Genomic DNA, 53,483 nt, shown 5'->3' on the forward strand with positions numbered 1-53,483 from the left:
CCGAGACACCGGAAGACCAAACTCCCGCAAAACCGCCTTCGCCTGATATTCGTGTATGTTCATGGCGACATCCTCATCAGTTTGGCGGGGTGCCAGGACGGGAGCGGCCGCGAAGTCGGCGCCGCTCCCGCAGGTCCGACGCGCGTCAGTTCGCGAGGGCGCCGTTGACGCCCTTGCAGGCCTCGATCAGGCCCTTCACCGAGTTCACGGACTTGTCGAACATCGCCTTCTCGTCGGCGTTGAACTCGACCTCGAGCACGCGCTCGACGCCGCCGGCGCCGATCACGATCGGCACGCCGATGAAGAGGCCGTCGATGCCGTACTGGCCCGAGAGATGGGCGGCGCAGGGAAGGACCCGCTTCTTGTCGCGCAGGTAGCTCTCCGCCATGGCGATGGCGGAGGCGGCCGGGGCGTAGAAGGCCGAGCCGGTCTTGAGCAGATTGACGATCTCGCCGCCGCCCTTGCGGGTGCGCTCGACCATGGCGTCGAGCTTCTCCTGGGTGGTCCAGCCAAGCTTGACCAGATCGGGCAGCGGCACGCCGGCCACCGTCGAGTAGCGCACCAGCGGCACCATGTCGTCGCCGTGGCCGCCGAGCACGAAGGCGGTGACATCCTCGACCGAGACCTGGAATTCCTCGGCCAGGAAGTGGCGGAAGCGGGCGGAATCGAGCACGCCCGCCATGCCGACGATCTTGTGCGCCGGCAGGCCGGAGAACTTCTGCAGGGCCCAGACCATCGCGTCGAGCGGGTTGGTGATGCAGATCACGAAGGCGTCCGGGGCATGCGTCTTGATGCCGGTGCCCACAGCCTCCATGACCTTGAGATTGATGCCGATGAGGTCGTCGCGGCTCATGCCGGGCTTGCGGGGCACGCCCGCCGTGACGATCACGACGTCGGCGCCCGCGATCGCCGCGTAGTCGCTCGCACCCGAGTACTTGGCGTCGAAGCCGTCGACGGGAGCGGACTCGGCGATGTCGAGGCCTTTGCCCTGCGGCACGCCGTCCGCAATGTCGAACAGGACGACGTCGCCGAGTTCCTTCAGGCCTGCCAGATGCGCGAGGGTTCCGCCGATCTGTCCGGCGCCGATGAGCGCGATCTTGCTGCGTGCCATGGGGAAAGAACCTCTGCTGCCAGAATGAAAACTGGTCACCACCTCGACCGAGCGGGGGTGAGAACTGCGTCGAAGCGTGTGCCCGTCACGGTCATCTTTCGTGCGGGGCTCTAGTGGCCGAAAAGGCCCCTTGCTTCAACCCGACAGGACGAGGCGAAAGCACGCTTCGGGCCAGACGGCCGTAGAGATTTGGAGAGAGGCACTTCGCGAAAACGCAGCGGAGCGAAGGATTTAGATGCGGCGCACAACATCCGGCTTTGCAGCGGAGCCGTTGTGACAGAAATTAAATCCTGTCACTTTGCCCACAGGATGCCCGGCCCACAGGATGCCCGGCCTACAGGATGCCCGCGCGCAGGACCCGCTGGATGGCGTGGATCACGGCGCCGAGTCGGGCATCCACGAGGTCGCGCGGCACGTCCGCATCCTGCTGGATCGCCAGCGGATGGGTGAAGCGGTAGCTCGCGTCGAAGATGTAGGCGATGGCCCGCTCGCGGTCCCGGGCCGAGAAGGCGCCGGCCGCCATGCCTTCCTCAACCACGCGCTCGACGAGGCTGCGGAGCCGCACGCGATGGCGCCGCGCGATCGGCCGCGATTCCACGGTCGCGTCGAGATGGACGGCGAAGAGGTTCGGCTCGTTGGTGAGCGCGTCGCGCTGGAGGGCGGCGAGCGCGGTGAGCAGACGCTCGATCTTGTCGTCGGCAGGATCGGGCGCGTCCGCGATGTTGCCGAGATGGGTCTCGACATCGCGCAGCCAGCGTCCGGCGACGGCGTCGAGGAGCGCGTCCTTCGAGGGGAAGTAGCGATAGACGTTGGCGTGGGTCATCCCGGCCTCGGCCGCGACCGCCACCACCGTCACCCGTTTCGGTCCGAGACGGGCCAGGTGCTCCGTCGCGATGGCAAGGAGGCGCACATCCGCCGAGACCGGCGTGGAGCGTGCCCGCGCGGCGGGACCGCTGAGGCGTGCCCCTGAGCGGCCGGCGGGACGGACCGGCGGCACGGTCTCATCCGGAGCCTCCGCCTCGCGGCGATGGTCGGCCCGGCCGTTGTCGTTCCGTTCAGATGTGTCTGAGCGCTCGGATTGCACGAAGGGAAGCGGAAGACGCGAGGGGGAAAGGTGGTAAGGCGAGACGGACCCCCATCTGACCGACCGAAGCGTGCGGATGCGCGCTTCCGTGAAAACCGAGTCTCCCTCCGGGAGCCTTCTCCGACGAGACCGCGCACGGACCTCTCAACAGGTCGTATGTTCATTTTTGTTTGAGATGGCAACAAATTTTTCTTGAAGATCCCGGGCTAGAAACGGTTCTTCCAGGCCCGCAGGGCCACGAACACGGCCGTGGGATCGCCGCCCGGCGTGAGATCGACCGACCGCGCCAGGGCCGGTTCGGTGCTCCGCAGGAAGGGATTCGTCGCCTTCTCGGTCCCGAGCGCAGAGGGAATCAAGAAGCGTCCTTCGCGCTGGGCTCGCTCGGCGTCCACCATCCGGGCCTTCACATTCGCGTTGGCGGGGTCTGCCGCCAGGGCGAAGCGCGCATTCGCCAGTACGTAATCGTGCCCACTGAACACCTGCGTCTCGTCGGGGAGCGCTAGGAAGCGAGTCAGGGAATGCCACAGGGTCTCGGGCGGGCTCTCCATCACGCGGCCGCACCCGAGGGTGAACAGGGTGTCGCCGGCAAAGACGATGCCCGCCTCGCGGAACCAGTAGGTCACGTGGTCGGCGCAATGGCCCGGCGTTTCCCAAACCTGCGCGACGAGGTCGCCGACCCGCACGGTATCGCCCTCCGAGACGGTGACGTCGACATCCGGCACCGCGCCGGCCGCCTTGGCGGGCGCCGTGACGCGGGCGCCGGTCGCGCGCTTCACCTCCGGGATCCCCTCGATATGATCGGCATGGCGGTGCGTGACGAGGATGTCGGTGAGGCGCCAGCCTGTCTCCGCGAGGGTCCGGAGGACGGGCGCGGCTTCCGGAACGTCGATCGCCGCGCAGGCGCCCGTGGCGGGATCGCGGATCAGAACGCCGATATTGTCGCTGCGGCAGAGAAAGGTGCGGATCTCAGGCTGCGTGCCGGCCATGGTCTCGATATCCTCTCGTCCTGAGCGATCCCGCGGAGAACCGAAGCCATTGCTCGCGAGTTCCGGCTGGTACAGCTTGCCGCGGACCGCCACGATCCCCATTGAACATACGGAGCCACCCGGCGGGGCGCCAGCCGCGCCGGGGCCTCTGCCGCGTCGCCCACCCGTACCCATCCATGCGCCTCGACATCACCGACCTCCGCGCCTTCTACGCGACGCCCCTCGGGGGTGTGACGCACCGGATCGTCGGCCGCACGATCCACAGCCTTCTCGGCTCGGTCTCGGGTCTGCGCGTGCTCGGGCTCGGCTACGCCACGCCCTATCTCGGCCCGGTCCACTGCATCGCCGAGCGGACCCTCGCCTTCATGCCGGCCACGCAGGGCGTCGTGAACTGGCCGGGCTCCGGCCGGTCCTGCTCGGCGCTCGCCGACCCGACCATGATGCCGCTGCCCGAGGCGGCGATCGACCGGGTCATCCTGGTCCACGCGCTCGAAGCCGTCGAGAGCCCGACCGAGCTGCTCCAGGAGGTCTGGCGCACCCTCACGCCGGGGGGGCGCATGATCCTCGTGGTGCCCAACCGCCGCGGGGTCTGGGCGCGGCGCGACGCGACGCCCTTCGGCCACGGCCAGCCCTACAGCCGCTCGCAGCTCGGCCGGCTGATGCGCGACACCCTGTTCTCGCCGGAGGGCTGGGCCGAGACCCTCTACATGCCCCCGGTGCGCAGCCGCCTGATGCTGCGGACCTCCGGCGCCTGGGAGCGCGTCGGCACCGGCCTCTCGCTGCCCTTCGCGGGTCTGCACGTGGTCGACGCGACGAAGCAGCTCTTCCGCCCGATCGCCGTGCGCCAGGTGCGCCGCGCCCGCCGCCTCGCCCCGGCCCGGGTCCTCGTGCCGGCCCCCTCGCCCGGCTGAGTTTTCGCCTCCGCAAGGCCATCCGCGCCGCGGGCGGGATGCTATAGGCGGGCCGCCAAGCGCCTCAGTCCGGGTGGAAGCATGAGCATCGAAGCGGCCCTCCAGCATTTCCTGCTCGCGCTCTCGAGCCTGTTCTCGATCGTCAACCCGATCGGCGCGGCCCTGATCTTCGCGCAGGTGACGAGCGCCTACAGCCACGCCGAGCGCGTCGAACTGTCGAGCCGCATCGGCGTCTACGCCGCCATGGTGATGCTGGCGGCGCTCTGGGCGGGCGCGCCGGTCCTCAACTTCTTCGGCGTCTCCCTGGCGGCCCTGCGCATCGCGGGCGGGCTCGTGGTGGCGGCCTCGGCCTGGGTGCTCCTCAACGCCCCCGAGGCCCGGGAGGCCCGCAAGCAGGCCGAAGCCTCGCAGGATCGATCCCCCAACCTCGCCGAGGTCGCCTTCTTTCCCCTCACCCTCCCGTTCACGACGGGCCCCGGCACCATCGCGGTGGCGATCGCGCTCGGCTCCAACCGTCCCGCCGCGATGCCGGAGCGTCTCGGGTTCTATGTCGGCGTGTCGGTCGCCGCCCTGGCGGTGGCCGCGATGGTGCGGATCGCCTACGGCTCGGCCGACCGGGTCGTGACCTTGATCGGCCCCGTCCGCGCCCGGGTGCTCGGGCGCCTGTCAGCCTTTCTGCTCCTCTGCGTCGGCACCCAGATCACCCTGAACGGGATCAGCGACGTGCTCGGGCCCCTGCTCGCCGGCCCGAAACGGTAGGACGCGCCGGTCGCGCCGGGGGCCGGGCGTCGCCTCGGCCCGGAGCGCGATGGCTAGCGGCCGGCCTCGTCCCGGACCTTCTCGCCGATCCGCGCGAGCCAGCGGGCGAGGCGCGCGCGGTTGCTGCCGAAATCCGCCAGGGCGACCTGGCTGCGGGAATACAGGGCGAGGGTGGAGCGTCCTTCGCCGGCACCCAGAATCGCGATGTTGATCGTGTCGGGCCGACGCAGGAGCGCGGAGCGGGCGAGATAGCGGTCCTCCTCCGACCAGCGCGCGCTGAAAACCAGCGCGGTCCGGGGCGACTCGGCCGCAACCTCGGCCACGATCGCTCGCAGGCGCGCGCCCGGGACTGGCAGCACCGGAACCGCGAGATCCGCGGCTGCGCGGCCGCAATGGCCGGGCGGGCAGGCCAGCGCATCGACCGGAAGGCGCGTGCGCGCGAGGGTCTGGAAGTCGACCGGGCCGAGGTCGGGCGCGCCGAAGAGGTGCATCCAGACCTCCTCGATGCCGCCGGGCTCGTCGCCCCGGACGACGAGGACGGTAAGGCCGGCGCATCCGGCGAGCCCGAGGCCGAGTGCAAGACCGAGTGCGAGGCCACGCTTGCCTTTGCCCTTGCCTTTGCCCAACCCCGTCTCCTCGCAAGGCTGGGCGAACGCGTCGAGGCGGGCATCTCGGCCCGCCTCCCGCACGCGCGGCAAACCCGTTCTCGGATCACCGGCTCAGATCACCGGGATACCCGGGAGCCCGCCATAGAGGGCTGCGTGCCCGACATAGTAGAGAACGAGGAAGCTCGCGAGGGCCGCCGCGTAATAGGCCGGGGCCAGCATCGCGGTCCGAGCCCGCACCGGCACCCGCGCATCGTCGGCCGCGATGGCGAGCAACACCACGATGATGCCGGAATGACCGATCGCATCGACCTTGCCGAACTCGAACACCGCCGAGACGAAGATCGCCGCCAGGATGATCGCGCTCATCCGGCGCACCAGCGGGGTCCAGATCAGCGCGAAGGCGAGGGTGAACTCGATGACGCCGGCGGCCTTCATGAACAGCTCCGGGCTCGCCCCGAAGGTCATCTCGGGCTTGGCGGCGAGGAGCGGCGCGGTCCAGTCCGGATAGGCCCATTTCTCGACCGAGGCCCACATCAACGTGATGGCGGCGCTGACCCGCACCACGTCCATGGGCCGGATGCCGAACAGGCTGCGGTCGAGGCCGGTCAGGGCCAGATAGGCGGCGATGCCGAGGAACACCGGATAATCGGCGAGGTGGAAGGCGCCGTAGGTCCAGGTGGCGAAGCCGAACAGGAACACGATGCCGAGGGCGGCCACGGGCAGCGTCCGCTTCCAGATCAGCATCGTGGCGATGCCGAGCTGCAGCCACGGGATCCACTCGGCGCTCGTCTTCAACTCGGGCGTCAGGATGATTCCGCCGAGGTTCCAGAGCGACACGAAGAAGAAGCCGAGCGTTGCCCGGACGAGAAGGCTGGTGTCGGTGCGCAGCCGGGAGGTGACCCGGTCGAGGGCATTGAGGAGAGCTGTGCCGAGCGGCGTGCCCTCCGCGAGACAGCCAGCCATCAGGCAGACGAGGGACACCGCGACGAGCCACTCGAAATCGGCGCAGAGCACCTGCTCGAGGCCGCGCGGCTGACCCGCGACATCGAAGGCGCAGAACCATTTGACGTGGGCCTGCGCCTCGGCGGTCGCGGCGAGCCCCGCCGGCAGCGCGATGGCCGTGGCGAGACAGGTAGGACGCAAGTTCTTTTTGAACTGACCCATCGGGGCCTCGGGCATGCGAAGTAAGCAAATGCTTACCGAGGCATTTAGGTACAGATGCGGACAGGAAACCAACGCTTTGTTAACGGATCTTACCGGAGGGTTAACGCTGTGGGTTGTGGGCAAAATGCTCATGCGCGCGGGCCGTGCTCGATCCGCGCCGGAGAGCGGCGCCCCCCCCCCGGAACCGCGGCGGGGCGCGAGGCTTGTCCTGCCAATGAGCGGGTCGGGACGCACCGTCGCTTAAGGATCGCCCGCTAGCCTCACGTGGGAGGCGCGGGCCGCGGTTCAGCGGTCTCGGGCCGACACAGACCGCAAGGCTCGCCAAGGAACGCTGCGCATGACCGTCTTCATCAGCTTGGCCTGCCTTGCCCTCGGCGCGCTGCTCGCCGGGCTCGCGCCCCGCAGCCCCGATCGCGTGGCGGCCTTCGAGACCGGCGGCGGCCTGCTGCTGGTGGCGGGCCTCGCGGTGCTGGGATCTGGCCTGCCCCTCTTCCACTGAGCGGCCGGCAGCCGACCCGGAGGAGCCGGCACGGCCCGTCAGCGCGGCGCCGCTCCCTTCAGCGGGCGCTGGGAGGCAGCGGTGCGACGGGCGAGAAATCGGCCATGGCCGGCACCGCGCCGGGCGCGGCCGAGAGGGTGCGCAGGAAGGCGATCAGGTCGGCCTTCTCCGATCCGGTCAGGCCGAGGGGGCGGATGTCCGGGGAGCGGCTCGGGCGCTCGATCCCGCCGCGGTCGTAGAGGTCGATCACCGCCTCAAGCGTCGGGAGCGAGCCGTCATGCATGTAGGGCGCGCGCTCCGCGACCGAGCGCAGGCCCGGTGTCTTGAAGGCGTAGCGCAGGGCGGGCGACTTGGGGAAGAAGCGGCCGCGACCGATATCCGTGCCCGTCGCGGTGCCGATATCGTGGAAGGAGCCGTCCGTGAAGGACCAGCCGCTATGGCAGGATGCGCAGCGCGCCTTGCCGTTGAAGAGATCGAAGCCGCGCTGGGCCGCCGCATCGAGGGCGGATTCGTCCCCCGCGATCCAGCGGTCGAAGGGGGCGGGCCCGGAGACGATGAGCCGCTCGAAGGTCGCGAGCGCGTCCTCGACCCGATCCTGGGTGATCTCCGGATCGGCGAAAGCCTTGGCGAAGGCCTCCGCGTAGGTCGCGTCCGCCGAGAGGCGCCGCAGGGCCTCGGCGGTGGAGAGATTCATGTTGCCGGTCGCGGTAATCGGCAGAAAGGCCACCGTCTCGAGGTCGCGGAACTTGCCGTCCCAACCCAGGCGCTCCTGCCAGGCGAGGTTGAGGAGGGTCGGCGTGCGCAGGTCCATCACGCCGTCGTGCCGGGAGAGGGCCCGCGAACGCCCGTCGGACCAGCCGAGATCGGGGACGTGGCAGCTGACGCAGGCCCGGCTGTAATCACCCGACAGGATCGGGTCGAAGAAGAGCTTGCGGCCGAGTTCGGCCTTGGCCTGCGTGTAGGGATTGTCGTCGGGAAACGGGATCTCGACCGGCGCACGATACGCGCGGCGCCACGTGGGACGATCGGGATCCGGCCCGAGCGCGGCCGTGCCCGTCATCCCGAACACCACCAGGAGCAGCGCCATCGCGCCGCCGACCTTCCACGCCATCACCGACCTCTCGCATTCCGTCTACGACGGCAGACCTTGCGGATCGGTGAATTCTCCGTTGCGGAATCGTCGGAACCGCCGGGGCTCGAGGCCGGCTCAAGCCTGGTACAGGGCCGCGCGCGTCAGCGCATCGGCGCCGATGTCGTCGCAGCCGTTCATGTCCAGCGCCGCGATCAGGCGCATGCGGGCCCGGCTGACGCGGCTCTTGATGGTGCCGACCGCCACCCCGCAGATCTCCGCCGCCTCCTCGTAGGTGAAGTTCTGAGCCCCGACGAGCACCAGCGCCTCGCGCTGGCTGAAGGGCAGCTGGTTGAGCGCGTGCTGGAATTCCTGCATCTCGACGCGGATTTCCTGCTCGGGCAGCGAGGTGAGCCGGCCCGCCAGCGCCCCGTCGGCATCCTCGACCTCGCGCTTGCGCTTGCGCTGCTCGGAGTAGAACAGGTTGCGCAGGATCGTGAACAGCCAAGCATAGAGGTTGGTGCCGCGGCGGAAGCTCTCGGCCTTGGTCCAGGCCCGCACGAGGGTGTCCTGCACGAGGTCGTCGCTGCGGTCGAGATCGTAGGTCAGCGAGAACGCGAAGGCCCGAAGGGCCGGAATGGCGCCGAGGAGCAGGTCGCGCATCTCGGCATCGGCGCCGTTGGGCGTGCCCAGGGGTGCGGGTGTCTGCATCATCGCGAGGATTCCTCGGTCTTCTGCTGGGCAGCGAGGTCGGCGAGCAGGGCCTCGAAGCGGGCCGGGAGGGGCTGCGCCAGCACGTCCGCATAGAGAACGCGCAGATTCTGCCCGATGCGCCGTCGCGCCGCGGGTTCGAGCCGGGTCCGTGTCCTCGGAACCGCTGCACCGTGCTCGTCCGGAAGGATGGCGTGCCTGTCGTCGGATGCGCGTGTCATCACCGCTCGGCAAAAGAGAGCTCGGCGAATCCACCGCGGCCCTGCCTTCCTCAGGCACGGCCCCGATCTCCGCCTGACACGGTGCTAATGAGGACGAATTTAACGAGTTCTGAAATGCGCATTCATCAGATTTTAATCTGATCGATGCAGCCCGATCGCCGCACTCGGCGCGTTGAATAAAGCTTCAGACGCGACGAGTAGCTTGGCGGTTCGTCTCGTTAGGCCGGAAGACTTGAACGCGACCTGAATGGCGCAGCGCGCGAGCCCTACACCCTGACGGCTTGCGCCTCCGGCTGACCGGCGAAGTCCGGCGGCTTCTCGCGAAGGGAGGCCACGGGACCGGAGACCCGGATCCTGTCGCTGGTCCGGCATCCCCTCCGCCCTGGCGGTACCGGGATCTTGAAGGCGAAGGCTCGGCTCAGCGCCTTCCGGCGCCGTCCACCTCCGGGGCGCGGCGGGACCCCATCTGGCGAGGTCCGGCCGCTCAGGCGGTGCGGCGGGCGGGCGCGAGGTCGGCGACCCGCAGAAGGGCGGTCGGGGCAGGGGGGGCCGTGAGGGCGTTCAGCAGGTAGGGCCGGCGCAGGCCGAGGGCGTGGTGCAGCGCGAGGTCGATGTCGCGGGCATAGAACGGCATCTTCAGCACGAAGGAGACGCCGAAATAGCGCGCCGCGTGGGCGATCGGCTCCGGGTCGCCGGTGGTCAACAGGGTGAGGTGCGTGTCGAGCTTCAGGGGCTCGACCTGGCAGGCGAGTTCGAGCCCGTCGAGGCCCGCGAGGTTGGCGTCGATGAAGGCGAGGCTGTAGGCGCCCATGCGCAGCAGCTTGAGGGCGTGGCGCCCGCTATCGGTCTCGTCCACCACGAGGTTGAAGCCGCTGCGGGCGAGCACCCGGCCGATCATGCTGCGCCCGGCCTCCGAGGACGACGCGAGCAGCACCGAGGTCGGCTGCTGGCGGCGCGCATTCGCCTGGAGCAGGCTCTCGATATGCTCGGGATCGAGGGGGGTCTTCAGCACCTCGTAGGCCTGCAGGCTCTGGGCGAGTTCCTGCCATTGCGGAAAGACCCGCGCCGCCACGAACACGAGGCAGGCGAGGCTGCCCCCGCGCTTGCGGGCGAGCGCCACCGCCTCCGGACCGCTCAGGCCGTCGAGTTGCAGGCCGACGAAGCCGAGGGACGGGCGCTTCGTCAGGATGACCTCGATGAGTTCCTCGCCCGAGGCCGCCTCCGTGATCTGCGCCGCGGGATCGAAGCGGCGGACGATGCCCGCGAGGGCCGTGCGCCGACGGGCATCGGCGTCGGCGATGAGCACGGTCGCTGAAGCGGTGCCCCGTGTCGCTGCGCGGATGTCGGTGATGGGGTCCGGCATGGCCTTCCAGTGGGATCGAGATCACGTTGCCCCACTCTAGCGCGGTAAATGTAAGCGCTACCTTAACTTGAAAAACTTCGAATCAATGCAATCTCAATAGATTGGATTGATCAGATAAATGTCTGATATGATGCAATTCTCGCGGTGTTGCGGGATAGATGGCCGAAATCCATTCAAGTCGATGCGCGTCGCGCGGCCCGTGGATGTGCAGCATCGAAGGCGCTCATCAATCGTGCCGCGTCGATCTGTGTGTAGAGCTGCGTGGTCGACAGGGAGGCGTGGCCGAGAAGTTCCTGGATTGCGCGCAATTCTCCCTGGCGGGCAAGAAGATGCGTCGCGAAGGAGTGTCTCAGGGCGTGCGGCGTCGCGCTCGCGGGCAGGCCGAGGGCGCCGCGCAGCGAGGCCACCGCGTATTGGATGATGCGGGGCGAGAGCGGACCGCCCCGGGTCCCGACGAAGAGCGGCCCCTCGGGGGAGAGGTCGTGCGGGCAGGCCGCGAGGTAATCGGCCACCGCCTGGGCCACCACCGGCAGGATCGGGACCATGCGCTCCTTGTCGCCCTTGCCCCGCACCGTCACGGCGTCGATGCCGGGCACCGGCGCGTCCCGGCGGGTGAGGCCGAGGGCTTCCGAGATGCGCAGGCCCGCGCCGTAGAGGAGGGCCAACACCGCCGCGTCGCGGGCGAGGATCCAGGGCGCCCGGTCCTCGCCGGCCCGCAGGTCGACCGTCGTGATGGCCCTGGCCGCCGGCACGGGCAGCGGGCGGGGCAGGCGCCGCTCGACCTTGGGCGAGCGCACCGCGCCGAGGGCCGCCACGCTGGCATGCCCCTCGCGCTCCAGGTGCCGGGCGAAGGAGCGCACGCCCGCGAGGGCCCGCATCAGGGACCGGCCCCCGACGCCGTCGGCCCGCCGGGCCGCCATGAAGCCGCGCACGTCGCGCGGCTTCAGGGCGACGAGCGCCGGGATGGTCGGCATTCCGTGCCGCGCATCGAGATGGACGAGGAATTGACGCAGGTCGCGCCCATAGGCCTCGACGGTGTTGGCCGCCATGCGGCGCTCGCGGGCAAGCCCGTCCTGCCAGGCGTGGACGGCGGCGCGCAGGGCGGCATCGCCCGGCAGGGTCAGGTCAGGGGCAGGCTCAAGCGGCATGGCGCGTCTCGCGGCGGATCGGCCCATCAGAGCCCGGCACGGTTGACGCCCGGTTGAGATCGCGAAATGTCCCGGTCTCCGGCGCCCGATTCCGGCGGTGCCGCCTGCAGACGAGAGCGCGAGAGCCCGCCCATGCCATGATCCGCGTCCTCGACGAGGCGCGCTCCCGCGACTACTACGCGCGCGCCTTCGGCCTCGCCGTGGCCGAGCGCTTCGACTTTCCCGATTTCACCTTGATCTACCTGCGGGACCCGGCCTCGCCCTTCGAGCTCGAACTGACCGTCAACAAGGACCGCACCACGCCCTACGATCTCGGCGACGGCTACGGCCACATCGCCGTGACGGTGGACGACGTCGAGGCCGAGCAGGCCCGCTTCACCCGCGAGGGCCTGCCGGCGACCCCGGTCAAGACCCTGAAGCATGGGGACCGTGCCCTCGCGACCTTCTTCTTCGCCACCGATCCGGACGGCTACAAGATCGAGGTGATCCAGCGCGGCGGGCGCTTCGCCTGAGGCGCCGGCTCAAGACCGCCCGACCAGCCGCGTGATCGGGACGTAGTCCGAGAGGGCCGCGAGGGCGGCGGCGTCCACCAGCGTCACCTTCATGCCGCTCATCCGGATCAGGCCGTCGCGGCGGAGCTGCTGCAGCGTCCGGTTGGTGTGGACCACGCTGAGGCCGAGGGCATCGGCCAGCATTTCCTGGATGATCGGCAGCGTGAAGCTGTCGCCCGGCTCGATGCCGGCGAGGCTCAGGCGCTCGCGCAATTCGAGGAGGAGGTGGCTCATGCGCTCGTAGGCGGTCTGCCGCCCGAGCCGCGTGACCTGGTGGGCGAGCAGGGCGTCCTCGGCGGCCGCGACGGTGCGCATCGTGCTGGCGAGCGGCGTCGCGTAATCCTGCGCGATGCAGGCCTCGAGGAGCATGTCGGCCTCCGCCACGACCGCCGGGGTCAGGGCCACGGTGCTGGCGTAGCGCAGGGGCTCGCGATGCAGGCTGAAGGAGACGAAATCGCCCGGCAGGACGAAGCTGATGATCTGCCGCCGCCCGTCCGCGAGCACCCGCTGCCGGGCGGCCCAGCCGGAGACGAGGAGGAGGGCCTGCCGGCCCTTGCCGGCCGCGGTCGAGACCTCGAACCGCGAGGCGACGGAGACGGGACGCTGGATCGCGTCGCGCAGGAGGTCGATCTCGGCCGGCCCGAGGCTGCCGAAGGCGCTGAGCCGGCGGACCAGCGGGTCGGCCGGCACGATGGTCCGTTCCCAGGCTGCGATCATGGAGCGGTGGACCTCGCGCCTGAGAGGAGATCGGACAGGGTCCGGATCAGGTCCGCGAGCTGGATCGGCTTCTCCAGCCGCGGAACCTGCACGAAGGCTGTGGGCAGCACCGTGCTGTCGACGCCGGTGGTGAACACGATGGGCACCGCCCGGCGCATCAGCTCCTCGGCCAGGCGATAGACGTCCTCACCCCGCAGGTTGATGTCGAGGACGGCGGCGTCGAGATCCCGGCCCCGGCTGAGGGCGAGGCCGCGATCGAGATCGGGAACCGGCCCGATCACCTCCGCGCCCACGGCCGACAGCGCCCGGGCGATGTCGCCCGCCAGGAAGTACTGGTCCTCGACCACGAGGACGGACCGACCGTCGAGGACATGGCGGTTGGGATTGGAGTCCATCATCCACCTTGGCCGTCGTCGCCGCGACCGGGCTCGATCTCGATCAGGGGCGGCGCGGCGTTGCGCGCCCCGAGTGGGATCTCGATGACGCAGCGAACCCCGCCGGGGAGGAATTCCAGGGCGGTCGTCGCGCCGAGCTCGTAGGTCAGGCCCTGCTCGATCAGCTCGCGGCCGAAGCCGCGGCGGGCCGGATCGGTGTTCATCAAGCGCACCCCGCTCTCGCGCCATTCGAGGATCAGGCGCTCGCCGCCGCCATCGGGCCCGAAGGACCGCCACGTGATCGCCACGTGCCCCTCCGGCCCCGTCAACGCCCCATATTTGATCGCGTTCGTCGCCAATTCGTGCAGGGCGAGCCCCAGGGTCTCGGCGGCCTTCTGGCGCAGGCGGACGCCGGGGCCGGTCAGGGTCACCTGCTCCCCGTCGCGGCCCGAATAGCTGATCACCTCGTCGCCGATCAGCTCGGCGAGGTCGATGCTGGAATCCGCCGTGCGCGTCAGGATGTTCTGGGTGCGGGCGAGCGCCCCGAGGCGCCCGTCGAAATGGGCCAGGAACTCCGCCAGGGAGGTGGCGCTGTCGGAGGTGCGGTTGGCCACCGAGCGCACCACCGCGAGGATGTTCTTCACCCGGTGCTGCAACTCGGCGAGGAGCAGGCGCTGCCGGTCCTCGGCCCGGCGCCGCTCATGGGTGTCCGTGCAGGAGCCGAACCATTTCACGATCGACCCGTCCGTCCCCCGCATCGCCTCGGCGCGGGTCGTGAACCAGCGGTAGCGCCCCTTCCGGTCGCGGATGCGGCCCTCGTACACGAGGGGCTGCCCGCCATCGCGGGCGCTCTCCCAGGCGGCCTGGAGCGCCTCGCTCTCGTCGGGATGGATCGTCGCGGTCCAGCCCTTGCCGAGGGCGCCCCCCGCCTCCAGGCCCGTATACTCGTAGAAGCGCGGGTTGAGGTAGTCGCAGTCGAAGTTCGGCAGGAGCGTGAACAGGAAGGCGGGCACCGCCCGCTCCATGTGGTGGAAGCGCTCCTCGGTCTCGCGCAGGGCCCGCTCCGCCCGGGCCGTGGCGGTGATGTCCAGGAAGGTCAGCACCACGCCGGCGATGAAGTTGTCGATGTTGCGATAGGGCAGGACGCGCACGAGGTAGCGCCCGCCCGTGCTCGTGTTCTCGACCTCCCGCTCGATCGTCCCGAGGGTGCGCAGGACCCGCCCGAGATCCTCCTGCAATTCCTTGTAGACGATCAGCGGCGCGATGTGGGTGATCGGCCGGCCGAGGTCGCTCTCGATCAGGTGGAAGATCTCGACGACGGAGGGCGTGAAGCTCTTCACGCAGAAATTGTTGTCGAGGAACACCGTGGCGATCTGGGTGCTCTCGAGCAGGTTCTTCAGGTCGCTGTTGGCCCGGTCGAGCTCGTTGACGCGGTAGCCGAGCTCGCTGTTGACCGTCTGCAATTCCTCGTTCGTCGATTGCAGCTCCTCCTTCGAGGTCTCCAGCTCCTCGTTGGCCGATTGCAACTCCTCGTTGACCGACTGGTACTCCTCGTTGGAGGATTTGAGCTCCTCGTTGGTGCTCTCCAATTCCTCGATCGTCGCCTGCAGGCGCTCGCGGGTGAGGCGTAGCTCCGCCTCGAGGCGCTGCACGTGCTCGTCGCGGGCGAAGCTCGGCGAGATGTCGGACGCCTCCTCGCCCTCCAGGATCTCGCCGTCCTGGAAGATCACGACGTAGTTCGCCGCGTGCTCCTGGCTGGCGCGCGCGGGCTCGACGATCAGCGTCACGATCCGGCGATGCCCGTTGAGGCCCATCTGGATCCGGTCGGCCTTGACCGGCTTGCCCTCGGTCTCCGCCTTGTGCAGCGCCGCGCGCAGGTCGAGGCGCAGGTCGCGGTGGGCGAGGTTGAGGAGGTTCAGGCTCGCCGCGCCCGGCGAGGGCGAGAGGTAATGGCCCGTGCGGCCGGAGAAATGCAGCACCTCGTAGGCCGCATCGATGATGACGTAGGCCGGGGCGTAGCGCTCGGCGATCCGCTCGGCCCGGCGGGTCAGGCTGCCGGCGACCTCGCGCGCACGCGCGGTCTTGTCGGTGTCGCCGCTGCGGTCGACGCTGGAGGTCGCGAGGGGGAAGTCGGGCAGCACCCGGGTGAGGGTGTCGAGCCGGCGGAAGATGCGGTAGCGCCGGTCCGCCGGGGCGAAGATCTTGGCGTGGCGGGTCACGTTCTCGGAATTGCCGAGGAACAGGTAGCCGTTGGGGCGCAGCGCGAAGTGGAACAGCGGGATGACGCGGTTCTGCAACTCGTTGTTCAGGTAGATCAGGAGGTTGCGGCACGAGACGAGATCGAGCCGCGAGAAGGGCGCGTCCTTGATGACGCTGTGCTGGGAGAAGATGCACATCTCCCGCAATTCCTTGACGATGCAGTAGGTGTTGCCCTCCTTCACGAACCATTGCGTGAGGCGCTCGGGGCTCATCGTGCCGGCGATCGCCTCGCTGTAGCGGCCGACGCGCGCCGCCGCGAGGGCCCGCCCGTCGATGTCGGTGGCGAAGATCTGCACCTGGGGGACGACGTCGAGGCGGATCATGTGCTCGCGCAGGAGGATGGCGAGGGAGTAGGCCTCCTCGCCGGTGGCGCATCCGAGCACCCAGACGCGGACCTGATCGCCCGCCCTCTTGCCGGCGAACAGCTTCGGGATGACCTCCTTCTCGACGAACTCGAACTCGCCCGCGTCCCGGAAGAACTGGGTCACGCCGATGAGCAGGTCGTTGAACAGGTGCTGCACCTCCGCCGGATCGCTTCGGAGGAAGTCGACATAGGCCTCGATCGCCTCGGTCTGCACCACCTGCATCCGCCGCTGGACGCGCCGCAGGAAGGTGTTCTGCTTGTAGCCGTGGAAATCGTGGCCGGTCTTGTTGCGCAGCACCGCCGCGATCCGGGTGAGGTGCTTGGAGACCGAGTCCCGGATCTCGTTGAAGGTCCGGGACTTGTGGAGGCGGGCGAGGTGGCGGGCATAGGTCGCCACGTGCTCCGGCATCCGGGCGGGCGGCATCACGAAATCGACGATCGCCGCCGCCGTGTTGCTCGTGGAGGCTCCCGCCTCGTGGGCGTCGTCGCGCTGCTCGGCCAGGGTCAGGCCGCCGCGCTCCTTCACGGCGGTCGCCCCGAGGGTGCCGTCGCTGCCGGTCCCGCCGAGCACGACCGCGACCGCGTGCTCGCCCTGGTCCTCGGCCAGCGAGACCAGGAAGCTGTCGATCGTCCCCCGCTCGGTCCCGTTCGGCTCCGTCATCCGGACGCTGAAACGGCCCTCGCGCATGATCAGGATGGAGCTGACGCCCGCGATGTAGACATGGCCGGCCTCGACCTTGGCGCCGTCCACGATGGGGGCGGCCTTGAGGCCCTGGGTCTGGCGCAGGTGACGCAGGATGCGCGGCTCGTCGAGGGCCTCGCGATATTGCACCACCACGATGTAGGCGATGCCCGCGACGTCGCCGATATGCGAGAGGAAGCTGTCGATCGACCCGATGGCGGTCGCCGAGGCGCCCACGCCGACGATGACCGGCGAGAGGGCGGGGGAGGCTCCCTCGTTCTCCTCCACGATCGGCTCGGATGGGCTCTCTGGCTCGCTCACGCTCGTTCTCGACCACACCTGCTTGATCGGACCCGCGCCGGTCTGGGCTCGGGCATCCCCCGATGTCGATCACGCGCCGGCACCGCCTTCTCGGGCCGGCTTGTCGCGATCGTCCCGTCCGGGTTGTCGGCAGAGATTATCGTACCTTGGGGTTGGTTGCGCCTGTATTTTTGGTCCGGGCGCCGTGCCGCTGGGCGCCGAGCCCCGGACAGGACGCGAGGCGGGGCGGCGTCGGGCGCGCGGCCGCCGCCCCGGCGGGCGGGGCGTCAGAGGTCGGCCGGTTCCGCATCCGGCATCACTGCCGCCACGATCGCGCGGCGGATCGTCTGGGCATGGGCCCGGTACTCGTCGGCCCGGGAGGCGTAGCGGGCGGCGAGCCCGGTCTCCGCCGTCTTCTCGCAGAGGCGCCTGAGGAGCTCGACCCGCTCCTCGACGATGCGCAGGGCCACCCGCAGGGCCTCGTCCACGGCGCTTTCCTGCCGGGTGTCGAGCGCCTGCCCGGTGAAGGCGTGGCCGATCTGGCAGCGGAAGCGCAGGGGGCCCGATCCCTTGGTCTGGGACAGCACCCCGCCGCAATCCGGGCAGGTCAGGGGCACCGGCTCGGCGAAATCTCGCAGCCGCTCGCTGTCGAGCTCGCCATCCGCCGCGATGTTGACCTCGAGATGCAGGTCCTGCGGCACCGGCCGCGCAGGGCCCGGCGCCGAAGCCGCCATCGCGCCGAGCAGGGCCGCGAGTTCCGCCGCCGGGGCGTAGCGATCGACCTCGACCGCCTGCAGGGCGCTGCGCGGCATCTCGGGCGCCCGGGCTTCCGCCGGGTCCTGCACCAGGGCGGAGCCGCCGCAGGCCTTGACGGACACGAGGCCCGCCGCGCCGTCGTTCAGCTGGCCCGAGAGCACCAGCCCGATCACCCGCGCCCCGTGGCTGAGCGCGGCCGAGCGGAACAGCGGGTCGACGGCGGGGCGGAAGAGGTTCTCCCGCGGCCCGCGCCGCAGGGCGATGGCGCCGCCGAGCACCAGCATGTGCTGGTCCGCGGGGGCCACGTAGATCCGGCCGCGCTCGATCGGCTCGCCGTCGCGGGCGGTCGCGGCGGGCAGGGGGCCGGCGGCGTCGAGGATGCTGGCAAGCCGGTTCCCGCTCTCGGGCGCGAGGTGCACCACCACGAGGATCGCCGCCGGCAGGTCCGGGCTCAGGCCGCCGCAGATCGTCCGCAGGACCTCGATCGAGCCCGTCGAGCCGCCGATGACGATGATGTCACGGTTTGCCAAGTTTCGGGTGCCTCTCTGATCCGTCGTCAGGATGACCGCGGACCTGCGCGATCGAAGCGCGGGAGACACGCCCATGGCTGTCGGCCCGCATCGTACGAACTGCTTCGGCACCGCGCATAGACATGGATCAAATTTCGGTCGCGCCGGGCGCCGGATGTTGCCGCGCGAGGCCGGCGGAGCCCCCGCCGGCTCCGATCCGGCGTGGCCCGGATGGCCAAGCCCTCGCCTCGCGCCCGCAGGCGACCGATGCCGAGGACAGGCCCGCATCGAGCTTGAGTATTCGTTTCCGGGTCAAAAACTAAAATAGGTTAAAATCGCTTCTTCGAAAGTGTCAATTTCGCAGATGGGAACCGATGCGAAGCAAAAACATTGCTCGATAGCTTCCATTGCGCAGGCTTATCCGTGCCGAAGAACGGGCCACTCGGCCTCCGCGCGGGTGATGAGCTCGGGCATCGACCCGAAATCGGAGCGTTCTTTGCGCGCCAGCGCGCCCCTTGGCTCAGGAGTTTCGAGAACATGGCCGAAGACACCCGATCGATCTACGTGACCGCTCTCAAGAACGCCCATGCGGTGGAGATGCAGGCTCTCCAGATCATGGAGCGCCAGGTCGAGCGCCTGGAGCGCTACCCCGAGATGGAGGCCGCCCTGCGCAGCCACATCACCGAGACCCATCACCAGCGCGACCGGCTGGAAGAGGCGCTGGGCACGTTCTCGGAGACTCCCTCGGCCCTGAAGGAAGGCGTGCTCGGCCTCATGGGCAACATGGCGGCGCTCGCCCACGCGCCCGCCCAGGACGAGATCCTGAAGAACAGCTTCGCCAACCATGCCTTCGAGAATTTCGAGATCGCCGTCTACGAGTCGCTGATCGCGATCGCGGACGCTGCCGGGCAGAGCAATCATATCAGCGCCTTCCAGACCTCCCTGAAGGAGGAGGAGACGATGGCGCAGACCATCCGCGGCCTCATCCGTCCGACCAGCCTGCGCTACCTCGAATTGACCACCAGCGGGGCCAAGGCGGATCGCTGAGCCCCTCCGCCGCGCCGCGCCCGTCCCGTCCTCGTGCCCCAGGAATCCGCCCCGTGCACGCCTCCCGCAAATCCCTGCATGAGCAGGTCATGGTCATCACCGGTGCCTCCAGCGGCATCGGCCTCGCCACCACGCAGGCTGCCGCGAGCCACGGCGCCAAGGTCGTGCTCGCCGCGCGCAACGCGGAGGCGCTAGCCGGGATCGTCGAGCAGATCCGGCGGGACGGCGGCGAGGCGATCCACGTCGCCGCCGATGTGGGGACGCGGGAGGCGGTCCAGGGCATCGCCGACGCGGCGATCACCCGCTACGGCCGCATCGACACCTGGGTGAACGATGCCGGCCTTTCGATCTTCGGGCGGCTCGAGGAGGTCAGCGACGAGGACCATGCGCGCCTGTTCCAGACCAATTTCTGGGGCGTCGTCTACGGCTCCCTCGTGGCGGTCCCGCATCTCAAGCAGAGCGGCGGCGTGCTGATCAATCTCGGCAGCGTCGCCTCCGACATCGCCTTCCCGCTCCAGGGCATGTACTGCGCCAGCAAACACGCCATCAAGGGCTTCACGGACGCCCTGCGGATCGAACTGGAGGAGGCGGGCGCCGACGTCGCCGTGACGCTGATCAAGCCCGCCGCCATCGACACGCCCTTTCCCCAGCACGCCCGCAACTACACCGGGCGGGAGCCGAAGCTGCCCCCGCCGGTCTACGATCCGCGCGAGGTCGCCCTCGCCATCCTGAGCGCGGCCGAGCGCCCGCAGCGCGACATCTACGTGGGCGGGGCGGGCCGCCTGATGACCGCCTTCCAGGCGGTCGCCCCCCGCACCTTCGACCGGATCGGCCGCAGCATGATCGCCCAGCAGATGCGGGACGAGCCGTCGCGCAACCCGCCCGGCGCGCTCCACGCGGCGGGGGAGGACGGGCAGGTCCGCGGAGACCATCCGGGCTACGTGCAGCGGCACAGCTTCTACACCCGCTCGGCCATCCATCCGGCCGCGACCGGCCTCCTGCTGACGGCGGGGGTCGCGGCGGCCGCCGCCCTGATGCGCGGCACGGGCCGCCGGCACTGACCGGCGCACCCGATGGACGATCTGAGCGCACGGGCCGAGGCGCTTCCACTGGAGCAGCGCCCCCTCAAGCTGCTCCTCGTGGCGGGTTCGGCGCGGCGGATCGACGGCTGCCCGGGTCTCGACAGCAAGGCCCGCTTCCTGATGCATCGCATGCTCGGGCGCCTGCCGCCCGCGTGGCAGGCCGACCATGTCGATATCGGCAACGAGCACGGCAAGCCCAAGATCCAGGGCTGCAACGGCTGCGTCGGAACCTCGATGGCGCTCTGCGTCTGGCCCTGCAACTGCTACGGGCCGGACAGCGATCACCAGCCGGACCTGATGTGGAACGAGCGGCTCTACCAGCGGCTCGCGCGGGCCGATGCCTGGGCGATCATCGGGCCGGTCTGGTGGTATGGGCCGAGCACGAACCTGAAGGCGATGTTCGACCGGCTCGTCTGCATGAGCGGCGGCAACCCGCGCCCCGACCTCATCGAGAAGAAGAGCACCCTCAAGGCGCAGGCGCTGGAGCGCTCGCCGCTCTGGTCCGCGCTGACCCGCAACCACCTCGAAGGGCGCACCGCCGCCTTCTTCTGCTACGGCAATTTGGGCGGCAACGAGCTCGATCCGGACCGGAGTCCCCGCATCCTCGCCCACAAGGCCTGGTTCGATCCCGGCGAGGAGCCCTATCAGGGCGAGGAGCGTCGCGCCTATCAGGGCCTCGTCTGGCAATGCCGCTACAGCGGCATCGAGGTGCCCGACACCCTCTGGCAGCACGCCACGACCGGGCCCGGGCGCCCCTATGCCGACGACCAGTCGGACGACATGGCGGCGGAGGCGCAGGTGATGGCCTGCTTCGACGCCTGGGTCGATGCCTTCGTGCACCATGTCCGCCGAAAGGGCCCGGTGCCGGGGACAGAAGAGGCCGAGCGCGGGGCGCAATCGACGACGGATTGAGGGATCAGGCCGCCACGCCCGTCGCTCCGCGCGCGCCGAGCGTCGCGTAGACGGCCGCGATCCCGTCCAGCGCGGCCTCCGGGCCGTAATCCTCGGACCGGGCGCGCGCCGCCTCGCCGGATTGGCGGCGAAGGTCGCGGTCGGCCAGGAGCCCGATGATCGCCCGCCCGGCCGCCCCCGGATCGTCGGGCGGGACCAGGATGGCGGCGTCCACCCAGAGTTCGCGGAAGGTCGGGATGTCGGAGAGGACCAGGGCGCAGCCCGCCTGCGCGGCCTCCAGCACGGCGGGCCCGAAGGGCTCGTAGTGGGCGAGCGAGGCGAAGATCGGCCGCCCCGCGAGCCGGTCGGCGAAATCGGCCGCAGACAGGGGGCCGAGATGCTGGATGCTGGGGAGGCTGATCCGCTCGCCGTCCGGCCCTTCCAGGCTGCCCGAGGCCTGAACCGGGACGGGCAGGATCTCCGCGACGCGGTCGAGGGCCGCGAGGTTCCGGCCCCGGTCCCAGAGGGCTCCGGCGGTGACGACGCGGGGCAGGCCCCGGCAGGGCGCCACCGACCCGGATGCGCGGCGCCCGTGGCGGACCACCAGGGGGGGCGCGTCGAGGCCGTAGACGGCCGCCGTCAGGTCCGCGAAGGCGCGGGTCGGCGCGGTGAGGAGATCGGCGGCGCGCAGGCCCTCCGCCGCGAGGTCGCGCCGCCGCGCGAGGTCGGAGGCGAGGGGGCTATCACGAAGCGTCGACCACCAGGTCGGCCGGCATTCGTGGCAGGTGACGATCGTCGGCACCGGGATGCCGCCGCCGGCGATGAGGGCCGGGTCGTGCAGGTGCGCGATGTCGGCCCGCAGGCGCCAGGCCAGCGCGGCGATCGCGTCGGCCGCATCGCGCAGGGCCGTCGGGTCCGGCGCCGTCCGGTCGAGAACCATGCCCGTGACGACGAGGCGGCACCCCGCGATCGCCTCGGCGCAGGCCACCTGGTCCGGGTCGGGGCCGGGCCCGAGCACCGCGAGGGTGGTCGAGACGCCGCGCCCGCCGAGGCCCGCCGCGAGGTCGAGGGCGTAGCGCCAGAGGCCGCCGGCCGCCTCCGTGGTGAGAAGCACGTGCAACCCGCTCAGCGAGGCGCGCATGCGATCCCCCGTCCAGCCTCGTCCCCGAGCGTATCCCGCATGGTCTGCCGCACCCTCCCCAGCGCCTCCGGGCGGAGCGCGCGGGCAGCATCGGTGACAAAGGCAGGGCCGTCCTTAACACATGTGTGTATTCGCGCGGGACTGAAGCCGCGCTCGGCGAAACGCCTGATGCTTTGGTTGGAACAACGTCTGTTTTGCCGTCGTTCTTGCCGTCCGGACGAAAGAGAAGGGACGCCGGGATGGTACCGCAAGACGATGATTTCAGCGCGAACGACGCATTGCGCCATGGCCATTTGGGCGCAACATGCCTGCATCTCTGCGTCGACATGCAGAGGATGTTTTCCGAGAAGACCGACTGGCACACCCCCTGGATGGAGCGCGTCGTGCCGAACGTGGTCCGCCTCGTCGCGGCGCGGCCCGAGCGCACGCTCTTCACCCGATTCATCCCGGCGCGCCATCCGGGCGAGGGCCGGGGAACCTGGGCCCATTACTACGAGCGCTGGTCCTCGATGACGCTGGACCGGCTCGAGCCCGGCCTCGTCGATCTCGTGCCGGACCTCGCGCGGTTCGCACCGCCGGGCCTCGTCTTCGACAAGCGGACCTACTCGCCCTGGATCGGCACCGATCTCGATGCGCGCCTGCAGGCCCGCGGCATCGACACCCTTGTGGTCACGGGCGGCGAGACCGATGTCTGTGTCCTCTCCACCGTGCTCGGGGCGGTCGATTGCGGCTATCGGGTCGTGGTCGTCACGGACGCGCTCTGCAGCTCGTCCGACCTCGCGCACGACGCCCTTCTCACCCTGTACCGCTCGCGCTACGGCCAGCAGGTCGAGACCGTCTCCACCCGGACGGTCCTGGAAAACTGGACGCCATGACCACGCCCACCTGCATCGTCTGCATCCGCCACGGCGAATCGACCTTCAACGCCGCCCACCGCGCCACCGGGCGCGATCCCGGCCATATCGACGCGCGCCTGACGCCGCGCGGCCACGCGCAGGTGGCGGGCGCCCGCGAGGCCCTGCGCGACATTCCCTTCGAGCTGGTGGTGACCTCGCCGCTGACCCGGGCCATCGAGACCACGATGGGTCTGTTCGGCGCGCATCCGGCCGAGCCCCCGATCCTCGTCGAGGTGCTGCACCGCGAGTGCCAGGAGAGCAGCTGCGACGTCGGGCGCGCCGCCTCGCAGATCGCGGCCGAGTTCCCGCATCTCAGCGTCGATCACCTGCCGGAGATCTGGTGGCATGCCGAGGGCGACCCGAACGAGGGCGGCTACCACATCGAGCCGCGCGCGCTGTTCGACCAGCGCGTCGCGGGCTTCCGCGACTGGCTGAAGGGCCGGCCGGAGCGCACCATCGCGGTGGTGGGCCACGGCACCTTCTTCTACCATCTCACGGGCGCGTGGCTCGACAACTGCCAGAGCATCGAACTCGACCTCGCGGCGGCCCCCATCCTCGCCTGAGGGCGCCCGCTCGCGGCCGGCGCGCCGATATCAGCTCATTTCGGCTTGGCCTCGGCCTTGGCCGGGTCGCTGACCTTCTCGCCCGCCACGCACTCGGTCACGAAGGTGTCCTTCATGGTGCCCGTCATGCCGGTCTGGTCGGCCCGGGCGCTGCATTCCTGGTGCGGGGCCTGGGTCGCGCCCGTCGCGGCGGGCGGCGTCTCCTCGGCCGACGCGGCGACGGGGGCCGCCAGGAGCGCGCCGAGGACGAGGCTCGCGCGGAGAAGCGGCATCGGGGTCGGAAGCATCGAGATCAGCGACATGGGAACCTGCGGACGAACGGGTGGCCGGGACGCGGTGATCCGGCTCGGGCCCATCCCGGCCCGGTCCCGCCCCGGCTGAGGGAACACGCGGCGGCGCGGCAGGTTCAGGCCGGGCTCGCGGTTCGTCAGGCCCGCGCCCGCGCGGCGTCGAGCCGGTCGCGCGCCCGCACCGGATCGATCTCCGGCGCCTGCCGCCCGATGCGGAGGGCGTCGTCCAGGATGGCGCTGGCCAGCGACCAGGCCTCCGACAGGAAGGCGCTGGCGCCCTCCGGCACCTCGGCGGCGCAGCGCGCATCCTCCGCCGCCCGCACCGCCGCCGCGGCGGTCCGGGCGATGCAGGCGGCGCGCGCCCCCTGGAACCAGGCGCGCCGCAGGGAGGCGGCCTGCGCGGCGGCCCCGCCCCGCCACGCGGCGGCGTTCGCGGCGGCCACCGCCTGCCCGAGATCGGCGGCGGCCTCGCAGCGCGCGGCGAGATCCGCCATCCCGGCGCCGTCGAGGAGGGGCGGCAGGATGCGTCGCACGCTCTCCAGGGCCAGGAAGGCCGTCCGGGCGGCCTCGGTCTCGGCCGTGTCGGCGGAGCCCGAGAGGCGCAGGACGAAGGCCATCAGGCGCGGGCGCTCGGCATCCGGCATCGCGTCGTTGAGGCCGAGCGCGTAGGCGGCGAGCGGGGGCGAGAAGCAGGGCGGGCAATCCGACGAGGCGCGGATCGCCCGGTAGGGCAGCCCCGCCGCCACGATCGCGGCCTCGTTGATGCAGGTGCCGCCATCGGGACCCGGGAACGGGTGCGAGCCCGTCAGGAGCCGCCATTTCAGGATGTGCTCGAAGCCCGCCGTCATCGCCGCTCCCTTCCAGGGCCCGGAGACTGGCACGGGCTTGTCGTCCTGGCGAGGGGCGTATCGTCCCGGCAGAGGCTTGGCCAGCAGGCTTGGCCAGCAGGCTGGGCGAGGCCGGGAGCGCGGGCCGGGCCGATCAGGCGCCGGTGCCGGCGGCGAGGCCCGCCAGCATCGCGAGGCCGAGCACCAGCACGAAGGCGGCGGCGAGGAGCTCGAGGACGACGACCGCGAGGATGCCGGATCGGCCGCGCCCGCCCGCGAGGCGCAGCGCCAGGGCCTTGGCGAAGACCGCGAGGCTCGCGAGCGCCCCGGTCGTCAGGGCGGTGCCGAGCGCCATCGCGAGGGTCGCCAGGATGCCGGCGGCGAGCAGGCCCTGGGAGGCGGAGAAGACGAGGATCAGCACCGCGCCCGCGCAGGGACGCGTGCCGGCCGCCAGCACCACCCCGGCCCGCTCCCGCCAGGTGCCGAGCCGGCCGATCGCCTCCGCGTCGGTGAGGTGGACATGCCCGCAATCGGGGCCGCAGGCCGCCGGCGTGCCGAGGGCGGCGAGCCGCCCGGCCTTGCGCCACGTCACCGCGAGCCCGATCAGCGCCACCAGGGCGAAGCTCACGGTCTCGATCAGGCTGCCGGCCCGGGTCATGCCGGCCGCGGTGGTGTCGAGGACGAGGACGCCGACCGCCACGATCGCGATCGCCACCAGCGCCTGCAGGAGGGCCGCGGCGAAGCTCAGGGAGAAGCCCCGCAGCAGGGCCCGCTCGCCGGCCAGGATGTAGCCGGCGATCACCGCCTTGCCGTGGCCGGGGCCGGCGGCGTGGAACACCCCGTAGGCGAAGCCGAGGCCCATGAGGGGTCCCCAATCGCCCCCCGCCTTGAGGCCCGCGACCGCGCCCTGGAGGCTGCGCGAGAAGCTCGCCTGCAGGGCCAGGAGCCAGCCGCCCAGGCCGGACGCGGCGGGGGCCGCCTCGCGGAAGCCGATGCCGAAGGGGGAGCGGGGCGGGGGCGCCGCGAGGTTGGGGGCGATCAGCCACATCAGGCCCGCGAGGGCGAGGCTCGCGAGGGCGATGGCCGCCGCCACGAGGCCGAGCCGCAGGGCGAGCCGGCCGCGCGCCGGGAGGGCGCCCGGGAGCGCCGCGCCTACGGACATGCCACGAGGATCCGGTTGGCGAACTGCACGCCGAAATTCGAGGCGGCCGTGAGGGCCTCGAAGAAGGCCTCGGTCATGCCGGGCTTGCCCGCCTCCGCAGTCTTGGCCTCCTGCGTCTTCGGGCGCGTCACCGTGGCGGCGCAGCCCGGAGGCGCCCCCGCGAGGCGGGCGGCGTCGGCGCCCTCCGCGAGGCTGAAGGCGACGAAGTAGGTGGGATCGTAGACCTCGAGCGCCACCACGCCGCGGCCCTGCGGGGCGGGGGTCTTGAGCGGCAGCAGGAAGGTCAGGGTCAGGCCCTCGCCCTGCATCGCCATGCGGGGCTCGGCCGGCTCGCCGAAGGCCTGCTCCTTGCCGCCGACCTTCAGCTTCGTGAAGTAGCCGAACTCGGTCAGGTTGCGGGTGTTCTCGGTGGCGAGGTCCGACAGCTCGTCGGGCGACAGCGCGCCGTCGTGGTTCTTGTCGAGGCCCTGCGTGACGAAGGCCGAGTAGGCGGCGTCGAAGGTCCAGGCATGGCGGATGCCCGTGACCTTGCCGCCTTCCGCGTAGTCGATCTCCGCCTTGGCGGTGACCCAGACATGCGGGTGGGCGAGGGCCGGACCCGGGAGGGCCAGGGCCAGGCCTGCGGAAAGGCAGGCCGCCAGGAGGGGCGCGCGGTGCGGGGGCGAGGCGATCGGCATGGTCGCGGGACGCTCGCGTCTCGTGGTTAACGATCCGTCAACGGGCCGTCGTGAGCCCCCGTCCTCGCGTTCCAGTGGGGCGAAAGCGAGGCGCCGGCCAAGGGGACCGGCGCCCGTGCGGGCGCGTCGGGCCCGCTTCGTCGAAGCCCGGACCGGCCTCAGTCGAGGGCGATCTCGGCGGAGGCGACCTCGACCACGTTACCGCGGCGCGAGAAGGCGATCGTCGCGTCGCGCCCGTCGGCGCCCATGCTGCCGGGAACCGAGAGGGTCACGGTCTGGTCGGCGTTGAGGGTCGTGACGAGGCGGACGATCTGGGGCTGGTCGCCGTGCGTGTTGGTGGCCGCGAGGGTCGCGACGACCCGGTAACCGTCCGTCGCGGTGGTGTAGTAGATCGAGCCCCGGAAGGTGCCGAGATCGACGGAGTTCGCCTTGAGGGGCTTCAGCTCGAGGGCGGAAGCCCCCGAGATCAGGGCGAGCGAGAGGGTGGTCGCGGAGAGGGCGAGGGCGAGCTTGCGCATGGGAATGTGGCCTGTGCGGTTACTGTCCGCCGGGAGTGCCCGTACGGAAAGCCGGTTGCACCGGGAGACCGCTTTATGCCGCCGTTATGGTGCGTTGCGAAGAGTACCTTTCGCATCGCACAAATGCTGGCCACGCATGGAAGTTGCAGAATTGCGCTGTTGACTGCACAAATATGCATGGGCTCATGGCCGGAACCGGAACTATCCGCCGGCCGAATACAAATCGAATTTGAGCGGGGTTTGAAGAAAATTCAATCGCGCCGGAGCAGGGCCGCCATCTCGGCCTGCTCGGCCGCCGTCAAGGTCTCGGGGCGCCGGGGCGTCCGGCGGCGCGCCAGCCGCCAGATCCCGAAGGCGCCGGCCAGCAGCACCAGCGCCGGCGTCAGCCAGAGCAGGAGGGTGTGCAGGGCGAAGACGGGGCGCAGCAGCACGAACTCGCCGTAGCGGTTCACCACGTAATCCTCGACGGCCTGGTTGTCGTCGCCGGCGCGGATGCGCTCGCGCACGATCAGGCGGAGATCCCGGGCCAGCGGCGCGTCGGAATCGTCGATGGATTGGTTCTGGCAGACCAGGCAGCGCAGGCCCGCCGAGATCGTGCGGGCGCGCGCCTCCTGGGCCGGATCCTTCATCACCTCCTCGGGCTGCACCGCGCCGGCCGCGCTCACCCGCGCGATCAGGAGGAGCGCCAGGGCGGCGCGGGTCAAGTTGCGGGTCACGCGCGGGCTCATTCGGCCGGCACCGCGCTCGGCGGCAGCGCCTTGGCCCGGGCGCGCGCGGGAGCGCCGACGCGCATGCGCCGGTCGGTGAGGGAGACGGCCCCGCCCAGCGCCATCACCACGGCACCGAGCCAGATCAGGAGCACGAGGGGCTTGTAGTAGAGCCGCAACCCGATGCCGCCGCCGGGATGGACCTCGCCGAGGCTGGCATAGACCTGGCTGGCCCCGACCGTGAGCAGGCCGGATTCGGTCACCGTCATGCGCCGGCTCGGGTAGAAGCGCTTGCCGGTATCGAGATGGCCGATCTCGTCGCCCGCGCGGTTGCGCACGGTGAGGAAGGCGGCCGTCTCCTCGTAGTTCGGGCCGGGCCGCGGCGCGACCCGCTCGAGGGTGACGACGTAGGGGCCGGTGGCCAGCGTCTCGCCGGGCTTGAGCGTGGCGAGCCCCTCCGTCGCCCAGCCCTGCGCGGCGATGCCGAGGACCACGATGCCGACGCCCGCATGCGCCAGGGCCGTGCCCCAGGCCGAGCGCGGCAGGCCGAGCGCCCGGCGCCAGATCATCCCGGGCGACCGGGTGCGGCTGGCGCCGTAGCCCCGCGCCCGCGAGATGATCTCAAGGGCCGAGCCGATCACCAGATAGGCGCCGAGGCCGATGCCGACGGGGGCGAGGACCGGGCCGCCCCAGGTCAGCGCCAGGGCGGCGAGCCCGATCGCGAGCGCGAAGGCCATGGCGGCGAAGAGGCGCTGCGCGGCCGCGAGCGCGTCGCCCCGCTTCCAGGCGAGCGTCTGCCCGAAGGGCACGATCAGCAGGAGCGGCACCGCGAGGGGCACGAAGGTGCTGTTGAAGAAGGGCGGTCCGACCGAGATCTTCTCCCCCGTCGCCATCTCGAGGACGAGGGGATAGAGCGTGCCGACGAAGACGGTGGCGCAGGCGGCGACCAGGAACAGGTTGTTGAGGACGAGCGCCCCCTCGCGGGAGATCGGCGCGAACAGGCCGCCCTGGCGCAGCAGCGGCGCCCGCCAGGCGAACAGGCTCAGGGAGCCGCCGATGAACAGCACCAGGATGGCGAGGATGAAGACGCCCCGCGTCGGGTCGGTGGCGAAGGTGTGGACCGAGGTGAGCAGCCCCGAGCGCACGATGAAGGTGCCCATGAGGGAGAGCGAGAAGGTCAGGATCGAGAGGAGCACCGTCCAGACCTTGAGGGCGTCGCGCTTCTCCATCACCACGGTGGAGTGCAGGAGCGCGGTCCCGGCGATCCAGGGCATCAGCGAGGCGTTCTCGACCGGGTCCCAGAACCACCAGCCGCCCCAGCCGAGCTCGTAATAGGCCCAGTACGAGCCCATCGCGATGCCGAGCGTCAGGAAGCTCCAGGCGACGAGCGTCCAGGGCCGCACGGCCCGGGCCCAGACGGCGTCGATGCGCCCCTCGATCAGGGCGGCGGCCGCGAACGCGAAGGTGATCGAGAAGCCGACATAGCCGAGATAGAGCAGCGGCGGATGGATCGCGAGGCCCGGATCCTGCAGCAGCGGGTTGAGGTCGTTGCCCTCGATCGGCGCCGGCATGACCCGGGTGAAGGGGTTCGAGGTCGTGATGATGAACAGCACGAACACGAAGGTGACGATCCCCTGCACCGAGAGGGTGTTGGCGCGCAGCACCGGCGGCACCGATTCGCTCGCGCCCGCCACCAGCGCCCCGAACAGGGTGAGGATCAGGACCCAGAGCAGCATCGAGCCCTCGTGGTTCCCCCACACGCCCGAGATCTTGTAGAGGAAGGGCTTCGTGGTGTGGGAGTTCTCCACCACGTTCTGAACCGAGAAGTCCGAGGTGGCGTGGGCGTAGGTCAGCGCCGCGAAGGCGAAGAGCACGCAGGCGAAGGCGCCGAGCGCGGCCGGCTTGGCCACCTGGCGCAGAGCCGGGTCGCCGGAGCGCGCAGCCCAGATCGGCATCACCGCCTGGACCAGGGAGAGCGCGAGCGCGAGCGCGAGCGCGAAATGGCCGACCTCGACGAGCACTGACTATCCTTCCTTTCGGCCCTGGGGCCCGTGACCGGCGCGGCTCATCGCTCGCTGCGCGGTCCGAGGGTCTTCTCGCCGGCGGACGCGGCCTGCGGCGCCGCCTGGCCGCTCGTCATGCCGTTCGCCGTGCCGCTCGTCTTGCCGTTCGCCAAGCCGCCCGCCTTGCCGCCGTCCTTGGCCTCGCGGCCCTTGCCCTCCTGCCAGCGCCCCTGCGCCTTCAGGGCGTCGGCGACCTCGCGGGGCATGTAGGATTCGTCGTGCTTGGCCAGCACGGTGTCGGCCCGGAACAGCCCGCCGGGCTCCAGCGTGCCCTCGGTGACCACGCCCTGGCCCTCGCGGAACAGGTCGGGCAGGAGGCCGCGATACGTCACCTGCACGGTGGCGTTGGTGTCGGTGACCGCGAAGGCCACCGTCTGATCCGGCCCGCGCTCCAACGAGCCGTCCTTGACGAGGCCGCCGAGGCGGAAGCGCGTCCCGGGCGCGACGCCCTGGTTGGCCACTTCGGTGGGGGAGCGGAAGAACACGATCGAGCCGCTCATCGCGAACAGGATCAGCCCCACCGCGAGCGTCAGCACGCCGCCGCAGGAGGCGATCAGGATGAGGCGGCGGCTCTTGCGCGTCACGTCTGGTTCCGTCCCGGTCCCGTCATTGGGCCGATCAGGCCGATCCCGGCCCGAAGCGTCCCTGAACATTTCTAAACTTATGGATAGGGTGTCGACCGCCCGACGAGCCCGGTCAAGGGCCACAGGCGGGACCGATTGTCAGGGGGGACCCGGCGCGGTCAGGGCTTCCCGCCCGTGCCGTGCAGGTCAAGCTCGCGGGCCAGCGCGTCGAGGCGCTCCACCGCGCCCGTATCGGCCGCCAGCGCCATGCGGGCCCGGTCGAGGGTGCGGCTCGCCTGCTTGCGCTCGCCGAGCACGCTGTAGGAGCGCACGAGGCGCAGCCACTCGTCGGCGGTGCCGCCCTTGGCGCTCAAGCGCCGGTCGAGCCCGGCCACCATGCCGCGGACGGCGGCGTCCCGCTCGGCCGCCGGCATCGCCTTGACGGCCGCGACCGCGGCGTCGGTATCGGCCCGCGCCGTCCCGTCGTCGCTCCTGGCGGCCTGGGCGGCCTGGCCAGCGGTTTGGGTGGCGGAGGGCGGCGTGCGCTCCGTGGCCCTGAGGGAGGCGGCGCCGGGCGCGAGGCCGAGCTCCTTCGCCAGCGCGTCGAGGCGTTCCAGCGCCTGCCCGTCGGATCCGAGGGCGGCACGGGACCGCTCCAGGGCCGAGAGCGCCTTGTCGCGCTCGCCGAGCACGCTGCGCGAGCGCACGAGGCGCAGCCACTCGTCGATGCTGCCGCCCTGCTTCTGCAGGCGCTGGTCGAGCCCGTCGACCATGGTGCGGATCGCCGCGCTCGGGTCGGAGGGCGGGGCGGGGCCGGGGCTCGGCGCGGCGGCCGCCTCGGAGGCGGGGGCGGCCTCGCCCTTCAGGCGGGCGAGGGTCTCGCGCACCAGCGGAAGCCAGGGCGCGTCGGCGGGCCCCGCCTCTTCGAGGGCGCCGAGTTCCCGGATCGCGCCCGCATTGTCCCCGCCCTGCTCGGCCGCGCGGGCGAGATAGAATCGGGGCTTGGCCGCCTTCGCGTCGAGGGCGACGGCGCGATCGAAGATCGCCTTCGCGTCGGGGGAGACGACGCCGTTGGCGGCCGCGACGAGCGCCTCGCCCCAGTCGGAGAGCGCCTGCGGGGTCTCGCCCTTGAGCCGGCTCACCGCCTCGTAGGCATGGGCCGCGTCGTCGAAGCGGCCGAGGCGCATGTAGACGGGGGCGAGCACCGACCAGCCGCGGACATCCGCCGGATCGCTCGCGAGCTTGGCCTCGATCTGGCCGATCGCCTTCATCAAGTCCTGGTTGCCGGATTGCGCCGCCTGGCGGTCCGCCGCCGTCTGCGCCGGCAGGTCGGGCGATCCGTAGAGGCCGTAGGCCAGCAGCGCCACGAGCGGAATGGTGGAGAGGGCGAAGGCCGAGGCGGCGCGGCGCTGGCGCAGATGCGGCTCGGCGAAATCGGCCGCGTCGGCGGTGCCGGTCAGGCGGCTCGCGCGCAGGAGCCGGCGGGCGGCCTCCGTGCGGGCCGCCTCCGCTTCCGCCGGCGCGATCAGGCCGCGGGCGAGGTCGCGCTCGATCTCGGCGAGCTGGTCCTCGTAGAAGCCCGTCTCGGTGGCGGCCTGGGCCGCCTCCGGCACGGGGGCCGCGACGCGGCGCGACATCGGCCAGAGCAGGGCGAGCACCGCCGCACCAGTCATGAACGCCAGAATGAACCAGATCGCCGTCATCGGACCCCAATATGCCGGACCCTCGCAGCCCGTCACCATGTAAAGGCGGGTTGCGGCCCGCACGACGTCACCATCCGGTGACACGGTGTCACGTGATGCGGGTCGGGCGGCGCGAACTTAGCCTTACGGGAGGGCGGCGCAACGGCCGGGGCGCCGGGCGCTCAATGGTGCGCGACGCCTGCCGGCGCGTCGCCCGGCACCTCGAGGACGGCGCGCAAGCCGCCCAGCGCCGCCTGCTCCAGGCGGAAGCGGCCGCGATAGAGGGTGGCGAGATCGGCCACGATCGAGAGGCCGAGGCCCGAGCCCGGCTTGGTCTCGTCGAGGCGCCGGCCGCGCCCGAGCACGGCCTCGCGCGCCTCCGGCGGCAGGCCCGGCCCGTCATCCTCGATGGCGACCAGGAGGTGGGGGTAATTGTCCTGCGCCACCGCCTCGGCCCGGATCGCCACCCGCGCATTCGCCCATTTCGAGGCGTTGTCGACGAGGTTGCCGACCATCTCCTCGAAATCCTGGCGCTCGCCCCGGAAGCGCAGGCCCGCCGGGACGCTGACCTCGTAGGCGATGTCCTTGTCGCGGTAGATCTTGCCGAAGGTCCGCACCAGCCCGGCGAGCGCCGGCTCGACCTCGGTCGAGGTGCCCAGCGTGCCGGCGAGCGCCGCCGCGCGGGCCCGGTCGAGATGGTAGTTCACCTGATCGCGCATCACCGCGGCCTGCTCGCGGATCTTGAAGGCCAGATCCTCCGGCGCGTCGGCGCTGCCGACCTCGTTGACGATGATCGAGAGCGGCGTCTTCAGGGCGTGGGCGAGGTTGCCGACCTGGGTGCGGGCGCGCTCCAGGATCTCGCGGTTCGTCTCGATCAGGAGGTTCACCTCGCCGGCCAGGGGGGCGATGTCGCGCGGGTACTCGCCGGTGATGCGATCGGCCTCGCCGCGCCGGATGGCGCCGAGCGCCGCCCGCATCTGCGCCAGCGGCGCGAGGCCGAAGCGAATCTGCAGCAGGGTCGTCAGCGCCAGGAACAGGCCGAGGAGCCCGAAGGTGACGAAGAGGGAGAAGCGGAAGCGGTCGACGTCGTTGACGATCTCGTCCGCCGGCCCCGCGACCCGGACCGTGTAGCGGCCCTCCTCGCCGAGATCGACGTCGCGCTCGATGATGCGCAAGAGCCGCTCGTCCTGGCCCCGGCCGTAGCCCTGGCGGATCTGGCCGATCCCGGCCTTGCCGTCCGGGCTGGTGGCGGGCTTGAGCGGCACGCCGACGAGGGAGCGCGAGGTGCGCAGGTCGCGCGGCTTGGCGTCCGGCCGGCCGACCTGCCAGTACCAGCCCGACAGCGGCAGGTCGAAGCGCGGATCGCCGAGGGTGAAGGAGCGCTGCTCGGGATCGCTCGGCGAGACGAGGTCGGTGGCGAGATTGTTGGCGTAGACGAGGAGCCGGCTGTCGAAGGCCCGCTCGGTATTCTCCCGGTAGAGCGTCGTCAGGATCCAGGCCGCGATCAGCAGGATCGCCGAGCTCGCCAGCAGCGCCGACACGGCGAGCCGCACCGCGATGGAGCGGCGGCGCAGGGAGAGGATGTCCAGAACGGCGTTCATGCGGGCGGTGTCATCGACGCGGTCTCACGGGCGCTGTGTCATGAGCGCAGTCCCTTGGGCGCGGGGGCGGACCGTGTCGCGCGCCGGTCCCGGCGGGGTGTTCGCCCGCGCCTCACACCCGCGCGGCGGGCTGGTTCGGGTCGACGAGGTAGCCCAGGCCCCGCACGGTCTGGATCAGGTCGACCGCGAGCTTCTTGCGCAGGCGCCCGACGAAGACCTCGATGGTGTTCGAGTCGCGGTCGAAATCCTGGTCGTAGAGATGCTCGGTGAGCTCGGCGCGGGAGACCACGCGGCCGGTATGGTGCATCAGGTAGGAGAGCAGCCGGTACTCGTGGCTCGTCAGCTTGACCGGGTTGCCGTCGACGAAGACCCGGCCCGAGCGGGTGTCGAGGGTGACGGGCCCGCAGGTGATCTGGCTCGACGCGTGGCCGGCGGCGCGGCGCAGCAGGGCGCGCACCCGGGCCATCAGCTCCTCCATGTGGAAGGGCTTGGTCACGTAATCGTCCGCGCCCGCATCGAAGCCGTCGACCTTGTCGGACCAGCGGTCGCGGGCGGTCAGGATGATGACCGGGGTCTTGATGCCGGCGCGGCGCCAGCGCTGCAGCACGGTGACGCCGTCGGCCTTGGGCAGGCCCATGTCGAGGATGATGGCGTCGTAGGGCTCGTTCTCGCCGAGATAGGCGCCCTCCTCGCCGTCGAAGGCCTTGTCGGCGACGTAACCGGCCTCCTCCAGCGCATTGACGACCTGGCGGTTGATGTCCCGGTCATCCTCGACAACGAGCAGGCGCACCTGGCAATACTCCGTTCTGGCGACCGGCCGAGACGGCCGATCAATACTGGCCGGCGACTTCGCCGGTCTTGGCATCCACCATGACGTGCACGAAATGCCCGTCCCGGCGCAAGGCCGTCAGCATGTAGACGAGGCCTTCCTCGTGCCGGCACAGGCTGGCGCGCTGGATCTCGGCCCGCGGGATCACCGTGCGGGCGGCGCGGATCGCCGCCACCGGCTCGATCACCCGCCGCTCCGCCACCGCCTCGCGCAGGTCTGCGGCGGTGAGGCAGTTCTCGGCGCGCGGCGGCGGCGCGCTCTGCACCCGCGTGAGCTGGGTGCCGGGCGCCGCCGTCTCCTCGGCCAGCGTGCCGATCGCGCCGGTGGCGAGAGCCACGACGGTCAGGCAGCCGGCGAGAAGGGTGAAGACGTGGCGCATGGGAAGGGACTGTCGCGCCCGGGCACTGAATGCCCCCTGAATACTGCGCTCCGGCCGCGCGGCCGAGCCCTGCGCCCCGTCTCGAAGCCTGGCCCGGAGCCCGGCGCGCGCCCGCGCATCGGGAGCCGGGCTTCGTCGGGGGCTTGAGGGCAGGGAGAACAAGCGGGTCTCTCACGGGCTGATGCGGAATGCTGCCGAGCGTTACGGTTGAAGTCCCGCGCGGTTCCCACCCCGCGGGCGCGCGGCCCATCACGGTTTCGCGCCGGCCCGCTCGGCGAGGCGCGCCAGGCTCGCCCGCAGGGTATCGCTCAGGAGGGCCTGGCTCTCGGCATGGTCGAGGGCGGCCCGGCGCAGGGCCAGCATCGCGCCCTCGAAGCCGCACCGGGCCGCGCGCAGGCGCCCGTCCGCGGCCCGGCGGCGGATGCGCGCGGCGCCGGGCCGCAGGGCCAAGCCGGTGGGGGAGATGGGCATCATCGGGTGTCCTTTCGGTCGGGATCGGGGAGCGCCTGGCGGCGCAGATCCGCGACGAGGCGCAGCACCTCGTCGAAGCGCTCGCGGGCCCGCTCGTCGCTGCGGTCGATGCTGCGGGCGATCTCGGCGCTGAGGCGGGCGAGATCCTCCAGCACGCGGGTGCGGCTCTCGAGGGCCGCCGCGACGGCGGCGCCGCTCTGGGAGGCGCGCTCCAGGGCGGTGGCGGTGGCGCCGGTCTCGCTGATGCGGGTCTCCACCGCCCGCAGGTTCTGCCGGTGGAGATGCAGGCAGGCCAGCCCGAGCAGCACCGCCACGACCCAGCCGGCGCCCCCTTCGGCGAAGAGCAGCCGGGCGGCCTCGAGTGCGATCTTCTCCATCGGCCGCCCCTCGCTGCGTCGTGCGGTTGCTCTCAGGCGGCGGGCGCGGGCCCGGTCCGGGCGCGGCCCGCCGCGAGTCCGGGCCGCAGGGTGTTGCCCGCGTCGGCCGCCGCCTCCAGCGGCAGGCTGCGGAAGACCTTCTCGGCGAGGCCATCGAGCCCTCCGGCCTCCCGCAGGAGCCAGGCGGGCGCCTGGTCGGCGGCGCGCTGCACCGCCGCCGCGATCACGGCCGAGCCCAGCGGCACGTTCAGGGTCCGGCCCTTCACGGCGCCCGAGACGGCGTTGAGGGCGTAGTCCCCGGCATTGCGCACGAGGCGCTCCACCAGGGTGCTGGTGACGAGGAAGCGCAAGGGGCCGGCCACCCGCGCCAGGGCGGCGGTGGCGGCCCCGGCCGCCAGCGGCACGAGGGCCGCCCCCAGGCCCTGCGCGGCCGCCGCCAGGGCATCGCCCCAGGGCAGCGCCACGGTGCCGACATCACCCGGCGCGGCGAGCGCCGTCGCGGGCGCCAGCGCGGCGGCGAGGATCAGGGCGGCGAGGCCGGAGGGGATCGGGAATCGGGGATGGTTGCGCGACATGTCTCGGTCCTTCTGGGGTTGGGAGGGGGGTCAGGCTCGGCCGGTGAGGCGCGCCCGCAGGCGTCGCCAGAGGCCGGCGAGGAAGCCGTCGTCGAGGCCGTCGTCGAGGCCGTCTTGGAAGCCGTCGTGGAGGCTTGGCGCGGCCGGATCGCGCGGGCGCGGGAGCACAGGCGGTGCGGCCGGCGCCGGCCCGGCCATGCGCGGGATCGGGCGGCGCGGCGGCGCGAGCGGGGGCCTGAGCCCGTCCGGCCGGGGGATCGGGCTCGGATCGCCCCGGCGCGCCCGGGGCAAGGCGAGGCCGTAGGGAGTGCGGAACTGGTCGGCCTCCGCCGCGCGGCGAGGCATGACGGCGGCCGGCCGGTCCCAGAGCAGGATCGCGTCGGCCGCGCCCGCCCGGTCTCCCAGGCGCAGGCGCCGCAGCACGGTCGAGCGCCGGAAGGCCGCCGGTCCGATGTTGAAGCAGAGCGAGACCAGCGCGTCGAAGGCGTGCTCGGGCAGGCCGGGCGGCACCGCCTCCCGCACGATGGCCGCGTAGCGCGCCACGTCGCGGTCAAACAGCGCCTCGGCCGCCTCGCGAGTGAGGCGCAGGCCCTCCCGCACCGCGGGCGGGCCCGCCGCCGAGGTGTGGCCGACCCCGATGGTCCAGATTCCGGCCGCGTCGCGGTAGGCGTCGAGGCGCAATGCCTCGCGGGCGACGAGCACGGCCCGCCCGATGGCGCTGAGCTCCATCCTGCTCTTCGGCTCCATCAACGATCTCCGGATGCTGGGGTGAGGGCGCGCGAGAACGCGGGGTTCACGCGAGGGCAGGCGTCACGGGAGGGCAGGCCTTACGGGAGCGCATGGCCCCAGAAGGTCGTGTCGGCCGCCGCGACGTAGCCGTCGGCGCCCGTGAGACGGGCGAAGACCTCCACGGCGTCGCCGGCCTGGAGGGCCAGGGTCGCGTTCGCGGCCGCGACCGAGACCCCGTTGACGAGGCCTGTCGCGGCGCCGCGTCCCCGGCCGGCGGGGGCCCCGTTGCGGTGGAACCGCAGCTGCAGGGCGGTGGGCGCCGCGGCGCCGTTGCGCCGAAAGGCGAGGCTCGCGCCGAACCGGTAGACGCCGTCCTCGGGCGCGACGAAGCGGTTGCTGGCGGCCGCGAAGGCGCCCTGCTCGTTCACCTCGCCGATGTTGAACTGGATCCGGGTCCAGGCCTCGGCCGGCAGGTAATTGTCGAAATTGGTGGCGGCGGCGAAGCGCACGAGGTTCGTCAGCCGCAGCCAGCGCGTCCCGTCATGGCCCCGGAAGGCCGTGGCGGTGCTGTCGAACACGATCTGGCCGGCCCCGACCCCGCGGGCCGGCACGCCGGCGCGGGGCTGCAATTCGAGGGCCCCGTTGCCGCGCACCTTCAGGACGGAGCGCCGCGCCGTGCCACCGAGATCGGTGGTCTGGATATCGAGGGCGGTGCCCTGCGCGGCGCCCGAGAAATCCTCCTCGGCGAGCCCCTGCAGGCAGATCGCGTCCCCCGAATAGACCCCGCCCGCGTGGAAGCCCCGGCCGAGGAGGGCGAAGAAGCGGTCGCCGGCCCGGATCGGGCCCGGGGCGCCGGGGCTGCCGCGCCCGACGCGGGCGAGGATCGCCGCGCCCGGGATGGTCTGGCCCCCCGGCGCGCCCGCATTCTGCAGGGCCTCGAGGGCGATCAGCGGGCCCCCGCCCCGCGTCCCCGCGGCGACGGGGGCGGCGGGCGCGGCGCCCCGGGCCGCCAGGGTTCCGAATCCGACGAACCCCGTCGCCGGGTCGGCGCGCCAGGCCTCCGTCCAGGCGAGCCCGTCGCCCGAGACCCGCGCCACGAGGCTGTCGTCGCCCGCGAGCCCGATCTCGGCCCGGCCCGAGAAACCCGTCTGCATCAGGAGCGACAGGACATTGCCGGCGGCCTGCTTGTTCAGGGTGACGCGCAGGTCCCCGCTGCCGCCCTCGGGCTGGGTCCGGGCCGTCCAGAGGGCGGCGTTGAGCTTGGCCGCGAAGGGGTTCTGCGCGTCCGCCCCCGTGCCGATCCCGAGGCTGACGAGGTTCTGGAACGCCGTCAGGCTCGCCCGGAAGCTGGTCCAGGCGCGGCCGTCGAAGAGGTAGAGGTCGGCCTCGTCGATCACGTAGGCGAGCCAGCCCGGCCGCGGCACCGTGCCGGCCCAGACCCCGTCCTCGAAGCGCACGACCTGCCCGGACAGCCCGGCCCAGGCACCCCCGGGATTGGCCGCGGTCACGAGGTAGCGGTCGCCCTCGGCGGGGCTCGCGGGCGGCGCGGCGCGGTCCTTGTCGAGGCAGGCGAGCTGCACCAGGGCATCGAGGAGCCCCAGGGCCTCGTTGTGGGTGACGTGCTTCTGCGCCTGCCCCGCCGCGATCAGCGGCAGGGCGAGGTTGCGGGTGGTGTCGGGCATGGGGACTCCGGGGCGAGGGGGCGACGCGGCCTTTCTCCCGTCCGACCTCATCCGGAGAGGGACGGCATGGCCGCGCCGGCCCGGGATCTCCGCCCTCGCGGCCCGCTGCGGGAGCCTCGAAGGCGGGGGAAGGCGGTGCGATTGAAAAACGGGCCGGGGCCGGGACGCGCTTGCGGAAGCGCGGGCCTCATCCCGCCCGCACGGGCAGGCGGGCCCGGCGGGCGGGGCCGGGGCCCGCGACGGTGCCGCATTGCGCCACCGAGACCTCGATCGCGGTCTGCGGCCCGCCGAAATCCGCGATCTCGTCGGCCGCCGGGTAGAGCAGGCTCGGGCTGGCGGCCGTCAGGCTGCGCAGGAGCCGGCCGTCGGGCTGAAACAGCGCGACCGCGTAGGCTTCCGCGGGCTCGTCGAGGCGCACCTCCACGGGCTCCCAGGCGTCCCCCGCCCGCCGACTCCGGCGGATCCAGCTCAGCCGGATGCCGGTCGCCTCCCGGCGCGCCCGCAGGTGCACAGGGCTGAGCGGCGTGAGCGCGCCGAAGCCCGCGCTCGCCGTGATCTCGGTGAAGAGCGGGTCGGCCGGGTCGCGCCCGGCCGGGCCGATCCGGTAGCGGAAGCTGCGGCCGGCCTCGTCGAGGCGGTCGATGAGGGGTACCACGGCCCCGTCGTCGAGGCGCACGATCAGGCTTCCGGCCGGCGCTCCCCTTCCGGCCGCGTCCTCGCTGCCGCCGAGGCCGCGCAGGAGGCGGGTCAGGCGCCAGGTGCCGGGGCCGGTGAGCGCGGCGCCGGCCGCCGACAGGATCTCCACGCTGCCGTCGGGCGCCCGCACCGCGAACAGGTTGCCGCCGGCGAGCGCCCCCGCCGCGTCGATCGAGGCGAGCCCTCCGGCATGGCGCAGCGCCACCGCGAGCTCGGCCGTGCGGTCGAAGCGCCAGAGCGGCCCGGGGGGCAGGGGCTCGCTGAGCGTGCCGAGGCAGGCCGGGTAGTCGACGAGCCGGTGCAGGGCCAGGGGGGCGCCGTCCCCGGCCGCCCGCCAGACCGCGACATCCCCCGGCCAGGGCTCGGCCGCCACCGCGAGATATTGCAGCGCGACGGGGTCGCCCCGGTCCACCGGCAGGTCGAGGGCCACCGCGAAGGGCGGTCCCGGAAAGGCCGAGGCCGGCGGCCGGGCGGGCACCGGGGCGCTTCGCCGTGGCGGGGGCGGCGACCCGTGCAGGGGCAGCGCCTGCGTCTCGATCCGCCGCCCGGCCGGGCTGTCGGCGATCCTGAGGATCCGGTGCAGGCCGGCGCCCGGCAGCGCGAGGCAATCCCCGGGTTCGAGCTCGACCCGCCTCGGGCTGAGGGTGAGGCTCGCGGTGTCGCGGCCCGCGATGGCGGCGTCGAGCCGGGCCTCGGCCAGGGCCTCGGCGCTCTCGCGGCGGGTGACGATTGCGGCCTCGAGGCGGGTCTCGCGCCGCCGCGCGCCCGCGGGCCGGATCGCCGCCGCGGCGGCCCGGCGGTAGCCGGCGCTCTCGGAATCGCTGAAGCCGATCTCGAGCGAGCGGGGCAGGGCGCTCTCCTCGGCGCGCACGAGGCGCAAGGGCGCCTCGTCGGGGTCGAGCCGGACGAGGTCGTCGGCCGCGAGGGCGACCGGGCGTTCGGGCCCGCGGATGCGCAGGCTGCCGGCCACCGCCGAGACGTCGAGGCCGTAGAGCTGCGCCAGGGGCTCCAGGGCGGCGCGGGCCGAGAGGGCGCGGTCGATGACGTAGCCGTCGAGATAGGCCGCGGCCTCGATCCGGCTCGGCGCCGCGATGCCGAGATCGGCCAGGATCGCGGTGATCAGCCGGTCGAGGTCGAGCCCCTCGATCCGCCCGGTGATCCAGTGGCCGAGGCGCCAGTTGCCGGCATCGGCCCAGACCGTGTCGCAATCCGGGAAGGCCGGGAAGGGCCGCGCGTCCCAGGCCCAGACGAAGATCGCGTCGGGCGCGACCATCGGGCCGCCATAGAGGGGCGAGACCGGGTTGTGGGCGGGGTCGTGGCCCGGCGCCTCGGGGTCGAAGCGGGTCAGGATCGCCTCCAGGCCGCGAAGCTGGATCAGCTCGTCGCGGGTGCCGCGGGAGGCCGGCGGGGCGGCGTTCTCGGAGGATTTCGGGTCGGGGAAGACGTTCGGGCCGTTGGTGCCCTTGTCCACGGCCGGCACCCCGATCTCGGTCAGCCAGATCGGCTTCGAGGCCGGCACCCAGGCGGTCCGGCGGGTCTCGACGCCGCCCGCCCGCTCCACGTGCGGGTTCGACCACCAGGCCACGAGGTCCTTGGCCCGGTAGATCCAGGGCTTGGCCGCCGCCCCGTCGGTGATCGGGCTGCGGATCTGGGCCCGCCGGTCGGCATCGCCCGCATAGTACCAGTCGAAGGCCTCGCCCGCCGCGAGGCGGCGTCTCAGGTAGTCGCGATCGTAGATCGTGGCGCTCTCGGCGAGGTCGGCATGGTCCGGCCCGTCGCGCCAATCCGTGATCGGCGGGTAATAATCGATGCCGACGGCGTCGATCGCCGGATCCGCGAACAGGTCGTCGAGGGGGAAGCGGATCTCGGCGCCGCCCGCCCGCACGTCGGCGCCGTACTCCGTCCAGTCGGCGGCGTAGACGAGCTTGACGCCCGGCCCGAGCCGATCCCGCACCGCGCCGGCGAGGCGCCGCAGGGCCTCGACCGCGGGGTAGCGCCCGCCCGCCGCCCGCACCCGGGTGAGGCCGATCAGCTCGCTGCCGATGATGAAGCCGGCCAGCGGCACGCCGTCCGCGGCCCAGCCGCCCGCGAGGTCGGCGTAGTGCAGCACCATCCGGGCGAGCCCGCTCCCGCCCTCGAAGAAGGCCGCGACCTGCGCGCCCGCCGCCTCGCTGCCGTCCGGGCTGCCGGGCAGGCCCGGGGCGGGGTCGCAGGTGATGCGGCCGCGCCAGGGATAGGCGGGCTGGCCCGGGGCTCCCGGGTCGCGCGGGTCCGGCAGGGCGTTGGCCTGCGCCACGTCCATCATCAGGAAGGGATAGAGCACCACCTTGAGGCCGCGCCGGTGCAGGTCGGCGACGAGGCGGCCGAGGCCGGCATCCGAGGGGGTGCCGCCATAGGCCGGGCCGCCCTCCGGCGCCCGCGAGACCACGCCGACCTGCGCCCGGCCGAGCCCGGCCACCGACCAGACGTCGCCCCGGGTCGCCTTGCCGGCATTGTCGACCTTGGGCGCCACCGTGCAATGCCCGGCCCGCAGATCGTCGCCGAACCACGCCACCACGACCGAGACCTGAGCCAGCCGCGGGCAGAGGGCCTGCAGGGCGTCCAGGGAGGCGGTGACGTCGGTGGCGCGCTGGAGCTGGAAGCGGTTGGCGGCCCGGGTCGCGCCGAAGCCCGCATCCTCGGTGACAAGATCGGGATCGAGGCCGAACTCGTTGGCGCCCGGGATCAGGTCGACGGCCCGGATCATCCCGGCCAGGCCCGCCACGGGGCGCACCACCTCGAAGGCGAATTGCGGGATGCGGTTGCCGAAATCGGCGAGCGCCAGGCGCTCGAACACCACGTAGGCGAGGCCCCGATAGGCGGGCGCTCGCGTCGCGCCCTCCTTGGCGACGATGAGCGGGTCGGGCTCCTGATCGCGGCTGCCCGCGTGGACGCGCAGCGTCAGGGTGGTGAGGTCGAGTTCCTGTCCGTCCGCCCAGACCCGCCGCACGAAGGCGATCTCGCCCTCGCACAGGCCGATCGCCAGGTTGGCGTAGTAGGCATAGGCCGTGCGCACGGTCTTCTGGCCGCCGCCGCCCTTGGCCCCGGTCGCGGCCCGCTCCACCGTGGTGTTGGCGACTTCGAGGGGCCGCGTCGCCCAGATCAGGGTGCCGCCGAGCTTCGCCCGCCCGTAGGCCCGCGGGATCGGGTCGCCCTCGGTGGAGGAGAGGCCGGCCACGTCCGAGAGGCGCGGCCCCTCGACGAAGCGCGGGCTGGCGCGGGTGCCGAACAGCGCCCCGTCGATGCCCGCCCCCGCGATGGCGCCGGCCGCCCGCCCGATCAGGGCGCCGACCGGCCCCCCGAGTCCCGTCCCGGCCGCCGCCCCGGCCGTCGAGAGGATCAGCGTGGCCATGGGCGGCTCCGGAGATGGGGTGGGTTGCCGGTTTGTATCTTGTCGGATACGAATTCGGGGTGCCGACGATCCTCGTGTCAGACGTGTTCAAGCGCTGGCTGGGCAGCCTGCGGGATCAGCGGGCCAAGGCGCGCATCGCTGCGCGTATCCGGGCCGCAACCTTCGGCAATTTCGGTGATGTCGAGCCGGTCGGGGATGGCATCTTCGAGATGCGCATCCATGACGGACCGGGCTATCGCCTGTATTATGTACGAAGAGGCGAAACGATTTACCTGTTGCTCGTCGGCGGCGACAAATCGAGCCAGAGCCGCGACATCCGGAAGGCGAAGGCTATGGCCGCCGACCTCGATCGGGACCTCTCATGACCCGCTTCACACCCTTCGACGCCTCGGAATTCCTCGACAGCGAGGAAGCTATCGCCGAGTACCTCGCGGCGGCGCTGCAGGATCCCGACCCGGACCTGTTCGTCGCGGCTCTGGGCGACGTCGCCAAGGCGCGCGGCATGACCCAGATCGCCCGCGAGGCCGGTCTCGGCCGCGAGAGCCTCTACAAGGCGCTCACCCCCGGATCGAAGGTCCGCTACGAGACCGTCCGAAAGGTGATGGACGTGCTGGGCGTCAAGCTGACGGTCTCGCCGGGGGCCTGAGCGCCGCCGCGGCCCCCGGAAACCGGAACACGTGAGTGAGGTGCCGGCGCCACCACGGCGTGATCGCGACCTCCGCCACCACCGCCCCGTCATGGGCGTGGATCATCGTGCCCGCCCCCGTCGCGATGGCGCAGTGGCGCGCGGGCAGGTGGCGGCGGAAGGCGAAGAGCAGGACGTCCCCGGCTTCCGGCGCGGAGGCGGCGGGCGGGCCCGCGGCGGGCAAGCCCGCGGTGGGCGGGCCAGCGACGCGGATGAGGTGGCGTTCGGCGGCCTCCGCCAGCGGGTCGGTGCCGGCCGGCGCCGATTCCGCCCAGGAGGCCGCGTAGGGCGGGGCCGGTTCGGGCTCGGGCCCGAGCACCCCGCGCCAGACGCCCCGCACGAGGCCGAGGCAGTCGCAGCCGACCCCCTTGAGGGAGGCCTGGTGCCGATAGGGCGTGCCGAGCCAGGTCCGGGCCTCGGCAACGAAGGCGGCCGGGTCGGTCGCGCGTTCCCGCATGACGCTCTCCTCAGGTATCCGACGCGGCGCGGAACAGGCTGCCGCCGTCGAGGCCGGGGCCGGAGCCCGGGACCTGGCGCAGCACGACGTCGTTGCCCGGCAGGTGCGGGAAGCCCTGGAAGTTCACCGCATTGGCAAAGGTCCCGGCGCAGGTGGCGAGGCGCTTGTCGCAGCCCGGATCCAGCAGCAGGGCATCGCCCGGGGCGACCGCCCGCGGCGGCGCCTCCCAGAGCTCGATGGCGCCGTCCGCATGCGCCCGCACGTCGCCCGCGAGCCCCGCATTGGCGCCCCCGGTCCAGGTGAAGTGCCCGCCCGTCAGGGCCCCGTCGGGCACCGGCCGCGCGAGGTCGAGGGCGAGGAGGCCGGGGCGGGGCACCGCCCGCACCGTGGCGGCGACGCGCAGGGGCGCGAGATCGACGCGGCAGCGCCCGTCCCCGAGATCGGCCCCGCAGGTGGCGCGGTAGGTGCGGCCGCGCTCCGCGTCGAGGCTGTCCATCAGCCCGCGCAGTTCCGCCACGAAGGCGTTGCCGGCCCGGCGGATCTCCCCCAGCGTGCCGAGGTCGAGGAGGAGGCGGATCTCGGGGTTCGTCCAGTCCACGAGCCAGGTCTCGACGCTGGCCCCGTCATAGAGGCCGCCCGCGATGTCGGCCTCGGTCAGCCCGAGGGCGCTGAGCGCCCCCGCCACGTCCCCGCCCGAGACTGCGAAGCCGAGCTCCCGGCTCGCCTCGGCGGCTTCGAGGCCGGTGCGGGCGGCGTGGACGAGGTCCCCCAGGGTGAGGTCGCGGTCGTGATCGGTGAAGCCGAGGGCGAGGCCGTCCCGGCGCCGCAGCGCCCAGCAATGGCAGAGGGTCGTCGCACCCTCCGCGAGGCGGGCCGCGAGGTCCGGGGGCAGGTCGCGCATGGAGGGCTCCGGATCAGGGCAGGATGCCGGTCAGGGCAGGATTCCCGGCACGGCAGGATTCCCGTCACGGCAGGATTCCCGTCACGGCAGGATCTCGATCAGCGGCACCTTCGGGATCTCCCCCGCCGCGAAGGCTTCGAGGTTCACCGTGAGCTCGTCCGTGTCGAAGCGGACCGGCACGTCGAAGGCGAAGCCCGCCGTGATCAGGGCGCCCGGCGGCGGTGCGGCCACGAAGGTGACCAGCCCGGTGGCGGCCTCGCAGGTGAAGCGGGCGCGCGCCACCTCGACGCCCCCGACCGCGATCCGCACGCTCTCGGCCACCGGCTTGGCGATGGCGCGCCGGGCCGCTGCCATAGGTCTTGGCCAGCGCGAACACGCGCGTCGCGCCGTCGCCCGTCCCGAGGTCCTGGTCGGTCGGGCTCGGCGCGAGCCCCGGCGGGCCGGAGCGGAAATCGACCCGGTCGCGGTAGCGGAAGCCGTAGAGGCGCCCGCGCCGCTCCTCGAAGAAGCTCACGACGGCGTGGAGCGCGTCGAGGCTGCGGATGCCGAAGCCCGCATCGTAGCGGCGGCGCGAATCCGCCCAGCGGCTGTTGCGGTGCTCGCGGCCCGAGGCCAGCGTGACGATCTCGGTGAGCCGGCTCGGGCCGCCGCTGCCGCGCAGGCTGACGTCGAGCGGGAAGCGCACCTCGTGGAAATCGGCGGACATTCAGGGCTCCTGCGGATCGAGGCCTCAGAGGGCGCGCTGCCCGCGCGCCACCGCGCGGGCGAGGCTCGCGGCGACCTGCGCCTCGGAGCGGCGGAAGCCCGTGAGGTCGGGCGTCGCGATGTTGACGGTGACGGAGACCGGGCGCCCGCCGCTGCCCGCCGCCACGCCGAGGCGGCCGTCGCTGCCGCGGCGCAGGGGCAGGATCGCCTCGGGCCCGGCCTCGCCCATCAGGCCGGTGCCGCCCTGCATCGGGAAATAGGTGGGCGCGGCCACGATCCCGCCCTCCGCGAACGGCCGCACCCGGCCGTTCCCGATCACGCCGCCGCGCGCGAAGGCCGTCTCGTCGCCGAGGGCGGTGGTGCTCAGGAGGCCGTTGACGAGGCTCGTGATGCCCTGCTTCACCGGTCTCAGGGCGGCCTTGACGGCGAGCCCGGCGAGCTTGGTGCCGAGGGAGCCGAGCACGCTTTCCAGCTGGCGCCCGGCCCCGAGATTGCGCGTCAGCGCCCCCGACAGGCTCTGCCCGAACTTCTGGGCCAGGCGGTCGAGGGTATCGAGCTGCTTGATGCGCGTCGCGTTGGCGCGGTCGAGTTCGGTCTCGGGCATGGGGGGCTCCGGGTCGGGAGGGTGGTGGGAGGCGGCTGCGTCCCGACCGTCGCCGGGGGCGGCTGCTCAGCCGTCCGGGAACGCCGCGAGGAGGCGCGCGAGATCGGCCCGGCGGAGCGGGTCGCGGGGCCGGCCGGCGCCGGCGGCGCGGGCGAGTTCGCGGGGCGTCGCGGCCCAGAAGACCGGGGGCGGCCAGCGCAGGATGTGCAGGCCGAGGCTCAGCGCGTCGTCCCACGGGAAGGCGGGGATCGCTCCCGGCTCGGGGCCTCCCGTGGCCCGCGAGGGTCCGGGTCGGGATCCCCGAAGGCCGCCACCAGCACGGCGCCGAGCGCCTCCGTCACCGCCTCGAGGCCGCCCGCGAGGGGCAGCCGCGCGACGGCCGCGTCGGCGAGATCGTGCCCGCCGCCGCGCAGCGCCGCGCCGAGCAGCGCGATCAGGTCGCGGCTCGCGAGCCGGCCGCCCGCGAAGCGCTCGGCGAGGCCGACGAGGTCGCCGGCGCCGAGCGCGTCCTCCAGTTCGGCGAGCGCCCCGAGGGTGAGGCAGAGGGTGTAGCGGGTCTCCCCGAGGGCGAGGGGCACCTCGCCGCGCCTGTGGTTGGCCATGCTCAGAGCGCCGTGAAGGCGAGGGCGCCAGCGGATTCGAGGGACATGTCGAAGGTCACCTCGCCCGCATGCTCGCCGCGATATTCGAGGCTGACGATCTGGAACGGCCCCTCGATGCTGCCGAAGGCCAGCACCACCACCTGGAAGGTCTCGATCACGCCCTCGAAGAAGAGTTGGCGCAGGCGCAGATCCGAGGCCTCGTCCCGGAACACGCCCGAGCCCGAGAGGGCGGCGCGGCGGACGCCAGCGCCTGCCAGCAATTCCCGCCAGCGCCCGGCGGAATCCGCGTTGGTGACGTCGACGGCCTCGGCGTTGAGGGCGATTTGGCGCGCGCGCAGGCCAGCGACGGCGGTGAAGCCGCCGCGTCCGTCGCCGGCCTTGATGAGCAGGTCCTTGCCTTTCTGGGCGGTCATGTCGGGCTCCGGTGGCGATCAGGCGGTCTCGGTGACGGCCTGGAGGGTCAGGGTGGCGCGCGCCTCGCCGCTCAGCGGGTCGCGGGTCGCGGCGAGCGCCAGGACGCGGCAGGTCACGAGGGCGTGGCCCGTCAGCACGAGGTCGGTGCCGGTGAGAAGCGCGGCCATGCGGGCCGCCGTGTCGAGGGCGGTCCGGCTCGATCCGGGCTTCGCGAAGACCACGAGGGCGAGGGTGTGGGCCTGGCGCTCCGCCCCGTCCACGGAGGCGTCGCGGATCTCGGCATCGCCGAACATCGCGTAGACCGGGAGGGAGCCCCGCGGCGGCTCGTCGTGGAGGCGCAGGCTCCCCAGAGCCGCCACCTCGAGCCCGTCGCCGCGCAGCTGCACGCGGCCCGGCGCGAGGTCGGTGACGCCGCCATCCCGCCCCGCGAGGCCGGCGCGCAGGAGGCCCGTCACGGGGCTCAGCGGCAGCGGGAGGTCGCCCGGCGGCCAATCCGCCAGGCTGAGGCGGAAGCGGCCCGGCACCAGGATGCGGCGCGTCTCCTGCTCCAGCGCGACCCGGGCCGCCGCGATCAGGGCCGCGATCAGGCCGTCCTCGGCGCCGCCATCGTCGGGGTCGAGGCGCAGATAGGCCCGCATCTCGGCCAGCGTGACCGGCTCGACGCTCGGCGCCTCGACGCGTATCGGGGTCATGACTATCGGGGACATGCCTATTGGGGTCATGCCTATCGGGGTCATGGCGGGTCTCCGGTCTCGCCGCGGGGCAAGGAGGGGGTGTGATGGTGGCTGATCGTGGCGGCGGCCTTCGCGGGATCGCGGCGGGCCTCGTTCTCGCCCTCGGTCTCGCCGGGCCGGCGCGCGCCGTGATCGGCGGGCGCGCGGCGCCGGAGGCTTCGGGCACTAGCGTGATGGTCCTGTCCTCGGATGGCGGCGTCTGCAGCGCCGTGGTGCTCGCCCCCGACACGGTGCTGACGGCGGGCCATTGCGCCGCCGGCCGGGCCGAGCACCGGGTGCATTTTCGCGACGAGGCCGGGCAGCCGGTGCTGGTTGATCTCGCCGCCCGAACGGTGCATCCGGGCTACGACGCGGGCGCCATCGCGGGGCGGCGCCGCTCGATCGACCTCGCGCTCCTGCGCACCGCCACGCCCCTGCCGCCGCGCTTCCGCGCCGCCGCGCTCAGTCCCGCCCTGCCGCGGGCCGGCGAGAGCCTGACCCTCGCGGGCTACGGCGTGGCGCGGCCCGGCGAGGCGCGCAGCACCGGCACCTTCCGCTCCGTCGAACTGCCCGTCGTGGAGCCCTACGGCCCGAGCCGCATCCTGGTCTGGCTGAAGCCCGGGAAGGGCCCGGCCGGGGCCTGCCAGGGCGATTCCGGCGGCCCCATCGCGGGCCCGGGCGGAGCCGTCCTCGCGGTCTCGGCCTGGGTCGGGGGCGCCTGCGGGGCGATCTCGCAGGGCGTCCTGCTCGGCCCGCAGCGCGACTGGATCGACCGGACCCTCGCGGGCTGGGGCCGCGCGGCATCCTGGGAGTGAGCCCGCGCGTTTGCAGGAAGCGGCTTGGCCCGTGATGGCGCGGACGGGCCGGGCGGGCTCCGGCGTCGGCGGCCTGTTCCCGGACTCCAAGTTCCCGGACTCCAAGTTGTGGAACCAGAGCTTGGCCGGCCCATTGCCTTACGCTACGCTCGATTGGCCTTCGTCCCCGGTGTGCACCCGGTTGCGGGAGAGACTGATGTTCGCGATCCCCCTCCGCACGGCGTGCCTCGCCGTCCTCCTGGGCCTTGGCCTCGCGCCGCTGCCGGCCGCGGCGGTGATCCAGGGGCAGGTCTCGCGCGACCCGAACGGCCTGCGCGCCTCGGTGGTGCGCATCGAGAGCACGCAGGGCGAGATCTGCTCGGGCACCCTGATCGCCCCCGACCTCGTGCTGACGGCGGCCCATTGCGTGATGCACCGGGCGGGCTACAGCGTGATCGCGGTCGACCGCAGCTTCCGCCAGCACCGCATCGGCACGGTGGCGGCCTCGATGCACCCCGATTTCGTGCCCGGCACCACGCCGGAGGACCAGCCCGGCGTCGATCTCGCGCTGATCAAGCTCGCCCAGCCGATGGGGGCCGATTTCCAGCCCCTCGATCCCCGCGGCGGCGGCGGCATCGCGACGGGCGAGAGCGTCGAGATCGCGGGGTTCGGGGTCGTGGCCGAGAACCGGCGCAACACCGCCCGCACCCTGCGGGAGGCCCATCTCGTCTCGATCGGCTCGCTGCAGGTCGCCAACCGGGTCACCGTGGTGACGGACCGGCGCCGCCTCGCCGAGACCGCGGGCGCGGGCGCTTGCCTGGGGGATTCCGGCGGCCCGATCCTGCGCGGCGGCCCCGGCGGCTACCAGATCGTCGGCGTGGTGAGCTGGTCGAGCGGCGCCATGCAGCAGAGCGCCCGCCATCGCACCGCCTGCGGCGGCTTCACCGCCGTGACGCCGATCGGCGAGCATGCGAGCTGGATCAGCTCCCGCGCGGCCGAGCTCGCCCAGATGCAGGTCGGCGAAGCGCTGCCCGCCAACCGCCGCAACCGCTCGGACTGGATGGCGCGGCCGGGCCGGCGGAACTAGCGCGCCGCAGCGGGGGGCGCCGTCCGTCCCGGGGGCGAGGGATGCCGGTGGCGCTCCGCGCTCAGTAGGCCTTGGCGGGCCCGGTCACCTGAACCTCGACGTCGAAATCGCGAAAATGATCCGGTAACTCGCGGGCGGCGGACGACGATTGCACGAAGACCTTCACGGCCCAATCGTCGCCGCTCTGGTTAAGGCCGAGCCCGACGGAGCGGTCGGCGCGGCCGCTGGCATACAGGGAGGTGAAGGCGTCCTTGGCCTCCATGGCGGCTGGGCGCGACGCCAGAAGCTTGTCTCGCTGGTCACCCATGTTCGGCTCCTTCAGCCCCCGGCGTAGATGTCGATCTCGAGTGAATCTAGGACAGTGTGGATCGGATTCGCATAGGTGATGCCACGCCCGTGACGTCCCCCGGTCTTGGTGCCCGCGAACAGCAGGGCGACCGGCCTTCCGTCCCGGGTGCAGATGAGCGAGCCGCTGTCTCCCCCTTTCGAGAAGGTCTCGTGGATGCCGGCGACCGCGACCTGCTGATTGAACAGGGCATATCTGGGTCTCGGCCCGCCTATCATCTGCACCTTGACGTTGTTCACGCCAATCGCCTCGACCGTACCTTCGGTGAATCCCGTGGTCCGTCCGACCTTCTGCACCGGAACGTCGTCGAAGATGAGTTCCTCGGGCTCGCCGATCGCCCAGGCTTTCGGGCTCGTCGAGAGGACATCCATCGTGCATCCGTCGCAGGCGATGCCCTCCGACAGGAGCGCGAAGGCGCAATCGACGAGATTGGAGGCGCCGGGCGCGAAGTCGATGGGCACGTATTCGTGAAGGGTCGCGACCTGGTTCAGCGTTCCGCGCCTCGGGCCGCAATCGACGCGTCCCGGCTGCAGCACGAGATCGCCCCGCAGGCCCTTGTTGGTATGGGCCAGCACGTGATTGTTCGACAGGATGCCGACGCCGCTGCCGTCACGGCTCACGCCGAAACATCCGATCGTGCCGACCGTGACCCGGTGATGACCCACTGACGCGCCCATGCGCAGCGGCCGGCAATGACCCGTGTTCGCGGGGGCCTGCCGGCGAACCGGCCCCGTGACGATGACGCGCGCCTCGTCGCCGGCGATGCGCTTGGCGGCCTCCACCACCGGATGGTGGATCAGCCGCCGGCGCTGGATAAAGATCCCGAGTTTGAGCCCATCGGTCGGTCGATCTTGGTCCTTCGGCTTCACGATGCCGACGGCGATCAGTTCCTTTGGGTCGAATTTCCTCTTTCGCCGCGCCTGGACGATGTCATCGTGGGCTTCGGTTCCCGGCGATGCTACGAAGACCGGCTGATCTTCTTCGTCGGACAGGGACGATGCGATCTCAGAATATTTGAAGGCCTTGAGAAAAACCTCCGCCTTGGCATTCTCGGCCCCGTCTAAATTCATGATAATAAGTCCAGAAGCAAGTCAGGGCTTCGTCGTCGCGCCCATCAATTGGTTTATAATGGTGTTTGTTCCTGGAATAGAGTCTTATAGTCTGGAGGATCGGGATTTGTCCCCAAATTCCCGGCGGTGTGACGGGCGAGCCTCATCGTCGGGCGGGGCCCCCGGGGTGATCGCCCGGAGGCCCCGTCGCCTCAGGCGAGTTTCAGGAGCTTGATCGCCTCGTGGTCCTGCACGCCGCCGCCGACCCGCTTGGTGGTGTAGAACAGCACGTAGGGCTTGGCGGAATAGGGGTCGCGCAGCACCCGGAGGCCGGTCCGGTCCACCACGAGGTAGCCGCGGCGGAAGTCGCCGAAAGCCAGAGAGAGGCTGCCGGCGGCGGCGTCCGGCATCGCCTCGGCCTCGGTGACGGGGAAGCCGAGCAGCATCGCGGCCCGGTCCGCGGCGAGCGGCGGCTGCCAGAGGTAGTTGCCGTCCTGGTCCTTGAACTTGCGGATCGTGCTCTGCAGCCGCCGGTTCATCACGAAGCCGGCATTCTGGCGATAGCCGGCGCGCAGGGCGTAGACGAGGTCGTAGAGCACGTCGGCCGGGTTCTGGGCCGGAAAGGCGCCGGCCGCCCCGGTGGCGACGAACCCGATCTTGCCCGGCACCCAGGCGGCGTTCGCGACGGTGTCGTAGGTGAGGAAGCCCTTCGGGCGGCTCACCCCGTCGCCGCTGACGAAGGCGACGCCCTCCTGCTCGGAGAAGGCCGTCTCGACCTCGTCGGCGAGCCAGGCGTCGATATCCACCACGGCGTCGTCGAGGAGCGTCTGGGTCGCGGCCGGCATGGCGTAGAGCTCCATGGCCGGGAATTTCAGCTCCGAGAGGACCGGCCCGTCGGTCTGGGGGCGGGGCGCGGTCTCGGCGACCCAGCCGGCCTGCGGCGCCCCGGTCGAGACCGCCCGCTTGTACTGGCCCCCCGAGATGGTGCGCTGGCCCGCGATGGCGCGGATCGGCGAGAGCAGGCTCAGGCGGCGCAGCACCTCGCGCTCGATCGTCGGCGGCACGAGGTAGCCGCCATCGGGGCCGGAACCCGCCGAGAGGGCCTTCGCCTCCAGCCGCTTCAGACCGGCGCTCTCGCCGGCCCGGACATAGAGGTCGAAGGCGGCCTTGTGCTCGGCGCCGATCCCGTCGCGGCGGGGCTCGGGGCCGCCGAGCGGCGGGCGGGCCCGGTCGAGGCTGAGGCGGTCGAGGCGGGTGCGCGCGGTGTCGAGCGCGGCGTCGATGCGGGCGAGCTTCTCCTCGGTGAGGACATCGCCCGAGAGGCGCCCCTCGAGCGCGGCCATGCGGGTGTCGTTCGTCTCCTTGAAGGCCTCGAAGGCGGTGGCGAGCTCGGCGAGCGCCGCCTTGGCCTCCCCCGGGGCCTCGCGCCCGGTGCCGGCCTTGTTCTCCAGGGCGGCGAGGGCGGATTTCGTCTCGATGGGGCTGTGCAGGGTCATGAAAACCTCGGGGCTGGGGCGGAATCAGGCCCGCGCGGCCGGCCGCAGCCGGATCGCGGGGCGGTGGGCGGGCAAGGGCGCAGGGAAGGGCGCCGGGAGAGGGGCGAAGGGCGCTGCCCGGCGCGGCGCGAGGCGCCGGGCGACGGAGCGGATCTCGGCGGCGAGCGGGCCGGCGCCGGCGGGCGGGTCGGCCCGGGCGCCGGGCTGGAGCGGGAAGGTGACGAGGGAAATCTCCCAGAGGTCGATTGCCAGGAGCTGCCGGTAGCCCGCCCGGTCCGGCGCGGCGCTCTGGGTCCGGAAGCCGATCGAGAGCCCGTCGAGGCCGCCCTCGCGCATCAGCGCGTCGACCTCGCGGGCCCGCTGCACCGCGAGGTTCAGGCATCCCTCGACGAAGAGCCCGCGCGCATCCTCGCGCAGCGCGAGCCAGCGCCCGATCGGCTCGGCCGGGTCGTGCTGCCAGAGGAGGCGCACGCCCCCGGGCCCGCGCCGCGCCAGGCTCTCGGCGAAGGCGCCCCGCGCCACCACGTCGCGCCCGAGATCGGGCACGCCGAACAGGCTGGCATAGCCGGTGAAATGGCCATCCATCGAACAATCCACTCCAGGGGGTTTTTCAGGAGGGCCGGTACCCGGCCCGATGGCCGCGGG

At 72.3% G+C, this 53,483-nt stretch carries 57 protein-coding genes and 1 pseudogene; 13 read left to right on the plus strand and 45 right to left on the minus strand.

Annotated features, from left to right (window positions below; translation table 11 throughout):
* Positions 1-145: 145 nt before the first annotated feature.
* The 3 genes from mdh to gloB form a co-directional block, all read right to left on the minus strand.
* Positions 146-1,111: a malate dehydrogenase gene (gene mdh, locus F6X53_RS20770; protein ID WP_151002174.1), complete on the minus strand. Its 966-nt coding sequence runs from the start codon at positions 1,109-1,111 to the stop codon at positions 146-148.
* Positions 1,112-1,445: 334 nt separating this feature from the next.
* The gene (locus tag F6X53_RS20775; protein ID WP_151002350.1) at positions 1,446-2,021 is read right to left on the minus strand and encodes a TetR family transcriptional regulator; all 576 of its coding nucleotides are present in this window, start codon (positions 2,019-2,021) and stop codon (positions 1,446-1,448) included.
* A gap of 380 nt (positions 2,022-2,401) precedes the next feature.
* Positions 2,402-3,181: a hydroxyacylglutathione hydrolase gene (gene gloB / locus F6X53_RS20780; RefSeq protein ID WP_151002176.1), complete on the minus strand. Its 780-nt coding sequence runs from the start codon at positions 3,179-3,181 to the stop codon at positions 2,402-2,404.
* A gap of 176 nt (positions 3,182-3,357) precedes the next feature.
* Between gloB and F6X53_RS20785 the strand changes: the two genes are divergently transcribed.
* Both F6X53_RS20785 and F6X53_RS20790 read left to right on the plus strand, forming a co-directional pair.
* On the plus strand, positions 3,358-4,092 hold the full coding sequence (locus F6X53_RS20785; RefSeq protein WP_151002351.1) for a methyltransferase domain-containing protein: 735 nt from the start codon (positions 3,358-3,360) through the stop codon (positions 4,090-4,092).
* Between the two features lie 81 nt (positions 4,093-4,173).
* Positions 4,174-4,851, plus strand: coding sequence for a MarC family protein (locus tag F6X53_RS20790; RefSeq protein WP_151002178.1), 678 nt, complete (start codon positions 4,174-4,176; stop codon positions 4,849-4,851).
* A 53-nt stretch (positions 4,852-4,904) separates the two neighbouring features.
* Here the strand turns inward: F6X53_RS20790 and F6X53_RS20795 are convergent, their stop codons facing one another.
* Positions 4,905-5,477 (minus strand): DUF1499 domain-containing protein, encoded by a 573-nt coding sequence (locus F6X53_RS20795; protein ID WP_238296767.1) that lies wholly within the window; start codon positions 5,475-5,477, stop codon positions 4,905-4,907.
* A 93-nt stretch (positions 5,478-5,570) separates the two neighbouring features.
* Positions 5,571-6,623 (minus strand): hypothetical protein, encoded by a 1,053-nt coding sequence (locus F6X53_RS20800; RefSeq protein ID WP_238296766.1) that lies wholly within the window; start codon positions 6,621-6,623, stop codon positions 5,571-5,573.
* Positions 6,624-6,960: 337 nt separating this feature from the next.
* On the opposite strand from F6X53_RS20800, the gene F6X53_RS32550 reads away from it, so the two are divergent.
* Complete coding sequence (locus tag F6X53_RS32550; protein ID WP_191970928.1) at positions 6,961-7,122, plus strand: hypothetical protein; 162 nt, start codon at positions 6,961-6,963, stop codon at positions 7,120-7,122.
* A gap of 58 nt (positions 7,123-7,180) precedes the next feature.
* Here the strand turns inward: F6X53_RS32550 and F6X53_RS20805 are convergent, their stop codons facing one another.
* The 5 genes from F6X53_RS20805 to F6X53_RS20825 form a co-directional block, all read right to left on the minus strand.
* A complete protein-coding gene (locus F6X53_RS20805; protein ID WP_151002180.1) occupies positions 7,181-8,233 on the minus strand; it encodes a cytochrome-c peroxidase in 1,053 nt (350 codons plus the stop codon).
* Between the two features lie 96 nt (positions 8,234-8,329).
* A complete protein-coding gene (locus F6X53_RS20810; protein WP_210386399.1) occupies positions 8,330-8,905 on the minus strand; it encodes a sigma-70 family RNA polymerase sigma factor in 576 nt (191 codons plus the stop codon).
* Positions 8,902-9,123, minus strand: a complete 222-nt coding sequence (locus F6X53_RS20815) for a NepR family anti-sigma factor (protein WP_151002182.1) — start codon at positions 9,121-9,123, stop codon at positions 8,902-8,904. The genes F6X53_RS20810 and F6X53_RS20815 overlap by 4 nt, the downstream gene beginning before the upstream one ends.
* Before the next feature lie 484 nt (positions 9,124-9,607).
* On the minus strand, positions 9,608-10,486 hold the full coding sequence (locus tag F6X53_RS20820) for a response regulator (protein ID WP_151002184.1): 879 nt from the start codon (positions 10,484-10,486) through the stop codon (positions 9,608-9,610).
* Between the two features lie 173 nt (positions 10,487-10,659).
* Positions 10,660-11,634 carry a tyrosine recombinase XerC gene (locus F6X53_RS20825; protein WP_373875922.1) on the minus strand — a complete coding sequence of 325 codons (975 nt, stop codon included), beginning with the start codon at positions 11,632-11,634 and terminating at the stop codon, positions 10,660-10,662.
* Positions 11,635-11,771: 137 nt separating this feature from the next.
* Between F6X53_RS20825 and F6X53_RS20830 the strand changes: the two genes are divergently transcribed.
* Positions 11,772-12,146: a VOC family protein gene (locus tag F6X53_RS20830; RefSeq protein ID WP_151002188.1), complete on the plus strand. Its 375-nt coding sequence runs from the start codon at positions 11,772-11,774 to the stop codon at positions 12,144-12,146.
* 9 nt (positions 12,147-12,155) lie between these two features.
* Here F6X53_RS20830 and F6X53_RS20835 read toward each other — a convergent pair whose 3' ends face one another.
* The 4 genes from F6X53_RS20835 to F6X53_RS20850 form a co-directional block, all read right to left on the minus strand.
* Positions 12,156-12,902: a Crp/Fnr family transcriptional regulator gene (locus F6X53_RS20835; protein WP_151002190.1), complete on the minus strand. Its 747-nt coding sequence runs from the start codon at positions 12,900-12,902 to the stop codon at positions 12,156-12,158.
* Complete coding sequence (locus tag F6X53_RS20840) at positions 12,899-13,300, minus strand: response regulator (RefSeq protein WP_238296515.1); 402 nt, start codon at positions 13,298-13,300, stop codon at positions 12,899-12,901. Before F6X53_RS20840 ends, F6X53_RS20835 begins: the two co-directional genes overlap by 4 nt.
* Positions 13,297-16,902 (minus strand): CheR family methyltransferase, encoded by a 3,606-nt coding sequence (locus F6X53_RS20845; RefSeq protein ID WP_238296511.1) that lies wholly within the window; start codon positions 16,900-16,902, stop codon positions 13,297-13,299. Before F6X53_RS20845 ends, F6X53_RS20840 begins: the two co-directional genes overlap by 4 nt.
* 266 nt (positions 16,903-17,168) lie before the next feature.
* The gene (locus F6X53_RS20850; protein ID WP_151002192.1) at positions 17,169-18,167 is read right to left on the minus strand and encodes a chemotaxis protein CheB; all 999 of its coding nucleotides are present in this window, start codon (positions 18,165-18,167) and stop codon (positions 17,169-17,171) included.
* 516 nt (positions 18,168-18,683) lie between these two features.
* Here F6X53_RS20850 and F6X53_RS20855 point away from each other — a divergent pair.
* The 3 genes from F6X53_RS20855 (at position 18,684) to F6X53_RS20865 (ending at position 21,187) form a co-directional block, all read left to right on the plus strand.
* Entirely contained in the window at positions 18,684-19,193 is a 510-nt protein-coding gene (locus F6X53_RS20855; protein ID WP_151002194.1) for a ferritin-like domain-containing protein, read from the plus strand.
* Positions 19,194-19,282: 89 nt separating this feature from the next.
* On the plus strand, positions 19,283-20,254 hold the full coding sequence (locus F6X53_RS20860; RefSeq protein ID WP_238295933.1) for an SDR family oxidoreductase: 972 nt from the start codon (positions 19,283-19,285) through the stop codon (positions 20,252-20,254).
* A 12-nt stretch (positions 20,255-20,266) separates the two neighbouring features.
* Positions 20,267-21,187 carry an NAD(P)H-dependent oxidoreductase gene (locus F6X53_RS20865; RefSeq protein WP_151002196.1) on the plus strand — a complete coding sequence of 307 codons (921 nt, stop codon included), beginning with the start codon at positions 20,267-20,269 and terminating at the stop codon, positions 21,185-21,187.
* A 4-nt stretch (positions 21,188-21,191) separates the two neighbouring features.
* On the opposite strand, the gene F6X53_RS20870 is transcribed toward F6X53_RS20865, so the two are convergent.
* Positions 21,192-22,307, minus strand: coding sequence for a glycosyltransferase family 4 protein (locus F6X53_RS20870; protein WP_151002198.1), 1,116 nt, complete (start codon positions 22,305-22,307; stop codon positions 21,192-21,194).
* Between the two features lie 239 nt (positions 22,308-22,546).
* Between F6X53_RS20870 and F6X53_RS20875 the strand changes: the two genes are divergently transcribed.
* Both F6X53_RS20875 and F6X53_RS20880 read left to right on the plus strand, forming a co-directional pair.
* Positions 22,547-23,182 (plus strand): cysteine hydrolase family protein, encoded by a 636-nt coding sequence (locus tag F6X53_RS20875; RefSeq protein ID WP_280526047.1) that lies wholly within the window; start codon positions 22,547-22,549, stop codon positions 23,180-23,182.
* Positions 23,179-23,766, plus strand: coding sequence for a histidine phosphatase family protein (locus tag F6X53_RS20880; RefSeq protein WP_151002200.1), 588 nt, complete (start codon positions 23,179-23,181; stop codon positions 23,764-23,766). Before F6X53_RS20875 ends, F6X53_RS20880 begins: the two co-directional genes overlap by 4 nt.
* 35 nt (positions 23,767-23,801) lie before the next feature.
* Here the strand turns inward: F6X53_RS20880 and F6X53_RS20885 are convergent, their stop codons facing one another.
* The 18 genes from F6X53_RS20885 to F6X53_RS20970 form a co-directional block, all read right to left on the minus strand.
* Positions 23,802-24,068, minus strand: a complete 267-nt coding sequence (locus tag F6X53_RS20885) for a hypothetical protein (RefSeq protein ID WP_151002202.1) — start codon at positions 24,066-24,068, stop codon at positions 23,802-23,804.
* A gap of 125 nt (positions 24,069-24,193) precedes the next feature.
* Positions 24,194-24,904: a hypothetical protein gene (locus F6X53_RS20890; RefSeq protein WP_151002204.1), complete on the minus strand. Its 711-nt coding sequence runs from the start codon at positions 24,902-24,904 to the stop codon at positions 24,194-24,196.
* A 133-nt stretch (positions 24,905-25,037) separates the two neighbouring features.
* Complete coding sequence (locus tag F6X53_RS20895; RefSeq protein ID WP_151002206.1) at positions 25,038-26,045, minus strand: nickel/cobalt transporter; 1,008 nt, start codon at positions 26,043-26,045, stop codon at positions 25,038-25,040.
* Complete coding sequence (locus F6X53_RS20900) at positions 26,036-26,722, minus strand: DUF1007 family protein (RefSeq protein WP_151002210.1); 687 nt, start codon at positions 26,720-26,722, stop codon at positions 26,036-26,038. Before F6X53_RS20900 ends, F6X53_RS20895 begins: the two co-directional genes overlap by 10 nt.
* 158 nt (positions 26,723-26,880) lie before the next feature.
* Entirely contained in the window at positions 26,881-27,240 is a 360-nt protein-coding gene (locus F6X53_RS20905; RefSeq protein WP_151002212.1) for a hypothetical protein, read from the minus strand.
* A 251-nt stretch (positions 27,241-27,491) separates the two neighbouring features.
* Positions 27,492-27,968, minus strand: a complete 477-nt coding sequence (locus F6X53_RS20910; protein ID WP_151002214.1) for a cytochrome c-type biogenesis protein — start codon at positions 27,966-27,968, stop codon at positions 27,492-27,494.
* Positions 27,965-29,968, minus strand: a complete 2,004-nt coding sequence (locus tag F6X53_RS20915) for a heme lyase CcmF/NrfE family subunit (RefSeq protein ID WP_151002216.1) — start codon at positions 29,966-29,968, stop codon at positions 27,965-27,967. Before F6X53_RS20915 ends, F6X53_RS20910 begins: the two co-directional genes overlap by 4 nt.
* Before the next feature lie 44 nt (positions 29,969-30,012).
* Positions 30,013-30,594: a cytochrome c maturation protein CcmE gene (gene ccmE, locus F6X53_RS20920; RefSeq protein ID WP_151002219.1), complete on the minus strand. Its 582-nt coding sequence runs from the start codon at positions 30,592-30,594 to the stop codon at positions 30,013-30,015.
* A 158-nt stretch (positions 30,595-30,752) separates the two neighbouring features.
* Positions 30,753-32,276, minus strand: a complete 1,524-nt coding sequence (ccmI, locus tag F6X53_RS20925; RefSeq protein WP_151002222.1) for a c-type cytochrome biogenesis protein CcmI — start codon at positions 32,274-32,276, stop codon at positions 30,753-30,755.
* A gap of 161 nt (positions 32,277-32,437) precedes the next feature.
* The gene (locus F6X53_RS20930; RefSeq protein WP_151002224.1) at positions 32,438-33,856 is read right to left on the minus strand and encodes a sensor histidine kinase; all 1,419 of its coding nucleotides are present in this window, start codon (positions 33,854-33,856) and stop codon (positions 32,438-32,440) included.
* 112 nt (positions 33,857-33,968) lie between these two features.
* Entirely contained in the window at positions 33,969-34,646 is a 678-nt protein-coding gene (locus F6X53_RS20935) for a response regulator transcription factor (RefSeq protein ID WP_151002226.1), read from the minus strand.
* A gap of 40 nt (positions 34,647-34,686) precedes the next feature.
* A complete protein-coding gene (locus F6X53_RS20940) occupies positions 34,687-35,064 on the minus strand; it encodes a PepSY domain-containing protein (RefSeq protein ID WP_151002228.1) in 378 nt (125 codons plus the stop codon).
* Positions 35,065-35,313: 249 nt separating this feature from the next.
* Positions 35,314-35,538 (minus strand): hypothetical protein, encoded by a 225-nt coding sequence (locus F6X53_RS20945; protein WP_151002229.1) that lies wholly within the window; start codon positions 35,536-35,538, stop codon positions 35,314-35,316.
* Positions 35,535-35,912, minus strand: a complete 378-nt coding sequence (locus F6X53_RS20950; RefSeq protein WP_151002231.1) for a hypothetical protein — start codon at positions 35,910-35,912, stop codon at positions 35,535-35,537. The genes F6X53_RS20945 and F6X53_RS20950 overlap by 4 nt, the downstream gene beginning before the upstream one ends.
* A 32-nt stretch (positions 35,913-35,944) precedes the next feature.
* A complete protein-coding gene (locus F6X53_RS20955) occupies positions 35,945-36,487 on the minus strand; it encodes a hypothetical protein (RefSeq protein ID WP_151002233.1) in 543 nt (180 codons plus the stop codon).
* 30 nt (positions 36,488-36,517) lie between these two features.
* The gene (locus F6X53_RS20960; RefSeq protein WP_244965603.1) at positions 36,518-37,234 is read right to left on the minus strand and encodes a lysozyme; all 717 of its coding nucleotides are present in this window, start codon (positions 37,232-37,234) and stop codon (positions 36,518-36,520) included.
* Between the two features lie 80 nt (positions 37,235-37,314).
* On the minus strand, positions 37,315-38,898 hold the full coding sequence (locus F6X53_RS20965) for a DUF2793 domain-containing protein (RefSeq protein WP_151002235.1): 1,584 nt from the start codon (positions 38,896-38,898) through the stop codon (positions 37,315-37,317).
* A 187-nt stretch (positions 38,899-39,085) separates the two neighbouring features.
* On the minus strand, positions 39,086-42,985 hold the full coding sequence (locus F6X53_RS20970) for a baseplate multidomain protein megatron (protein ID WP_151002237.1): 3,900 nt from the start codon (positions 42,983-42,985) through the stop codon (positions 39,086-39,088).
* A 59-nt stretch (positions 42,986-43,044) separates the two neighbouring features.
* On the opposite strand from F6X53_RS20970, the gene F6X53_RS20975 reads away from it, so the two are divergent.
* Positions 43,045-43,350, plus strand: coding sequence for a type II toxin-antitoxin system RelE/ParE family toxin (locus F6X53_RS20975; RefSeq protein ID WP_210386400.1), 306 nt, complete (start codon positions 43,045-43,047; stop codon positions 43,348-43,350).
* The gene (locus F6X53_RS20980; protein ID WP_151002241.1) at positions 43,347-43,631 is read left to right on the plus strand and encodes an addiction module antidote protein; all 285 of its coding nucleotides are present in this window, start codon (positions 43,347-43,349) and stop codon (positions 43,629-43,631) included. Before F6X53_RS20975 ends, F6X53_RS20980 begins: the two co-directional genes overlap by 4 nt.
* Here the strand turns inward: F6X53_RS20980 and F6X53_RS20985 are convergent.
* From F6X53_RS20985 to F6X53_RS21020, 8 genes and pseudogenes are all read right to left on the minus strand, one after another.
* Positions 43,603-44,127 (minus strand): NlpC/P60 family protein, encoded by a 525-nt coding sequence (locus F6X53_RS20985; RefSeq protein ID WP_151002243.1) that lies wholly within the window; start codon positions 44,125-44,127, stop codon positions 43,603-43,605. The genes F6X53_RS20980 and F6X53_RS20985 overlap by 29 nt on opposite strands.
* Before the next feature lie 10 nt (positions 44,128-44,137).
* Positions 44,138-45,028: a DUF2163 domain-containing protein gene (locus F6X53_RS20990; protein ID WP_151002245.1), complete on the minus strand. Its 891-nt coding sequence runs from the start codon at positions 45,026-45,028 to the stop codon at positions 44,138-44,140.
* Positions 45,029-45,109: 81 nt separating this feature from the next.
* Positions 45,110-45,734: pseudogene (locus F6X53_RS20995) on the minus strand (phage distal tail protein, Rcc01695 family).
* A gap of 24 nt (positions 45,735-45,758) precedes the next feature.
* Entirely contained in the window at positions 45,759-46,337 is a 579-nt protein-coding gene (locus F6X53_RS21000) for a phage tail tape measure protein (protein ID WP_151002247.1), read from the minus strand.
* Positions 46,338-46,403: 66 nt separating this feature from the next.
* Positions 46,404-46,586, minus strand: coding sequence for a phage tail assembly chaperone (locus F6X53_RS21005; RefSeq protein ID WP_151002360.1), 183 nt, complete (start codon positions 46,584-46,586; stop codon positions 46,404-46,406).
* The gene (locus F6X53_RS21010) at positions 46,556-46,939 is read right to left on the minus strand and encodes a gene transfer agent family protein (RefSeq protein WP_151002248.1); all 384 of its coding nucleotides are present in this window, start codon (positions 46,937-46,939) and stop codon (positions 46,556-46,558) included. Before F6X53_RS21010 ends, F6X53_RS21005 begins: the two co-directional genes overlap by 31 nt.
* Positions 46,940-46,941: 2 nt before the next feature.
* A complete protein-coding gene (locus tag F6X53_RS21015; RefSeq protein ID WP_151002250.1) occupies positions 46,942-47,352 on the minus strand; it encodes a phage major tail protein, TP901-1 family in 411 nt (136 codons plus the stop codon).
* Positions 47,353-47,370: 18 nt separating this feature from the next.
* Positions 47,371-48,045 (minus strand): head-tail connector protein, encoded by a 675-nt coding sequence (locus F6X53_RS21020; protein WP_151002252.1) that lies wholly within the window; start codon positions 48,043-48,045, stop codon positions 47,371-47,373.
* An 86-nt stretch (positions 48,046-48,131) separates the two neighbouring features.
* Here F6X53_RS21020 and F6X53_RS21025 point away from each other — a divergent pair, with 86 nt between their 5' ends.
* A complete protein-coding gene (locus tag F6X53_RS21025) occupies positions 48,132-48,881 on the plus strand; it encodes a S1 family peptidase (protein ID WP_151002254.1) in 750 nt (249 codons plus the stop codon).
* 196 nt (positions 48,882-49,077) lie between these two features.
* Positions 49,078-49,947, plus strand: a complete 870-nt coding sequence (locus F6X53_RS21030; RefSeq protein ID WP_151002256.1) for a S1 family peptidase — start codon at positions 49,078-49,080, stop codon at positions 49,945-49,947.
* 61 nt (positions 49,948-50,008) lie between these two features.
* Here the strand turns inward: F6X53_RS21030 and F6X53_RS21035 are convergent, their stop codons facing one another.
* The 4 genes from F6X53_RS21035 to F6X53_RS21050 form a co-directional block, all read right to left on the minus strand.
* On the minus strand, positions 50,009-50,254 hold the full coding sequence (locus F6X53_RS21035) for a hypothetical protein (protein WP_151002259.1): 246 nt from the start codon (positions 50,252-50,254) through the stop codon (positions 50,009-50,011).
* 11 nt (positions 50,255-50,265) lie between these two features.
* Entirely contained in the window at positions 50,266-51,363 is a 1,098-nt protein-coding gene (locus tag F6X53_RS21040) for a hypothetical protein (protein ID WP_151002261.1), read from the minus strand.
* Positions 51,364-51,554: 191 nt separating this feature from the next.
* Positions 51,555-52,838, minus strand: coding sequence for a phage major capsid protein (locus F6X53_RS21045; protein ID WP_151002263.1), 1,284 nt, complete (start codon positions 52,836-52,838; stop codon positions 51,555-51,557).
* 24 nt (positions 52,839-52,862) lie between these two features.
* Complete coding sequence (locus F6X53_RS21050; protein ID WP_151002265.1) at positions 52,863-53,423, minus strand: HK97 family phage prohead protease; 561 nt, start codon at positions 53,421-53,423, stop codon at positions 52,863-52,865.
* Between the last annotated feature and the right edge of the window lie 60 nt (positions 53,424-53,483).

Origin of the sequence: Methylobacterium soli (assembly GCF_008806385.1) — a bacterium.
Taxonomy (GTDB): domain Bacteria; phylum Pseudomonadota; class Alphaproteobacteria; order Rhizobiales; family Beijerinckiaceae; genus Methylobacterium; species Methylobacterium soli.

Excerpts from the sequence above, each read along its gene's own strand:
- F6X53_RS20970 (WP_151002237.1), bottom strand. The coding sequence starts at position 42,985 with ATGGCCACGCTGATCCTCTCGACGGCCGGGGCGGCGGCCGGGACGGGA.
- F6X53_RS21025 (WP_151002254.1), top strand. The coding sequence starts at position 48,132 with ATGGTGGCTGATCGTGGCGGCGGCCTTCGCGGGATCGCGGCGGGCCTC.
- F6X53_RS20800 (WP_238296766.1), bottom strand. The coding sequence starts at position 6,623 with ATGGGTCAGTTCAAAAAGAACTTGCGTCCTACCTGTCTCGCCACGGCC.
- ccmI (WP_151002222.1), bottom strand. The coding sequence starts at position 32,276 with ATGACGGCGATCTGGTTCATTCTGGCGTTCATGACTGGTGCGGCGGTG.
- F6X53_RS20830 (WP_151002188.1), top strand. The coding sequence starts at position 11,772 with ATGATCCGCGTCCTCGACGAGGCGCGCTCCCGCGACTACTACGCGCGC.
- F6X53_RS20990 (WP_151002245.1), bottom strand. The coding sequence starts at position 45,028 with ATGCGCGACCTGCCCCCGGACCTCGCGGCCCGCCTCGCGGAGGGTGCG.
- gloB (WP_151002176.1), bottom strand. The coding sequence starts at position 3,181 with ATGGCCGGCACGCAGCCTGAGATCCGCACCTTTCTCTGCCGCAGCGAC.
- F6X53_RS21040 (WP_151002261.1), bottom strand. The coding sequence starts at position 51,363 with ATGAATTTAGACGGGGCCGAGAATGCCAAGGCGGAGGTTTTTCTCAAG.
- F6X53_RS20950 (WP_151002231.1), bottom strand. The coding sequence starts at position 35,912 with ATGGAGAAGATCGCACTCGAGGCCGCCCGGCTGCTCTTCGCCGAAGGG.
- F6X53_RS21000 (WP_151002247.1), bottom strand. The coding sequence starts at position 46,337 with ATGCCCGAGACCGAACTCGACCGCGCCAACGCGACGCGCATCAAGCAG.
- F6X53_RS20840 (WP_238296515.1), bottom strand. The coding sequence starts at position 13,300 with ATGATGGACTCCAATCCCAACCGCCATGTCCTCGACGGTCGGTCCGTC.
- F6X53_RS32550 (WP_191970928.1), top strand. The coding sequence starts at position 6,961 with ATGACCGTCTTCATCAGCTTGGCCTGCCTTGCCCTCGGCGCGCTGCTC.
- F6X53_RS21015 (WP_151002250.1), bottom strand. The coding sequence starts at position 47,352 with ATGACCGCCCAGAAAGGCAAGGACCTGCTCATCAAGGCCGGCGACGGA.
- F6X53_RS20910 (WP_151002214.1), bottom strand. The coding sequence starts at position 27,968 with ATGAGCCCGCGCGTGACCCGCAACTTGACCCGCGCCGCCCTGGCGCTC.
- F6X53_RS20940 (WP_151002228.1), bottom strand. The coding sequence starts at position 35,064 with ATGCGCCACGTCTTCACCCTTCTCGCCGGCTGCCTGACCGTCGTGGCT.
- F6X53_RS20895 (WP_151002206.1), bottom strand. The coding sequence starts at position 26,045 with ATGTCCGTAGGCGCGGCGCTCCCGGGCGCCCTCCCGGCGCGCGGCCGG.
- F6X53_RS20960 (WP_244965603.1), bottom strand. The coding sequence starts at position 37,234 with ATGGAGCCGAAGAGCAGGATGGAGCTCAGCGCCATCGGGCGGGCCGTG.
- F6X53_RS21045 (WP_151002263.1), bottom strand. The coding sequence starts at position 52,838 with ATGACCCTGCACAGCCCCATCGAGACGAAATCCGCCCTCGCCGCCCTG.
- F6X53_RS20985 (WP_151002243.1), bottom strand. The coding sequence starts at position 44,127 with ATGCGGGAACGCGCGACCGACCCGGCCGCCTTCGTTGCCGAGGCCCGG.
- F6X53_RS20870 (WP_151002198.1), bottom strand. The coding sequence starts at position 22,307 with ATGCGCGCCTCGCTGAGCGGGTTGCACGTGCTTCTCACCACGGAGGCG.
- F6X53_RS20810 (WP_210386399.1), bottom strand. The coding sequence starts at position 8,905 with ATGATGCAGACACCCGCACCCCTGGGCACGCCCAACGGCGCCGATGCC.
- F6X53_RS20980 (WP_151002241.1), top strand. The coding sequence starts at position 43,347 with ATGACCCGCTTCACACCCTTCGACGCCTCGGAATTCCTCGACAGCGAG.
- F6X53_RS20890 (WP_151002204.1), bottom strand. The coding sequence starts at position 24,904 with ATGACGGCGGGCTTCGAGCACATCCTGAAATGGCGGCTCCTGACGGGC.
- F6X53_RS20880 (WP_151002200.1), top strand. The coding sequence starts at position 23,179 with ATGACCACGCCCACCTGCATCGTCTGCATCCGCCACGGCGAATCGACC.
- F6X53_RS20900 (WP_151002210.1), bottom strand. The coding sequence starts at position 26,722 with ATGCCGATCGCCTCGCCCCCGCACCGCGCGCCCCTCCTGGCGGCCTGC.
- F6X53_RS21010 (WP_151002248.1), bottom strand. The coding sequence starts at position 46,939 with ATGGCCAACCACAGGCGCGGCGAGGTGCCCCTCGCCCTCGGGGAGACC.
- F6X53_RS20855 (WP_151002194.1), top strand. The coding sequence starts at position 18,684 with ATGGCCGAAGACACCCGATCGATCTACGTGACCGCTCTCAAGAACGCC.
- F6X53_RS20785 (WP_151002351.1), top strand. The coding sequence starts at position 3,358 with ATGCGCCTCGACATCACCGACCTCCGCGCCTTCTACGCGACGCCCCTC.
- F6X53_RS20805 (WP_151002180.1), bottom strand. The coding sequence starts at position 8,233 with ATGGCGTGGAAGGTCGGCGGCGCGATGGCGCTGCTCCTGGTGGTGTTC.
- F6X53_RS20820 (WP_151002184.1), bottom strand. The coding sequence starts at position 10,486 with ATGCCGGACCCCATCACCGACATCCGCGCAGCGACACGGGGCACCGCT.
- F6X53_RS21035 (WP_151002259.1), bottom strand. The coding sequence starts at position 50,254 with ATGGGTGACCAGCGAGACAAGCTTCTGGCGTCGCGCCCAGCCGCCATG.
- F6X53_RS20945 (WP_151002229.1), bottom strand. The coding sequence starts at position 35,538 with ATGATGCCCATCTCCCCCACCGGCTTGGCCCTGCGGCCCGGCGCCGCG.
- F6X53_RS20965 (WP_151002235.1), bottom strand. The coding sequence starts at position 38,898 with ATGCCCGACACCACCCGCAACCTCGCCCTGCCGCTGATCGCGGCGGGG.
- F6X53_RS20885 (WP_151002202.1), bottom strand. The coding sequence starts at position 24,068 with ATGTCGCTGATCTCGATGCTTCCGACCCCGATGCCGCTTCTCCGCGCG.
- mdh (WP_151002174.1), bottom strand. The coding sequence starts at position 1,111 with ATGGCACGCAGCAAGATCGCGCTCATCGGCGCCGGACAGATCGGCGGA.
- F6X53_RS20790 (WP_151002178.1), top strand. The coding sequence starts at position 4,174 with ATGAGCATCGAAGCGGCCCTCCAGCATTTCCTGCTCGCGCTCTCGAGC.
- F6X53_RS21020 (WP_151002252.1), bottom strand. The coding sequence starts at position 48,045 with ATGACCCCGATACGCGTCGAGGCGCCGAGCGTCGAGCCGGTCACGCTG.
- F6X53_RS20875 (WP_280526047.1), top strand. The coding sequence starts at position 22,547 with ATGGTACCGCAAGACGATGATTTCAGCGCGAACGACGCATTGCGCCAT.
- F6X53_RS21030 (WP_151002256.1), top strand. The coding sequence starts at position 49,078 with ATGTTCGCGATCCCCCTCCGCACGGCGTGCCTCGCCGTCCTCCTGGGC.
- F6X53_RS20815 (WP_151002182.1), bottom strand. The coding sequence starts at position 9,123 with ATGACACGCGCATCCGACGACAGGCACGCCATCCTTCCGGACGAGCAC.
- F6X53_RS20865 (WP_151002196.1), top strand. The coding sequence starts at position 20,267 with ATGGACGATCTGAGCGCACGGGCCGAGGCGCTTCCACTGGAGCAGCGC.
- F6X53_RS20930 (WP_151002224.1), bottom strand. The coding sequence starts at position 33,856 with ATGAACGCCGTTCTGGACATCCTCTCCCTGCGCCGCCGCTCCATCGCG.
- F6X53_RS20825 (WP_373875922.1), bottom strand. The coding sequence starts at position 11,634 with ATGCCGCTTGAGCCTGCCCCTGACCTGACCCTGCCGGGCGATGCCGCC.
- F6X53_RS21050 (WP_151002265.1), bottom strand. The coding sequence starts at position 53,423 with ATGGATGGCCATTTCACCGGCTATGCCAGCCTGTTCGGCGTGCCCGAT.
- F6X53_RS20955 (WP_151002233.1), bottom strand. The coding sequence starts at position 36,487 with ATGTCGCGCAACCATCCCCGATTCCCGATCCCCTCCGGCCTCGCCGCC.
- F6X53_RS20860 (WP_238295933.1), top strand. The coding sequence starts at position 19,283 with ATGGTCATCACCGGTGCCTCCAGCGGCATCGGCCTCGCCACCACGCAG.
- F6X53_RS20835 (WP_151002190.1), bottom strand. The coding sequence starts at position 12,902 with ATGATCGCAGCCTGGGAACGGACCATCGTGCCGGCCGACCCGCTGGTC.
- F6X53_RS20905 (WP_151002212.1), bottom strand. The coding sequence starts at position 27,240 with ATGCGCAAGCTCGCCCTCGCCCTCTCCGCGACCACCCTCTCGCTCGCC.